Source organism: Streptomyces sp. SAS_281, from assembly GCF_052542855.1.
The window spans coordinates 1-56,872 of record NZ_JBMNDO010000015.1; the positions used below are offsets into that span (position 1 = coordinate 1).

At 72.0% G+C, this 56,872-nt stretch carries 46 protein-coding genes, 1 tRNA gene and 1 pseudogene (1 of these 48 cut by a window edge); 22 read left to right on the forward strand and 26 right to left on the reverse strand.

What is annotated here, in order from left to right; genetic code table 11:
* Positions 1–53: 53 nt before the first annotated feature.
* The 4 genes from mfd to ACN6LM_RS08225 all read right to left on the reverse strand — a co-directional run bounded on the left by mfd (position 54) and on the right by ACN6LM_RS08225 (position 8,117).
* Positions 54–3,584, reverse strand: coding sequence for a transcription-repair coupling factor (gene mfd, locus ACN6LM_RS08210; protein WP_445064611.1), 3,531 nt, complete (start codon positions 3,582–3,584; stop codon positions 54–56).
* A gap of 226 nt (positions 3,585–3,810) precedes the next feature.
* Positions 3,811–6,393, reverse strand: coding sequence for an ABC transporter permease (locus tag ACN6LM_RS08215; protein ID WP_445064612.1), 2,583 nt, complete (start codon positions 6,391–6,393; stop codon positions 3,811–3,813).
* On the reverse strand, positions 6,390–7,178 hold the full coding sequence (locus ACN6LM_RS08220; RefSeq protein ID WP_445064613.1) for an ABC transporter ATP-binding protein: 789 nt from the start codon (positions 7,176–7,178) through the stop codon (positions 6,390–6,392). Before ACN6LM_RS08220 ends, ACN6LM_RS08215 begins: the two co-directional genes overlap by 4 nt.
* Before the next feature lie 348 nt (positions 7,179–7,526).
* The gene (locus tag ACN6LM_RS08225; protein WP_445064614.1) at positions 7,527–8,117 is read right to left on the reverse strand and encodes a TetR family transcriptional regulator; all 591 of its coding nucleotides are present in this window, start codon (positions 8,115–8,117) and stop codon (positions 7,527–7,529) included.
* Between the two features lie 75 nt (positions 8,118–8,192).
* Here ACN6LM_RS08225 and ACN6LM_RS08230 point away from each other — a divergent pair, with 75 nt between their 5' ends.
* The 3 genes from ACN6LM_RS08230 to ACN6LM_RS08240 are packed head-to-tail and all read left to right on the forward strand — an operon-like array spanning position 8,193 to position 10,272.
* Complete coding sequence (locus ACN6LM_RS08230; protein WP_445064615.1) at positions 8,193–8,885, forward strand: NAD(P)-dependent oxidoreductase; 693 nt, start codon at positions 8,193–8,195, stop codon at positions 8,883–8,885.
* Positions 8,882–9,286 carry a pyridoxamine 5'-phosphate oxidase family protein gene (locus tag ACN6LM_RS08235; RefSeq protein ID WP_445064616.1) on the forward strand — a complete coding sequence of 135 codons (405 nt, stop codon included), beginning with the start codon at positions 8,882–8,884 and terminating at the stop codon, positions 9,284–9,286. Before ACN6LM_RS08230 ends, ACN6LM_RS08235 begins: the two co-directional genes overlap by 4 nt.
* 35 nt (positions 9,287–9,321) lie before the next feature.
* Positions 9,322–10,272: a haloalkane dehalogenase gene (locus ACN6LM_RS08240; RefSeq protein WP_445064617.1), complete on the forward strand. Its 951-nt coding sequence runs from the start codon at positions 9,322–9,324 to the stop codon at positions 10,270–10,272.
* On the opposite strand, the gene ACN6LM_RS08245 is transcribed toward ACN6LM_RS08240, so the two are convergent.
* Entirely contained in the window at positions 10,187–11,644 is a 1,458-nt protein-coding gene (locus ACN6LM_RS08245) for an MFS transporter (RefSeq protein WP_445064618.1), read from the reverse strand. The genes ACN6LM_RS08240 and ACN6LM_RS08245 overlap by 86 nt on opposite strands.
* A gap of 150 nt (positions 11,645–11,794) precedes the next feature.
* Between ACN6LM_RS08245 and ACN6LM_RS08250 the strand changes: the two genes are divergently transcribed.
* Complete coding sequence (locus tag ACN6LM_RS08250; protein ID WP_445064619.1) at positions 11,795–12,250, forward strand: MarR family winged helix-turn-helix transcriptional regulator; 456 nt, start codon at positions 11,795–11,797, stop codon at positions 12,248–12,250.
* A 7-nt stretch (positions 12,251–12,257) separates the two neighbouring features.
* On the opposite strand, the gene ACN6LM_RS08255 is transcribed toward ACN6LM_RS08250, so the two are convergent.
* From ACN6LM_RS08255 to ACN6LM_RS08265, 3 genes are all read right to left on the reverse strand, one after another.
* Complete coding sequence (locus tag ACN6LM_RS08255) at positions 12,258–13,193, reverse strand: cellulose-binding protein (RefSeq protein ID WP_445064620.1); 936 nt, start codon at positions 13,191–13,193, stop codon at positions 12,258–12,260.
* 197 nt (positions 13,194–13,390) lie between these two features.
* Positions 13,391–15,868 (reverse strand): SUKH-4 family immunity protein, encoded by a 2,478-nt coding sequence (locus tag ACN6LM_RS08260; RefSeq protein ID WP_445064621.1) that lies wholly within the window; start codon positions 15,866–15,868, stop codon positions 13,391–13,393.
* A gap of 5 nt (positions 15,869–15,873) precedes the next feature.
* Complete coding sequence (locus ACN6LM_RS08265; RefSeq protein ID WP_445064622.1) at positions 15,874–16,851, reverse strand: SMI1/KNR4 family protein; 978 nt, start codon at positions 16,849–16,851, stop codon at positions 15,874–15,876.
* Between the two features lie 304 nt (positions 16,852–17,155).
* Between ACN6LM_RS08265 and ACN6LM_RS08270 the strand changes: the two genes are divergently transcribed.
* Together ACN6LM_RS08270 and ACN6LM_RS08275 are read left to right on the forward strand one after the other, a co-directional pair.
* Positions 17,156–17,689, forward strand: coding sequence for a YwqJ-related putative deaminase (locus ACN6LM_RS08270; protein ID WP_164402034.1), 534 nt, complete (start codon positions 17,156–17,158; stop codon positions 17,687–17,689).
* Positions 17,690–17,697: 8 nt separating this feature from the next.
* On the forward strand, positions 17,698–18,222 hold the full coding sequence (locus ACN6LM_RS08275; protein WP_445064623.1) for an SUKH-3 domain-containing protein: 525 nt from the start codon (positions 17,698–17,700) through the stop codon (positions 18,220–18,222).
* A gap of 570 nt (positions 18,223–18,792) precedes the next feature.
* Here ACN6LM_RS08275 and ACN6LM_RS08280 read toward each other — a convergent pair.
* Positions 18,793–20,094 carry a sensor histidine kinase gene (locus ACN6LM_RS08280; RefSeq protein WP_445064624.1) on the reverse strand — a complete coding sequence of 434 codons (1,302 nt, stop codon included), beginning with the start codon at positions 20,092–20,094 and terminating at the stop codon, positions 18,793–18,795.
* Between the two features lie 155 nt (positions 20,095–20,249).
* Here ACN6LM_RS08280 and ACN6LM_RS08285 point away from each other — a divergent pair, with 155 nt between their 5' ends.
* The 6 genes from ACN6LM_RS08285 to pth all read left to right on the forward strand — a co-directional run bounded on the left by ACN6LM_RS08285 (position 20,250) and on the right by pth (position 25,366).
* The gene (locus ACN6LM_RS08285) at positions 20,250–21,116 is read left to right on the forward strand and encodes a hypothetical protein (protein ID WP_445064625.1); all 867 of its coding nucleotides are present in this window, start codon (positions 20,250–20,252) and stop codon (positions 21,114–21,116) included.
* 11 nt (positions 21,117–21,127) lie between these two features.
* Positions 21,128–21,198: transfer RNA gene (locus ACN6LM_RS08290), tRNA-Gln, on the forward strand.
* Between the two features lie 108 nt (positions 21,199–21,306).
* Positions 21,307–22,755, forward strand: coding sequence for a bifunctional UDP-N-acetylglucosamine diphosphorylase/glucosamine-1-phosphate N-acetyltransferase GlmU (gene glmU, locus ACN6LM_RS08295; RefSeq protein WP_445064626.1), 1,449 nt, complete (start codon positions 21,307–21,309; stop codon positions 22,753–22,755).
* 120 nt (positions 22,756–22,875) lie between these two features.
* Positions 22,876–23,850: a ribose-phosphate diphosphokinase gene (locus ACN6LM_RS08300; protein ID WP_018524797.1), complete on the forward strand. Its 975-nt coding sequence runs from the start codon at positions 22,876–22,878 to the stop codon at positions 23,848–23,850.
* 211 nt (positions 23,851–24,061) lie between these two features.
* A complete protein-coding gene (locus ACN6LM_RS08305) occupies positions 24,062–24,649 on the forward strand; it encodes a 50S ribosomal protein L25/general stress protein Ctc (protein ID WP_445064627.1) in 588 nt (195 codons plus the stop codon).
* A 123-nt stretch (positions 24,650–24,772) separates the two neighbouring features.
* A complete protein-coding gene (gene pth / locus ACN6LM_RS08310) occupies positions 24,773–25,366 on the forward strand; it encodes an aminoacyl-tRNA hydrolase (protein ID WP_445064628.1) in 594 nt (197 codons plus the stop codon).
* 74 nt (positions 25,367–25,440) lie between these two features.
* Here the strand turns inward: pth and ppc are convergent, their stop codons facing one another.
* Positions 25,441–28,170, reverse strand: a complete 2,730-nt coding sequence (ppc, locus tag ACN6LM_RS08315; protein ID WP_445064629.1) for a phosphoenolpyruvate carboxylase — start codon at positions 28,168–28,170, stop codon at positions 25,441–25,443.
* Positions 28,171–28,505: 335 nt separating this feature from the next.
* Here ppc and ACN6LM_RS08320 point away from each other — a divergent pair, with 335 nt between their 5' ends.
* The 4 genes from ACN6LM_RS08320 to ACN6LM_RS08335 all read left to right on the forward strand — a co-directional run bounded on the left by ACN6LM_RS08320 (position 28,506) and on the right by ACN6LM_RS08335 (position 34,045).
* Positions 28,506–29,489: an acyl-CoA desaturase gene (locus ACN6LM_RS08320; protein WP_445064630.1), complete on the forward strand. Its 984-nt coding sequence runs from the start codon at positions 28,506–28,508 to the stop codon at positions 29,487–29,489.
* Complete coding sequence (locus ACN6LM_RS08325) at positions 29,486–30,172, forward strand: TetR family transcriptional regulator (protein WP_445064631.1); 687 nt, start codon at positions 29,486–29,488, stop codon at positions 30,170–30,172. Before ACN6LM_RS08320 ends, ACN6LM_RS08325 begins: the two co-directional genes overlap by 4 nt.
* Positions 30,173–30,372: 200 nt before the next feature.
* On the forward strand, positions 30,373–32,115 hold the full coding sequence (locus ACN6LM_RS08330) for an FG-GAP repeat domain-containing protein (protein ID WP_445064632.1): 1,743 nt from the start codon (positions 30,373–30,375) through the stop codon (positions 32,113–32,115).
* A 166-nt stretch (positions 32,116–32,281) separates the two neighbouring features.
* On the forward strand, positions 32,282–34,045 hold the full coding sequence (locus ACN6LM_RS08335; protein WP_445064683.1) for an FG-GAP repeat domain-containing protein: 1,764 nt from the start codon (positions 32,282–32,284) through the stop codon (positions 34,043–34,045).
* Positions 34,046–34,111: 66 nt separating this feature from the next.
* On the opposite strand, the gene ACN6LM_RS08340 is transcribed toward ACN6LM_RS08335, so the two are convergent.
* Both ACN6LM_RS08340 and ACN6LM_RS08345 read right to left on the reverse strand, forming a co-directional pair.
* Positions 34,112–34,477, reverse strand: coding sequence for a VOC family protein (locus tag ACN6LM_RS08340; RefSeq protein WP_445064633.1), 366 nt, complete (start codon positions 34,475–34,477; stop codon positions 34,112–34,114).
* A complete protein-coding gene (locus ACN6LM_RS08345) occupies positions 34,474–35,286 on the reverse strand; it encodes a trans-aconitate 2-methyltransferase (protein WP_445064634.1) in 813 nt (270 codons plus the stop codon). The genes ACN6LM_RS08340 and ACN6LM_RS08345 overlap by 4 nt, the downstream gene beginning before the upstream one ends.
* A gap of 88 nt (positions 35,287–35,374) precedes the next feature.
* On the opposite strand from ACN6LM_RS08345, the gene ACN6LM_RS08350 reads away from it, so the two are divergent.
* Positions 35,375–35,872 carry a MarR family winged helix-turn-helix transcriptional regulator gene (locus tag ACN6LM_RS08350; protein ID WP_073864884.1) on the forward strand — a complete coding sequence of 166 codons (498 nt, stop codon included), beginning with the start codon at positions 35,375–35,377 and terminating at the stop codon, positions 35,870–35,872.
* On the opposite strand, the gene ACN6LM_RS08355 is transcribed toward ACN6LM_RS08350, so the two are convergent.
* A complete protein-coding gene (locus ACN6LM_RS08355) occupies positions 35,831–36,640 on the reverse strand; it encodes a LuxR C-terminal-related transcriptional regulator (RefSeq protein ID WP_445064635.1) in 810 nt (269 codons plus the stop codon). The two genes, ACN6LM_RS08350 and ACN6LM_RS08355, sit on opposite strands and share 42 nt — an antisense overlap.
* 118 nt (positions 36,641–36,758) lie before the next feature.
* Here ACN6LM_RS08355 and ACN6LM_RS08360 point away from each other — a divergent pair, with 118 nt between their 5' ends.
* Positions 36,759–37,202: a GNAT family N-acetyltransferase gene (locus ACN6LM_RS08360; RefSeq protein WP_445064636.1), complete on the forward strand. Its 444-nt coding sequence runs from the start codon at positions 36,759–36,761 to the stop codon at positions 37,200–37,202.
* A 7-nt stretch (positions 37,203–37,209) separates the two neighbouring features.
* Here ACN6LM_RS08360 and galK read toward each other — a convergent pair whose 3' ends face one another.
* From galK to galT, 3 genes are read right to left on the reverse strand one after another with little or no spacing between them, the layout of a single operon-like run.
* A complete protein-coding gene (gene galK, locus ACN6LM_RS08365; RefSeq protein WP_445064637.1) occupies positions 37,210–38,379 on the reverse strand; it encodes a galactokinase in 1,170 nt (389 codons plus the stop codon).
* Positions 38,376–39,356 (reverse strand): UDP-glucose 4-epimerase GalE, encoded by a 981-nt coding sequence (galE, locus tag ACN6LM_RS08370; RefSeq protein WP_445064638.1) that lies wholly within the window; start codon positions 39,354–39,356, stop codon positions 38,376–38,378. The genes galK and galE overlap by 4 nt, the downstream gene beginning before the upstream one ends.
* The gene (gene galT / locus ACN6LM_RS08375; protein ID WP_445064639.1) at positions 39,353–40,396 is read right to left on the reverse strand and encodes a galactose-1-phosphate uridylyltransferase; all 1,044 of its coding nucleotides are present in this window, start codon (positions 40,394–40,396) and stop codon (positions 39,353–39,355) included. Before galT ends, galE begins: the two co-directional genes overlap by 4 nt.
* A gap of 236 nt (positions 40,397–40,632) precedes the next feature.
* On the opposite strand from galT, the gene ACN6LM_RS08380 reads away from it, so the two are divergent.
* Both ACN6LM_RS08380 and ACN6LM_RS08385 read left to right on the forward strand, forming a co-directional pair.
* Positions 40,633–42,303, forward strand: a complete 1,671-nt coding sequence (locus tag ACN6LM_RS08380) for a sodium:solute symporter family protein (RefSeq protein ID WP_445064640.1) — start codon at positions 40,633–40,635, stop codon at positions 42,301–42,303.
* A gap of 15 nt (positions 42,304–42,318) precedes the next feature.
* The gene (locus tag ACN6LM_RS08385) at positions 42,319–42,609 is read left to right on the forward strand and encodes a hypothetical protein (protein ID WP_445064641.1); all 291 of its coding nucleotides are present in this window, start codon (positions 42,319–42,321) and stop codon (positions 42,607–42,609) included.
* A 30-nt stretch (positions 42,610–42,639) separates the two neighbouring features.
* Here the strand turns inward: ACN6LM_RS08385 and ACN6LM_RS08390 are convergent, their stop codons facing one another.
* From ACN6LM_RS08390 to ACN6LM_RS08410, 5 genes and pseudogenes are all read right to left on the reverse strand, one after another.
* Positions 42,640–43,332 carry a helix-turn-helix transcriptional regulator gene (locus tag ACN6LM_RS08390; protein ID WP_073968595.1) on the reverse strand — a complete coding sequence of 231 codons (693 nt, stop codon included), beginning with the start codon at positions 43,330–43,332 and terminating at the stop codon, positions 42,640–42,642.
* A 122-nt stretch (positions 43,333–43,454) separates the two neighbouring features.
* Complete coding sequence (locus ACN6LM_RS08395; protein ID WP_445064642.1) at positions 43,455–45,293, reverse strand: outer membrane protein assembly factor BamB family protein; 1,839 nt, start codon at positions 45,291–45,293, stop codon at positions 43,455–43,457.
* A 58-nt stretch (positions 45,294–45,351) separates the two neighbouring features.
* Positions 45,352–47,201, reverse strand: a pseudogene (locus ACN6LM_RS08400) (outer membrane protein assembly factor BamB family protein).
* 242 nt (positions 47,202–47,443) lie between these two features.
* Positions 47,444–49,114, reverse strand: coding sequence for an outer membrane protein assembly factor BamB family protein (locus ACN6LM_RS08405; RefSeq protein WP_445064643.1), 1,671 nt, complete (start codon positions 49,112–49,114; stop codon positions 47,444–47,446).
* Between the two features lie 90 nt (positions 49,115–49,204).
* Complete coding sequence (locus ACN6LM_RS08410; RefSeq protein ID WP_445064644.1) at positions 49,205–51,019, reverse strand: ABC-F family ATP-binding cassette domain-containing protein; 1,815 nt, start codon at positions 51,017–51,019, stop codon at positions 49,205–49,207.
* A 118-nt stretch (positions 51,020–51,137) separates the two neighbouring features.
* Between ACN6LM_RS08410 and ACN6LM_RS08415 the strand changes: the two genes are divergently transcribed.
* Entirely contained in the window at positions 51,138–51,776 is a 639-nt protein-coding gene (locus tag ACN6LM_RS08415) for a lipoprotein (protein ID WP_445064645.1), read from the forward strand.
* Between the two features lie 67 nt (positions 51,777–51,843).
* Here ACN6LM_RS08415 and ACN6LM_RS08420 read toward each other — a convergent pair whose 3' ends face one another.
* The 5 genes from ACN6LM_RS08420 to rsmI form a co-directional block, all read right to left on the reverse strand.
* Positions 51,844–52,737, reverse strand: a complete 894-nt coding sequence (locus ACN6LM_RS08420; RefSeq protein WP_445064646.1) for a 4-(cytidine 5'-diphospho)-2-C-methyl-D-erythritol kinase — start codon at positions 52,735–52,737, stop codon at positions 51,844–51,846.
* Positions 52,734–53,636 (reverse strand): 16S rRNA (adenine(1518)-N(6)/adenine(1519)-N(6))-dimethyltransferase RsmA, encoded by a 903-nt coding sequence (gene rsmA / locus ACN6LM_RS08425; RefSeq protein ID WP_445064647.1) that lies wholly within the window; start codon positions 53,634–53,636, stop codon positions 52,734–52,736. Before rsmA ends, ACN6LM_RS08420 begins: the two co-directional genes overlap by 4 nt.
* A 35-nt stretch (positions 53,637–53,671) precedes the next feature.
* Positions 53,672–54,538, reverse strand: coding sequence for a TatD family hydrolase (locus tag ACN6LM_RS08430; RefSeq protein ID WP_445064648.1), 867 nt, complete (start codon positions 54,536–54,538; stop codon positions 53,672–53,674).
* Between the two features lie 34 nt (positions 54,539–54,572).
* Positions 54,573–54,962: a hypothetical protein gene (locus tag ACN6LM_RS08435; RefSeq protein ID WP_445064649.1), complete on the reverse strand. Its 390-nt coding sequence runs from the start codon at positions 54,960–54,962 to the stop codon at positions 54,573–54,575.
* Between the two features lie 160 nt (positions 54,963–55,122).
* Positions 55,123–56,019 (reverse strand): 16S rRNA (cytidine(1402)-2'-O)-methyltransferase, encoded by an 897-nt coding sequence (rsmI, locus tag ACN6LM_RS08440; RefSeq protein WP_445064650.1) that lies wholly within the window; start codon positions 56,017–56,019, stop codon positions 55,123–55,125.
* A 52-nt stretch (positions 56,020–56,071) separates the two neighbouring features.
* Between rsmI and ACN6LM_RS08445 the strand changes: the two genes are divergently transcribed.
* Positions 56,072–56,872, forward strand: partial view of a dolichyl-phosphate-mannose--protein mannosyltransferase gene (locus tag ACN6LM_RS08445; protein ID WP_445064651.1) — the 5' portion only. 978 nt of this gene lie beyond the right edge of the window; 801 of the gene's 1,779 nt are visible here — the first part of the coding sequence; the start codon lies at positions 56,072–56,074; its stop codon lies off the right edge, out of view.

Consider the following 56,872-nt stretch of genomic DNA (forward strand, 5'->3'; position numbering starts at 1 on the left):
CCCCCCCCCCCCCCCCCCCCCCCCCCCCCGCTCCCGTTCCCGTGTCCGGGCCGTCATGACCCCAGGATCGTCGTCAGGAACTCACCCGTCCACGCCAGCAGCTCGCGTCCCACCACCGGCTTGCCGCCGATCCTGCCCGTCGTCGGGCGCGGCACCAGGATCTGGTGGACCGCCGGCTTGATGACCGTCTTCGGGTACAGCCGCTTGAGGCGCAGCTCCTGCGACTCGCGCAGCTCCACCGGTGCGAAGCGGATGTTCGGACCCTGGAGCACGATGTCGCCGACCCCGCAGGCGCGCGCCAGCATGCGCAGGCCCGCCACCAGGAGCAGGTTCTCGACCGGCTCCGGGAGCTTGCCGTAGCGGTCGGTCAGCTCCTCGCGGACCGCCTTGATGTCGTCCTCGGAGGACGCCGAGGCGATCGAGCGGTACGCCTGGAGGCGCAGCCGCTCGCCGGGGGCGTAGTCGTGCGGGACGTGCGCGTCGACCGGCAGCTCGATCTTGACCTCCAGCGGCGGCTCCTCCTCGACGCCGCCCTCCAGGGACGCCCGGTAGTCCGCGACCGCCTCGCCCACCATGCGTACGTACAGGTCGAAGCCGACGCCCGCGATGTGGCCGGACTGCTCGCCGCCGAGCAGATTGCCCGCGCCCCGGATCTCCAGGTCCTTCATGGCCACGTACATGCCCGCGCCCATCTCGGTGTGCTGGGCGATCGTGGCCAGGCGCTCGTGGGCGGTCTCCGTCAGGGGCTTCTCCGGCGGGTAGAGGAAGTAGGCGTAGCCCCGGTCGCGGCCACGGCCCACCCGGCCGCGCAGCTGGTGCAGCTGCGAGAGGCCGAAGTTGTCGCCGCGCTCCACGATCAGGGTGTTCGCGTTGGAGATGTCGATGCCGGATTCCACGATCGTCGTGGAGACCAGCACGTCGAACTTCTTCTCCCAGAAGTCCACCACGACCTGTTCCAGGGCCTGTTCGGACATCTGGCCGTGCGCCGTGGCGATCCGCGCCTCGGGCACGATCTCGCGCAGCCGCGCCGCCGCCCGGTCGATCGACTCGACGCGGTTGTGGATGTAGAACGCCTGGCCCTCGCGCAGCAGTTCACGCCGGATCGCGGCGCCGATCTGCTTCTCCTCGTACGGCCCGACGAAGGTCAGGACCGGGTGGCGCTCCTCGGGCGGGGTGGTGATGGTCGACATCTCGCGGATGCCGGTGACCGCCATTTCGAGCGTACGGGGGATGGGCGTCGCGGACATGGTCAGCACGTCCACGTTGGCGCGGAGCTTCTTCAGCTGCTCCTTGTGCTCGACGCCGAACCGCTGCTCCTCGTCCACGATGACGAGGCCCAGGTCCTTGAACTTCGTCTCCGACGAGAACAGGCGGTGGGTGCCGATGACCAGGTCGACGGCACCGTCCTTCAGCCCCGCGAGCGTCGCCTTGGACTCGGCCTCGGACTGGAAGCGGCTCAGCGCGCGTACGTTGACGGGGAACTGGGAATAGCGCTCGGTGAACGTGCCGTAGTGCTGCTGGACGAGCAGCGTGGTGGGGACGAGGACGGCGACCTGCTTCCCGTCCTGCACCGCCTTGAACGCGGCGCGGACCGCGATCTCCGTCTTGCCGTACCCCACGTCGCCGCAGATCAACCGGTCCATCGGGACCGACTTCTCCATGTCCTCCTTGACCTCGGCGATCGTCGTCAGCTGGTCGGGCGTCTCCGCGTACGGGAACGCGTCCTCCAGCTCGCGCTGCCAGGGCGTGTCCGGGCCGAAGGTGTGGCCGGGGGCCGCCATCCGGGCCGAGTACAGCTTGATCAGGTCGGCGGCGATCTCCTTGACGGCCTTCTTGGCGCGCGCCTTCGTCTTCGTCCAGTCCGCGCCGCCGAGCCGGTGCAGGGTCGGGGCCTCGCCGCCGACGTACTTGGTGACCTGCTCCAGCTGGTCGGTCGGGATGTACAGCCGGTCGCCGGGCTGCCCGCGCTTGGCGGGGGCGTACTCGACGAGCAGGTACTCGCGTGTCGCCCCCTGCACCGTGCGCTGCACCATCTCGATGTAGCGGCCCACACCGTGCTGCTCGTGCACGATGTAGTCGCCGGTCTCCAGCGTCAGCGGGTCGATCGTCTTGCGCCGCCGGACCGGCATCCGGCCCAGGTCCTTGGTGGCGGTGCGCTGCCCGGTGAGGTCGGTCTCCGTGAGCACCGCGAGCTTCAGGCCGGGGTGGACGAAGCCATGGTCGATGGCCCCGCACGAGACGTGCACCACGGACGGGGTGATCTCGTCCAGGTCCGGGTCGAGGCGGGCCGCGATCCCCTCGCCGCCCAGCATCTCGACCGTACGGGACGCGAGCCCCTGGCCCTCCGTGACGTACACCGTGCGCCAGCCGTCGGCCAGCCGGCCCTTGGTGTCGGCGAACGCCCGCGCGGTGTCCCCCCGGTACGTCTCCGGCGCCAGCATGCCCAGCGCCAGGGTGTCCCCGTCCAGCTCCGCGTCGGCGGCGAACGGGGAGATCGACCACCACATCATGTCCAGCTCACGGGCCCGCTCGCGGACGTCCGCGATGCCCCGCAGCGAGGCCGCGCCGACATCGATCGGGGCCTCGCCGCCGCCCGCCGACGCCGCCCAGGACGCCTGGAGGAACTCCTGGCTGGTCGCGACCAGGTCCGCGGCCCGGGTCCGGACCCGCTCGGGGTCGCAGACGACGGCCATCGCGCCCTTGGGCAACACGTCGAGCAGCAGTTCCATGTCGTCCACGAGGACCGGCGCCAGGGACTCCATGCCCTCGACCGCGATGCCCTCGGCGATCTTGTTGAGGAGTTCACCCAGCTCCGGATGGGCCTCGGCGAGCGCGGCGGCCCGCTCCCGCACCTCGTCCGTCAGCAGGAGCTCCCGGCAGGGCGGCGCCCACAGGCCGTGCTCGGCGACCTCCAGGGACCGCTGGTCGGCGATCTTGAAGTAACGGATCTCCTCGACGTCGTCGCCCCAGAACTCCACCCGGAGCGGGTGCTCCTCGGTGGGCGGGAACACGTCCAGGATGCCGCCGCGCACCGCGAACTCGCCGCGCTTCTCGACCAGTTCGACCCGCGCGTAGGCGGCTGCCGCCAGCGCCTCCACGGTCTCGCCGAGGTCGGCGCTCTGCCCGGTGCGCAGCGCGACCGGCTCCAGGTCCGCGAGCCCCTTCACCTGCGGCTGGAGCACGGACCGGATCGGCGCGACGACGACCGAGACCGGCCCGGTCTCCGGGTCGTCGGCGCGCGGGTGCGCGAGGCGCCGGAGCACGGCGAGCCGGCGGCCCACGGTGTCGGAGCGGGGCGACAGGCGCTCGTGCGGCAGGGTCTCCCAGGACGGGAACTCCGCGATCGTGTCCGGCGGCAGCATGGTGCGCAGCGCGGCCGCCAGGTCCTCCGCCTCCCGGCCGGTCGCGGTGACCGCGAGCACCGTCCGCCCGGCGTCCCGGGCCAGCGCGGCGACGGCGAAGGGCCGCGCGGCGGGCGGGCCCACCAGGTCGATGTGCGTCCGGTGGCCGTCACCGGCGGCCTTCACCGCTTCGTCGAGCGCCGGATCACGTACGACGACATCCAGCAGACCGTTCAGGCTCATGAAGGGCTTCCGTCCGGGTGAGGAGAGGGGCCTCTGACGGCCGGCTGCCGCCAGGGCGCGCTGCCCCGGGGGCAACGCGAAGGGCCCGACACGTGAGACGCACCGGGGGTTCCAGCGTACGACTCGGGGAAGGCAGCCGCTTGCGCGAGGCCGTACACCCCACCGGCCCCGGCGTGCTCCGAGGAGCGCGCCGGGGCCGGATTCCGTCAGTGCGGGGCCGTCCGTCTCACCCGTCCGCGGCAATCGCGTTCAGGACGTTCATCCGGCCCGCCCGGAAGGCCGGGACGAAGGCCGCGAAGAGTCCGACGAAGGCGGAGGCGACGAACACCGTGATGATGGTCGGCCACGGGATGTCCAGGACGCCCAGGCCCTCCAGGGCCAGCAGCTTCTGGGCCGAGGTGCCCCAGCCCATGCCCAGGCCGAGGCCGAGCAGGGCGCCGAAGAGGGCGATGACCACGGACTCCAGCCGGATCATGCGGCGCAGCTGGCGGCGGGAGAGGCCGATGGCGCGCATCAGGCCGATCTCGCGGGTCCGCTCCACCACCGACAGGGCCAGGGTGTTCACCACACCGAGCACCGCGACGATGATCGCCAGGGCGAGCAGGCCGTACACGACGTTCAGGAGCTGGCCGATCTGGTCCTTCAGGTTCTCCTTGAAGTCGGCCTGATTCCGCACCTTGTACTGCGGGTACTTCGCGACGGCGCTCTTCAGCGCCGCGTACGCCGCGTCCGCCTGGCCGTCCTTCGCCTTGGCGAACATGATCATGTTCTGGGGCATGCTGTCGGCGGGGACGTACCGCTTCGCGGTCGAGGTGCTCAGGTACATCGCGCCCTGGTCGAGTGCGGTCTCGTCCGAGGTGATCGCGGCGACCTTCAGCTTCGCCGTGTCGCCGGCCTTGAACGCGACGGTGATCGTGTCGCCGACCTCGATGCGGTGCGCGGTGGCGTACTCCTCGCCGACCGACATGGCGTCCTTGCCGTACGCCTTGTCCAGGTCGCCGGACAGGACCTCGCGGCGCACGTCCTCGGCGTACGTCGGGTCGGCCGCCGTGACGTGCTCGTCGGACGCCTTGCCGTCCGGGCCGGTCAGCTTCGCGCCGAGGACCTTGTAGTGCGTGAGGTGCTCGATGCCCGGGGCGGAGGACAGCGCCTCGGCGGCCTGGGGGACGATCAGCTGACCGGGGGCCGAGGATTCCACGATGAAGTCCGCGCCCACCGACTTGTCCAGCTCGTCGGTGGCCGAGGCGACCATGGAGGAGCCGACCACGGACAGGCAGGCGACCAGGGCGAGGCCGATCATCAGGGCGGCACCGGTGGCGCCGGTGCGGCGCGGGTTGCGCAGGGCGTTGCGCTCGGCGAGCCGGCCGACGGGGCCGAAGAACCGCAGCAGGACGGCGCTCAGCCCCCGTACGACGACTCCGGCGAGCAGCGGACCGATCACGATGAAGCCGACGAGCGTCAGCAGCACACCCAGGCCGAGGAGGCCGGAGCCGTCGCTCGCCTCGTCCACCCGCGTCGCCGCCCAGAGGGCTGCGGCACCGGCGCCGGTGACCACGAGGCCGAGACCCGCCCGGACCCAGCCCGACTTGGCGTCCGCCGGGGTGCCGGCGTCACGCAGGGCGGCCATCGGGGAGACCTTGCCGGCCCGGCGGGCCGGGATGTAGGCGGCGAGGACGGTGACGATGATGCCGAGCGCGAGCCCGACCACCGGGGTCGTCCAGGAGACGGTCAGGTCTCCGGTGGACAGCTCCATACCGATGGCGCCCATGACCTTCATCAGCCGTACGGCGAGTCCGACGCCGGCGCCGACGCCGAGGACCGAGCCGACGACGCCGAGGAGCACCGCCTCCAGCAGCACCGAGCGGTTGACCTGCTCGCGGCTGGAACCGATGGCCCGCATCAGGCCGATCTCGCGGGTGCGCTGGGCGACCAGCATCGAGAAGGTGTTGACGATGAGGAAGATGCCGACGAGGAAGGCGATCCCGGCGAAGCCGAGCATCGCGTACTTCATGACGTCGAGGAACGACCCCATGGAGTCCTTGCTCTCGGCGGCGGCCTCCGCCTGCGTCTGGAGCTTGTAGGCGCCGGTGCCGTCGAGCGCCCGGGCCACGTTCTGCTTCAACCGGGTGTCGGTGACGCCGGGTGCGGCGGTGATGGAGAGGTGCGAGAAGCGGTCGGGGGCGCCGAGCAGCGTGCGCTGGGCGGTGGCGGTGTCCAGGTAGACGATGGCCGCGCCCGGGTTGGTCACCTTGAAGGCGACGATGCCGGAGATCTTCCCCTTGAGGTCGCCGGTGGCCGCGATGGTGCGCAGCTCGTCACCGATCTTCAGGTGGTGCTTCTCGGCGGTGTCGGCGTCGACCATGATCTCGGTCGGGCCGCGCGGGGCGTGGCCGGAGGTGATCTCCATGGACCGCAGGTCGTTCCGCGTCCAGTTGGCGGCGATGGTCGGGGCGCCGGTCTCGGAGCCCATGTTCTCGTTGTGGCCGTCGACCACGGTGACGGACGCGCTGGAGACGCCGCCCTCGGCCGTCTTCACCCCGTCGGCCTTGCCGGCCTTCGCGAGGAGGGAGGCGGGCAGCGACTCGGGCTTCCCGTTCTCCGGGAGGTCGGCCACCTTGGCCTTCTTCGGGCTGACGGTGACATCGGCGGAGGTGGCGGCGAAGAGCTTGTCGAACGTGGTGTTCATGGTGTCGGTGAAGACGAGCGTGCCGCAGACGAACGCCACCGAGAGCAGGACGGCGACGGCGGAGAGCGCCATGCGTCCCTTGTGCGCGAGGAAGTTGCGCATCGAGGTCTTCCAGACGGTCATGACGTCCGCCCGCGCGCGTCGAAGTCCTTCATGCGGTCCAGCACCTGGTCGGCGGTGGGGTTGTGCATCTCGTCCACGATGCGCCCGTCGGCGAGGTAGAGCACCCGGTCCGCGTAGGAGGCGGCGACCGGGTCGTGGGTGACCATGACGATGGTCTGGCCCAGCTCGTCCACGGACCTGCGCAGGAAGCTCAGGACCTCCGCACCGGCCCGGGAGTCCAGGTTCCCGGTCGGCTCGTCACCGAAGATGATCTCCGGCTTGGCGGCGAGGGCCCGCGCCACCGCGACGCGCTGCTGCTGGCCGCCGGAGAGCTGGGTCGGCCGGTGCTTGAGGCGGCCGGCCAGGCCGACGGTCTCCACGACCTGGTCGAGCCAGGCGGCGTCGGGCTTGCGGCCGGCGATGTCCATCGGCAGCGTGATGTTCTCCAGCGCGTTCAGTGTCGGCAGCAGGTTGAACGCCTGGAAGATGAACCCGATGCGGTCGCGCCGGAGCTGGGTGAGCTTCTTGTCCTTGAGCCCGGTGATCTCGGTGTCGGCGACGTGGATCCGGCCGGACGTCACGGTGTCCAGGCCGGCCAGGCAGTGCATCAGCGTCGACTTGCCGGAGCCGGACGGGCCCATGATCGCGGTGAACTGCCCGCGGGCGATGTCCACGTCGACGTGGTCGAGCGCGACGACCCGGGTCTCCCCGGACCCGTACGCCTTGACGACCTGCCGCGCCCGCGCAGCCACGGCCGTACGCCCTCCAGTGCCCCCGTGCCTGGGAATGGTTACAGCCGTTGTCACGGTATTTCTCCTATGTCGGTCAGTGGCGTGTTGTCGCCGTCCGCTGTGAAGTCTGCTGTGCGGAGGGGGTCCGGCGCGCTGGTGCCCAGCGCAGTCTTCCGGTGGGGTTTTCCCCACCCCGTCCCCTGCGGTCCGCCCTCTCGGCGGCCCGTCTGCCGTACGTCTGCGGTACGACGACCACGCTACGGAGGGACCCCGCCCCCGCACGTCCTCCACCGGGAGGAACGGCCCCTGGCCCGCGGTAAGGAGCTCCCCCTAGGGGGCTGGGCCCCCGGGTGGACCCGGATCTCAGGGACTGCACCCAGGGGTCCACGCCGCGGGGCGGAGACGAGGGCTCCGGAACGGGCGCTACCGCCGCCGGGGGGCGAGTGCCGCGCGTACGGCCGGGGTGAGGGCTGCGCGGATCTCGGCCGGGGTGAGGGCGGCCGGGGTGGGGAGGGGGTTCAGATAGCGGGTGTAGATGATTCCGCCGAGCACGGTCACCACGGCGGTGGCGCGGGCGGTCGCGTCCGGGCCGCCGAGAAATTCAACGAGCCGACCCAGCAGCTCCTGTTCCAGGTAGTCGCGGACGGCCTCGTCGGCGGCCTCGCCCCAGCCGGCGAGCCGGCGGAACTCGGCGTCCTCCCACAGGCCCGTCACCGCGTCGACGAGCCGTCCGGGCAGGGTGACCGGGTCACCGCCCAGCACCTCGTCCACCGCCAGCGCCTCGGCACACCCGACCTGCATCACCTCGGCGAACAGGCCCTTCTTCGACCCGAAGTGATACGAGATCAGCGCCGGGTCGACCCCGGCGGCAGCGGCCACGGCGCGCAGCGTGGTGGCCCGGTAGCCGCGCTCCAGGAACAGCGCCCGCGCCGCCACGACGAGCGACGCGCGGGTCGGCGGATTGCCCCGGGGGCGGCCCCGGGGCCGGGCGGGGGCGGCCACGGCGTTATTCATCAGCGTTGAGCGTGCGCGGCGCGATCCGCACAGTCAAGGGAGTTCCCACCGCACCCCGAAGGAAGCAGCCCCGCCATGCGCATCACGCTCTTCGGCGCCACCGGCCCGACCGGACGCCACCTCACCGAACAGGCCGTCGCCGCCGGTCACGAGGTCACCGCCGTCATCCGCCGTCCCGGTTCGCTGCCGGCCCGCCCCGGGGTCACCCCTGCCGTCGCCGACGCCACCGACCCGGCGGCCGTGGACGCCGCGGTCGAGGGGGCGGACGCGGTCCTGTCCGCTCTCGGTGCCCGCTTCAGCAAGCAGCCCGTCACCCTGTACTCGCAGAGCGCCGCGGCCATCACCCGGGCCATGAGCCGGCACGGTGTGGGGCGGCTGCTGGTCGTCAGCTCCAGCATCGCCGACCCCGGCTGGCGGCCGACCGGGGCGCACTTCTTCAACCATGTGCTCGACCCGCTGGTGAACCGGCGGCTCGGCCGCACCCTGCACGCGGACATGCGCCGCATGGAGGACGTCGTCCGCCGCACGGCCCTCGACTGGACCCTGGTGCGCCCTTCGGGCCTCTTCGAGCACCCGGTGGTCACCGACTACCGCACCGCCCCCTCCAGCGCCGACGGAGTCTTCACGGCCCGCTCCGACCTCGCCGCGAGCATGCTGCGCGAACTGGAGGAACGGCGCCATGTCCGTACGGCCATGGGTGTCGTCACCACGGCCGTGAAGCCGAACGTGGCCAAGCTGATCTGGAACGAGGGCGTGAAGAAGAAGTGAGCCGCCCGGACACCGGACTCACCGCCGCAGCCCTGGAGTTCCTCGCCCTTCCGCGTACGGCCGCGTTCACCACGCTGCGCCCCGACGGCACCCCGCACGTCACCCCCGTCCGCTTCACGTTCGACGCGGCCTCCGGCCTCGCCCGGGTGGCCACCCGGGCCGGTGCCCGCAAGGCGCGCAACGTGGCGGCGGGCGGCCCGGCCGCCCGGGTGGCGCTCTGCCAGGCGGACGGCTTCCGCTGGATCACCCTCGAAGGCCGTGCGTCGGTCGACGCCGGGCCCGTACGCCTGGCAGAGGCGGTACGCCGCTACACCGCCCGGTACGGCTCCGCGCCGCCCGCCCCGCCGGACCTGGCCGTCATCGAGATCACGATCGACCGGTTCCTGAGCCTCAACGTATGAAATCCCTCGCCCCGAAAGCGATGTGAAGCCTCATCATGCCCACCGTTCCCGTCCTCGGCACCACCGTCCACTACCGCGAGTCCGGCGACCCCGACGGGCTGCCGTTCGTCTTCCTGCACGGCAACCCCACCTCCTCCCACCTCTGGCGCAACGTCCTGCCGGGGGTGGCCGCGCCCGGCCGCCGGCTGCTGGCCCCCGACCTCATCGGCATGGGCGACTCCGGCAAGCCCGAACTCGCCTACTCCTTCGAGGACCACGCCCGGCACCTGGACGCCTGGTTCGACGCGCTCGGCCTCGCCGAGGCGGTGCTGATCGGCCACGACTGGGGCGGCGCGCTCGCCTTCGACCGGGCCGCGCGCCTGCCGGGGGCCGTCCGCGCGCTCGCCTTCACGGAGACCATCGTCAAACCGCTGTACGGCGACGAGTTCCCGGCCGCCGGACGCGAGCTGTTCACCCTTCTGCGGACGCCGGGAGTGGGCGAGAGCATGGTCCTGGAACAGGGCGCGTTCGTCGAGGGGCTGCCGGGGACGCTCGCCACCCCGCTGGACCCCGCCGACCTCGACGTCTACCGCCGCCCCTTCCCGACCCCGGACAGCCGCCGCCCCGTCCTGGCGTGGACGCGCATGATGCCGCTGGACGGCGAGCCCGCCGACGTGGTGGCCCGAATCGAGCGCTACGACGCCTGGCTGGCCGCGAGCCCGGAAGTGCCCAAGCTCCTGGCCGCGTTCGAGCCCGGGCCCGGCGCCATGACCGACGCGGCGGCCGTGGCCTGGTGCGAGGCGAACATCGCGGGCCTGGAGGTCTCCCGGCACGGACCGGCCGGCCACCACTCCCCCGAGGACCGTCCGGAGGAGCTGGCCTCGGCGATCAGCGCGTGGGCGGCCCGGGGTGCGTGGCAGGTCAGCCCTTGGTCACCGCCGCCTCCGGGGCGGCGGGGGTGTCCGCCGTGCCGGAGGCCGTGGCGGAGCCGCGTACCGCCGGGATGAAGGCGGAGATCGCGACGGCGATCAGGGCGACGCCGCAGCCGAGGACCAGGCCCATGCGGAAGCCGGACTCCGAGGTGAAGGTGTAGCCGGCCGTCTCGGTGGTCATCTGGGCGAGGACCGCGCCGATCACGGCGGCGCCGACCGAGGTGCCGAGGGCGCGCATGAGGGTGTTGAAGCCGTTCGCGGCGGCGGTCTCGGAGGCCGGGACCGCGCTCATGATGAGGGCGGGCATCGCCCCGTACGCGAGGCCGACGCCGCTGCTGCTGACCATGAGGAACAGCATCAGACCCCAGGCGGAGCCCATCAGCAGGATGCCCAGGCCGTAGGCGGCGGCGATGACGAGGACGCCGGAGATCAGGGTGAACTTCGGGCCGCGGGCGTCGGTGAGCTTCCCGCCGAACGGGGAGACGACCATCATCATGATGCCGCCGGGGGCCATCCACAGGCCGGCCTGGAGCATCGTCTGGCCGAGCCCGTAGCCGGTGGCCTCGGGGAACTGGAGCAGCTGCGGCGCGATCAGCATGCCCGCGTACATGCCGAAGCCGACGAAGAGCGACGCGATGTTGGTGATGAGCACCCGGGGGCGGGCCGTGGTGCGCAGGTCCACCAGCGGGTCCGTGGTGCGCAGCTCCCAGAACCCCCAGGCGAGGAGGATCACGACGGCGGCGGCGAACAGGCCGATGGTCGTCGTGGAGGCCCAGCCCCAGTCGGCACCCTTGGAGACGGCGAGGAGCAGGGAGACCAGACCGGCCGCGAGGCCGAGCGCGCCGGGCACGTCGAAGCGCTGCCCCTTGGCACCCGCCGGGACGTCCGGGATCAGGAACCAGATCAGCGCGCAGATCACGGCGGCCAGCACGGCCGAGCCCCAGAACAGCACGCGCCAGCTGGCGTACTGGGCGACCGCCGAGGCGATCGGCAGGCCGAGCGCGCCGCCGATGCCGAGCGAGGCGCTGACCAGCGCGATGGACGAGCTCATCTTCTCCGGCGGCACCACGTCGCGCAGCAGGGCGATCCCGAGCGGGACCATGCCCATGCCCATGCCCTGGAGGCCGCGCCCGACGATCATCGGCACGACGGAGGACGAGAGCGCGCAGACCACCGAGCCGGCGATCAGCGGCACCGAGCAGGCGAGCAGCATCCGCCGCTTGCCCAGCAGGTCGCCGAGGCGGCCGGAGACCGGCACGCACACCGCGGAGACCAGCAGGGTCACGGTGATGACCCAGGCCGCGTTGGACGACGAGGTGTCGAGGATCTTGGGCAGTTCCGCGATGAGCGGCGTGACCAGCGTCTGCATGACCGCTGCCACGGTGCCGGCGAAGGCCAGGGTGGCGACGACGGCGCCTGTCCTCGCCGACGGCTGGGGGGCATCCATGAGGGGGACTCCTTGGGGCGTGGTCCCGCCTTCCGGGACAGCAGCATGCATCGTACATGCTCAATGCGTCATACACATTATGTGCTGCGTACACACTCCATGCGAGAATGAGCCGCCGCCCACAAGCAGCAGAAGCAGGAGGCCGTTCCCATGCCCAGGCCCACGGAAGAGGTGGAGTACGAGCAGATGCTGCTCGGCCGCCACAGCCTCGCCGACCACCGCGGCGGACGCCACAAGTACGCCCTCCTGGACCGGAGCGCGTACATCCTGCTGAGCCGGCTGCGCGTCCAGGGCCCCATGTCCAACGGCGAACTCAGCGACGCCTTCGGCCTCGACGCGTCCACCCTCAACCGCCAGACCGCCGCCGTGACCCGCTCCGGACTCGCCGAACGCATCCCGGACCCCGACGGCGGCATGGCCCGCAAGTTCCGCATCACGAACGAGGGCGCGCGGCTCCTGGACGCGGAGCGCGAACGCGTCGTGCGCTCCCTGGACCAGGTCATGCACGACTGGCCCGACGAGGACATCGCGGCCTTCGCCGGCTACCTCAAACGGTTCAACAGCGGCATCGAACAGCTCTCGCGCCGCCCCTGGCCCCGCCCCTGAGGAGCCGTCAGCCCCGGGCCCGCTCCTGCGCCGGCTCCGGCTCCGCTTCCGGCTCCGCCGCCGGGGACACCCGCCCCGTCAGCGCCGCGAGCGAACCGCGCACGTGGGCCATGTGGGCCCGGACCTCCTCGCGGCCCTCCTCGTGCGCCCGCAGGACGCGCTCGGTCTCCCGCACCACCCGCTCCTCACGCACCCGCGCCCGCGCGATCAGCTCGGCGGCCCGCGCCTCCGCGTCCTCCTGGCCGTGCCGCGCGGCCTCCTCCGCCTCCGCCCGGGCCCGGCGCGCGGCCGCGAGCTCCGCCTCCGCGCGCTCCATCAGCCCGGCGTGCTCCGCCGCCTGCGCCGCCTCGGCGTCCGCGAGCTCCCGCTCCGCCGCCTCGTGCCGCTCGGCGTGCTCCTGCTCCTGATGCGCCAGCACACTCGCCGTACGGCTGCGGGTCGCCGCCATCGCGGACTCCGCCTCCGCACGCAGACCGGCCGCTTCGGTGCGAGCCGCCTCCAGCGCCTCCCCGGCCGCCGCCTCCGCCGCCGCCACCAGCTCGCCGGCCGCGCTCTCCGCCGCCGCCCGGACCGCCTCCGCATCCGTGCGCGCCGCGTCCCGCAGGGCCCGGGCCGCCGCGTCCGCCTCGTCCCGGAACGCCTGCGCCTCCTCGCGCGCCGCGCCCAGGAGCGCCCCCGCCTCCTCCTCGGCCAACGCCAGGATCCGCAGCGCCCGCTCCCCCAGCGGCCCGTAGTCCGGCGGGGCCAGCCGCGCCACGGCCTCGTCCAGCCGGGCCGACTCCGCCGCCAGCCCCTCCGCCAGCTCCGTCAGCCGGGCCACCCGCGCCACGGCCTCGTCGCGCTCCGCGGACAGGGCCGCCACCGCACGGTCCACCTGCTCCGGTCGGTACCCACGGCCCCGTACACCGACGAACCCGTACGCGGACCCCGGTGCAGAACTCATCCCTGACGCCTCTTTCCGATCTTCCCGACTCCGACGCTCCGGCCAACGAGCGATAGGTCAAGGATGCGGCAATTGGTCGGGAAGTCTGAATCGATGCGGCGCTTTCCGGACGGAAGCGACCGGCATCACACACGGGAAAGGCGTGGTGGCCGGCCCCCGAAAGGGACCGGGCACCACGCCTCGCGCGCACCGAACAGTCAGATGAGGCCGTCCCACATCTGCTCCAGCAGCACCGACCACCAGCTCTCCGGCGACGCCAGCGCCGCCGCGTCCAGCGCCACCAGCTGCGCCTGGAAGTCCACCGTCCAGCGGCCCGCCTGCTCCGGATTCAGCCCGTACCGCAGCCGCCACATCCGGCCCAGCAACGCCATGCAGCGCACGAACTCCGGCAGCCCCGTGTTCACGAACTGCGGCGGCACCGGCGCACCGCCCGGACCCGCCTCCACCGGCACCGCCACGATGTGCGCGGTCCCGTACTGGACGCAGATCGCCCGGCCGAAGTCCGAGCCCATCACCAGATACGACCCCGCGTCCGACGCGGGCTGCACCTGCCGCTGGGCCGCCAGCTCCGCCAGCGTCGGCACCACCGGCTGACCCGGCTGCGCCCAGAAGAACGGCCCGAAGTCAGCGGGCAGACCCGCCCACACCAGGGTCCGCGCCACGATCTCCGGCACACCCTGACGCGACACCGCGCGCTGGTCGAAGCGGAGGATGCCCTGCGGACCGAAGGTCTGCATCATCTCCTCGGCCAGCGCCTCCGGCGGCACCGGCGGCGCGGGCTGCATCTGCGGCAGCGGCGCCCGCACCGGCGCGGGCCGCGCGGGACCGTCCGCCACCTGGTGCAGCTCGCCCTGATGCGTCAGCAGATGCTGCATGCCCTGCTGCCGGCTCGCGTGGTCCGTGCCGTACGGGGCGACGGACGTGATCCGCACCTGCGGCCAGGTCTCCCGGATCATCCGGGCGCAGTAGCCGCCGGGCAGCTCACAGGACTCCAGCTCCGTGTGCAGCTCGATCACCTGCTGCGGCGGCACGTTCATCGCCCGCAGCTCATGCAGCATCTGCCACTCCGGGTGCGGCGTCCCCGGCGCCGAACGGCGGATCAGCTGCTGCTCACTGCCGTCCGGCGCCCGGAACCGCAGCACCGCCTGATAACCCGGACCGACGGTCGGCTGACCGGGCGGCGCCTGCGGATAGCCGTACGCGGGCGGCGCGCCCATCGGCGAACCCGGCGGCTGCGGCGCCCCCGGACCGGCCTGCGCCGGCCCCGCGAGCATCGTCGCCGCGTGGTGCACCCCGCCCGGGCCGGGCGGAGGCATCGCCCCCGGCGGCGGAGGCGGCTGCTGCCCGGCCGGCACACCGGGCGCACCGGGCACACCGGGCGCACCCGGCGGACCGGGCGGCTGCGGCGCGCCCGGAACACCCGGCGGGCCGGGCGGCCGCGGAACGCCCGCGCCGGACGACGCGTTCGGGTCGGCGAACATCGTGGCCGCCTGGTGCACCCCGCCCGCAGGCGGCGGGGCCGGCGGACCGGGCGGCTGCGGGGCCCCGGGCGGACCCAGCTGGGAGACGAGCTGCGTCGGCACATAGCCGCCCGCCGGCGCGCCGGGCGCACCCGGGCCCGAGGGCGGCGGCACCGGCGCACCCGGCCGCGCGCCCGGGGTGCCGGGAGCACCGGGCGGCGGCGGAGGAGTACCCCCGCGCTGGGCACGCGGCGAGATGGCCGCCTTGCTCGTCGCGGCGTCGGCGATGTCCCCCGGGCCGCCGGGCGGACCGGGCGGCGGCATGTGCCGGGCAGGCGGCGGAGTGTGCTGCCCGGGCACCGGCGGACCCGGCACGCCCGTCCCGGGAACCGGCGGACCCGGCACCGCGGTCCCCGGCACGGGCGGACCCGGCACCGGCGGACCCGCCTGCGGGCGCTCGCCGCCCAGACTCGGCGCGATCGCGGTCTTCGGCAGCGCGCTGCCACCCGACATCAGCGCCGTCGGCGCGTCCGCCGGAACGACCGGGGGCAGCTCCTCCTCGTCGTCGGCACCCGACAGCGGCGGCGCGAACACCGTCGCCGGAAGCGCCACCTCCGCGTCGTCCGAATCCGCGTTCACATCGGTCCCCGCCCACGGCGTGGCACCGACAGGGGGCTGGAGCGAGGACGCCGGAACGCCGTCCGACGCGGTCGGCTCGTACGCCACCGAACCACCCTGCGAGGACGTCGAGGGCGACGGGATCGGGGCGGGCGGCGGGAAGGACGAGGGAGCCCTGGGCGCGGGCGGCGGGGTCTCGTCCCGGTCCGCGCGCCGGTCCGGGATGCCCAGCTTGTCCGCCGCCTCCTGGAGCCACTCGGGCGGGCTCAGCAGGAACGACGTCTGATTCAGGTCCACCCGCTCGGGCGTCGGCGCCGGTGCGGCCGGCTCCTCCTCCTGCGAGCCGTACTCCTCCTCGTACCGCCGGATCACCTCACCGACCGGCAGCCCGGGCCACAGCGTCGCCTCACCGCTGTCCCGCGCGATCACCAGCCGCTGCCGGCCGCCGTCGGAGACCGGTCCGTCCGCACGGTCCTCGGCCCACACCACGAATCCGAGTTCGAATTCCCGTACGCGCACCTCGCGATGCTGATACGCCGGAACGTCGCCGTTCACCCACTCGTCCGCGCGCTCCTGCGCCTGAGCGAAGGTCACCATCGCGCTCACCCCTCCACCGGGACGGCCTGCGCGAAGCCGCCGTCCACCATCAGGTTCGCCACCGTCTCCAGCTCCGGCGGATTGCCCGCCAGCCGCTGCAGGAACGCGTCGAAGTCCTCACCGCACGGCAGCAGCAGCCGGTCCACCCGCTCCTGCACCGTCCAGCCGTCACGGTCCCGGGCGTCGTCGTACGCGCAGAACCACACCGAACCCGGGCGCTCACCGCGCACCTTCACCGCGAGCAGACCGCCCTGCACGAACGCGACGCCGAGGTAGTCCTTCGTCAGGTGGTCGCGCAGGCACTTGTTGACGTACACCAGGTCGTTCACGGCGGCCTCCTCGCGCACCGTGAAGAACGGCTGGTCGATCAGCAGACCCAGCTCCGCGTCGAGCGCCGTACCCACCGGGGCCGAACCGCCCGCCGCCTTCAGGAACGAGCGGTACGCCCCCGGCAGCCGGTAACCGAGGTCCTCCTCGACCCCCAGGATCTGCTGCTCGCTCACCGCCACGGCCCCCTTGGGCAGCCGGAAGTGCGCGGGACGCGTCTCCTGGAGCGGGCGCGTCCCCCGCTTGTCCTGATCGACATCCGTGGACGCCAGGCCGCCGTGGTGCCGCAGCAGCGCCTTCACCTCGACCGGGACCAGCTCCATCCGGCGACCGCCCGGCACGTGGTGCCAGGTCCAGCCGTGCGGCGTCGCCACCGGCGGGATCGTGTCCCACAGCTCGTGCCCCGCCTCGGCCAGCGCGGCGTTCGCGGACACGTAGTCCGTGAGCCGCAGCTCGTCCACACCGAAACCCTGCGGGGGCTCCGCGATCTCCGCCGCGGCACGCGCGTACGGCGAGAAGTCCGGACAGCCGTTCTCGTCCATCCGCACCCCTCTGGGGTGGCGGGACGCCCGGACCGGGTCCGGGAAGTGCACGAGCTGCCCGGCGTAGGCCGCGTTCGGTGGCGCGGCTTGCTGCCCGAGCCGACCTGTCGTCATGGCGGTTGCCCCCTGCTGCGTCTGGCTGATGAGGACCGACCTGCCCAGGAGGCGGTCCAGGCACAGCCTAAGCGGTGTCACCCGTACGGGAACCGGCCCCGCCGTCCCCTGGCCACAACCGTCACCAAACGTCACAGCCAGGTGACGGACGAGCGACGGGAGCGCCACCGATCCGCGACACGCAGACACGTTTCACCGACCCAGCTTTCACAGGACCCGACACATTTGGCAGGCTGTCACCCGCAAACACGGGGGCGTGCACAGAAGGCAGCGGCCGCTGCGGGCACGGGAGGGACACAGCACCATGCACACCGCACACTCTGCACAGACCGTCACGACCGGGGACCCACGACTCAGCTGGAGCAGCACCGACAAGGGCCCCGCGCCCCGGCTCGGCCAGCGCCGCGACGGCATCCTGCCCGCCGTCGCCGCCGCCCTGTCCGTACGCGGCGAAACACTCACCTGCACCGCCGGCAAGGGCGACCAACCGCCGGTCCTCCACCACCTCGTCCAGGACTTCCTGGACACCCTCCCCAGCGGCCAGCGCGAACGCTTCACCGGCCGCTGCCCCGAGGCCATACTCCTCTCCCGGCACCTCACCGCCGCCGAGGCCGGGCGCTCCAAGCGCGCCCAGCGCAAGCCCCTCACCAACGGCGAGGCCCGCCGCGCCCTCAAGCACGCCCGGCTCACCGCCCGCCGCATCCGCGAGGACGGCGACCCGCTGCACGGCAGCTACGCGGCGCCCTGCCGCTCCTGCGCCGTCATGCTCGCCCACTTCGGCGTACGCCCGGTCGACCTCACCGCGACCGGCGCGGCCACCACCGCAGAGAAGAGCTGACCGCGCCCATGCACGACCGCACCGACCTGCCCCGGCAGACCGGCCCCGACCGCCAGTCCGCCACCCGCTTCCCCGTCGCCGTCGACGCCGCCCTGCGCTCCGCCGGCTGGGCGCCGGGCCGCTGGGACATCCGCCAGGCCGAGGAGTGGGCCGACGCCCTGCGCGCGCACGCCTCGCCCGCCGGGCACCAGCACGCCGTCTTCCCGGCCGCCGTCGAGGCGTGGGCCGAGTTCGGCGGCCTCCGGATCACCGCCACGGCGCCGGGCCGCCAGATCGCACCGCCGGCCGTCCGCATCGACCCGCTCAGCGGGCTGCACCTGGCCCGCACCCTGGGCGACCTCGGCCGCGCGCTGGCGACCGAGGTCGCGCCGCTCGGCGAGGAGGGGGACGGCCAGGCCGTCCTCGCGATCGACCTGACCGGGCGGGTGTACTCCATCGACCACACCGGGGACTGGTACCTCGGCCAGGACATCGACACGGCGCTGGCGACGCTGGTGACGGGGTTGCAGCCGGAGCGGCTGGTTTCGGGCTGAGGAGGCCCACCGGGCCGCGGCCTCACGCCGGGCGCGGGGTGCGCGGTCGCCGCGGGTCCCTCGGGTTGCCGGTGCACGCCGGGCGAGCGAGCACCACCGCGAGGGTTCCGTCCTCAATCGCCGGACGGGCTGGAAACGCACCCGCCGGGTGGGCCGCCACCGCCGCTGCGGTGCCGTCCTCGAACGCCGGACGGACTGGAAACGCACCCGCCGGGTGGGCCGCCACCGCCGCTGCGGTGCCGTCCTCAAACGCCGGACGGACTGGAAACGCACCCCGCCGAGTGCGCGGGCACCACCCGCCACGGTGCCGTCCTCAAACGCCGGACGGACTGGAAACGCACCCCGCCGAGTGCGCGGGCACCACCCGCCACGGTGCCGTCCTGAAACGCCGGACGGGCTGGAAACGCACCCCGCCGGGTAGGCGGCCACCGCCGCTGCGGTGCCGTCCTCAAACGCCGGACGGACTGGAAACGCACCCCGCCGGGGGCGGCCACCGCCGCCACGGTGCCGTCCTCGAACGCCGGACGGGCCGGGGTGGCGCCGGACGGCCCGGCGGTGCCCCGCCGGGCCTCAGGCCCCGCCCTCGTCCGGCAGGACCGCCGAGACCCGGAAGCCGCCCGCGTCCGTCGGGCCCGAGACGAAGACGCCGCCCAGGCCGAGGACGCGTTCGCGCATGCCGACCAGGCCGTTGCCGCCGCTCGGCAGGCCCGCGTCGGCCGTCGCCGCGTCCGTCGGGCCGTTCTCCACCTGCATGGCGACCTCGGCGCCCCGGTGCGCCAGCCGTACCCACGTCTTCGCGCCCGCCGCGTGCTTGTGGACGTTGGTCAGGGCCTCCTGGACCACCCGGTACGCCGTCTGCTCGACCTCCGGCGCGTACGCGCGGGCGGAGCCCTCGACCGACAGCTCCACGGTCATGCCCGCCGCCCGCGACTGGCCGACCAGCGCCTCCACCTCGTCCAGCCGCGGCCCGTCCTCGGCCGCGGCCTGCGCCGCCCGGCCCACGGAGGCCAGCGGCACCTTGTCCACCGGGGTCCGCACCGGCTCGCCGGTCCGCAGGACGCCCAGCATCTCGCGCAACTCGGTGAGCGCCTGGCGGCCCATGTCGCCGACCAGGGCCGCGTTGCGCACGGCCTTCGCGGGGTCCTTGGGCGCCACGGCCTGGAGCGCCGCCGCGTGCACGACCATCAGGCTCACCCGGTGGGCTACCACGTCGTGCATCTCGCGTGCGATCCGGGTCCGCTCCTCCGTACGGGCCCACTCGGCCCGCTCCTCGGCCCGGTCCGCGAGCAGGGACAGCTCCCGCTCCAGCGAGTCCGCGCGCTCCCGCAGGCTCTCCATCAGCCGGCGCCGGGCCCCTATGTACAGCCCGAACAGCACCGACGGGGCGGTCAGCCCGACGGCCATGAAGAGGGACAGCATGGGCACGTACCAGTCGCCGGGCCCGAAGTCGGCGTTCTCGTCGACGCCCTGGCGCAGCCGTACGTACGTCACGATGAACGTCCCCACCAGGGACATGCTCATCAGCACCGCGGTGATCCGCCGGGGCACCTCCGACGCGGCCAGCGTGTACAGGCCGACGAGCCCCATCAGGAAGCCCATCTCCGCGGGCGTCGTCGCGATCGAGACCAGTACCACGGCGATCGGCCACCGCCGCCGCACCAGCAGCACGGTCCCCGCGACCACCCCGAACACCACTCCGAAGGCCACCGGAAGCCCGGTGTCCCCCGCGAAGTCCACCCCTTCGAGCCCGCACTCCACCGCCGAGACGAACGCGAGCCCCACATCCAGCGCGACACTCCGTCGCCGTTCCCACCACCAGTAGCCACGGGTGGTCGGACCCGCCGCTTCCCGGTCTTCCCCCGTTGCGGTCATGGCATCCAGCGTACGGGCGGCCGCATCCCATTTTCGGGTGACCTGCACAGCACGTCGTACGTCCGACCGGAGGCCGATTGGGGAACAACCGCCCGAAATAACGAATCGACCGCCCATTCGACCCGGACGTCCGGATTCCGGACAACGCTTGGCGCATGACGGAGATCACGAGCAAGTACGCGGATTTCGAGGGCCTGCGCGAGCGCGCGGTGGCGTTACGGCGGGAGGGGCTGAGCCGCCGCCGGATCCGGGACCGGCTGCACGTCGACAACAACGACATCCTCAACCGCCTGTTGGAGGGGGAGCCGCCCCCGGAGTGGACGAAGCGCCCCAACGCGAAGGACGACCTGCGGGCCAGGGCTCGGGAGCTGCGGCTGGAGGGGAAGACGTATGACCAGATCCAGCTGGAGCTGGGGTGCTCGAAGAGTTCGATCTCACTGTGGGTCCGGGACATGCCGAAGCCGCCGAGACGCTCACGTGAGGATGCCTCCGCCATCGCCAGACGTGGGTGGGAGGCCACCCTGGAGCGGCGCGAGGCAGAGCGTCAGCAAACCAAGAGGGACGCGGCCACTGAGATCGGAGCAATGAGCGACCGGGAGTTGTTCATGCTCGGGGTCGGGCTTTACTGGGCCGAAGGCACCAAAGCCAAACCGCACCGGCCTCAAGAGCGGGTGACGTTCGTCAACAGCGACCCGCGCATGATCCGCGTGTTCCTGACCTGGCTCCGCCTATTGGGGGTCCCAGCCGAGCACCTGCGGTTCCACGTCCACATTCACGAATCGGCCGACGCGTCTGACGCCGAGCGCTTCTGGAGAGAGGAAGTGGGCCGGTCCGGCTCCTTCGGCAAAACGACGCTGAAGAAGCACAATCCCGTCACCAACCGCAAGAACACCGGCGAGGGTTACCACGGATGCCTGGTGGTGCGCGTGAACAAAAGTGCTGAGCTGTACCGTCGCATCGAGGGCTGGTGGTGCGGCATAGTAGGTGCTGCAGAACGAGCCGATCAAGGAAATCGGACATAACGGTAAAACCATCCCGGGTCGTCTAATGGCAGGACAAATGGTTTTGGTCCATTGAATGAGGGTTCGATTCCTTCCCCGGGAGCTCTTCGCGCGGGCCCCGACCGCCTCGGTCGGGGCCCGCGCCCATGTCCGGCCCGACGCCCCCCGGTATCCTGCGGATGTCCGCCACCCGAAGCCGAAGGGCCTATCCGTGAGCTCCGTACGCCCGGCAGCCGTCGTCGTCCTCGCAGCGGGTGAGGGCACCCGCATGAAGTCGAAGACCCCCAAGGTTCTGCACGAGATCTCCGGGCGCTCGCTCGTCGGTCATGTCGTCGCCGCCTCCCGCGAGCTGGACCCCCAGCACCTCGTCGTCGTCGTGGGCCACGCGCACGAGCAGGTCACCGCCCACCTCGGCGGCGCCGACGCGCAGGTGCGCACCGCCTACCAGGCCGAGCAGAAGGGCACCGGGAACGCGGTGCGGGTCGCGCTCGACGAGCTGGGCGGGGTCGTCGAGGGCACCGTCGTCGTCGTGTGCGGGGACACCCCGCTGCTGTCCGGCGAGACGCTGGGCGCGCTCGCCGCCACGCACACCGCCGACGGCAACGCGGTCACCGTGCTCAGCGCCGAGGTCCCCGACTCCACCGGCTACGGGCGGATCGTGCGCGACGCCGCGAGCGGTGCGGTCACCGAGATCGTGGAGCACAAGGACGCGAGCGACGAGCAGCGGGCGATCCGGGAGATCAACTCCGGGGTGTTCGCGTTCGACGGGAAGCTGCTCGCCGAGGCGCTGGGGCAGGTGCGGACGGACAACAGCCAGGGCGAGGAGTACCTCACCGACGTGCTGTCGATCCTGCGCGAGGCCGGGCACCGGGTCGGCGCCTGCGTGGCGGGCGACCACCGGGAGATCCTGGGCATCAACAACCGCGTCCAGCTGGCGGAGGCCCGCCGGCTGCTGAACCAGCGGCTGCTCGAGCGCGCCATGACGGCCGGTGTCACCGTGGTCGACCCCGGCTCGACCCTGATCGACGTCACGGTGACGTTCGAGCGGGACGCGATCGTGCACCCGGGGACCCAGCTGCTGGGTGCCACGCATCTCGCGGAGGACGCCGAGGTCGGCCCGAACTCGCGGCTGACGGACACCGTCGTGCACGCGGGCGCGCGGGTGGACAACACGGTGGCGGACGGCGCCGAGGTGGGCCCGGGCGCGCTGGTGGGCCCGTACGCCTACCTGCGGCCGGGCACCAAGCTGGGTCCGAAGGCCAAGGCCGGGACGTACGTCGAGATGAAGAACGCGACGATCGGCGAGGGGACCAAGGTCCCGCACCTGTCGTACGTGGGCGACGCGACGATCGGCGACCACACCAACATCGGCGCCGCGAGCGTGTTCGTGAACTACGACGGCGTGGCCAAGCACCACACGACGATCGGGTCGCACTGCCGGACCGGGTCGGACAATATGTTTGTGGCGCCTGTCACGGTCGGGGACGGGGTTTACACCGCCGCCGGTTCGGTCATCACGAAGGACGTGCCGTCCGGTTCGCTGGCCGTGGCCCGGGGCCAGCAAAGGAATATCGAGGGTTGGGTGGCGCGCAAGCGTCCCGGAAGCGCCGCCGCGCAGGCGGCTCAGGCGGCGGAGGAGAGGCCGGCCGGCGAAAGCTGACCGGAAACAGGTGCGTCCAGCACCGCGTACCGTGATAGATGCTCACCCCATTTCGGCTGGCTCGTTGCACATCGGGACATCTGCGTGCGGCGCCAGGAACACGTCTGAGGAGACTGTGCTGTGACCGGGATCAAGACGACCGGCGAGAAGAAACTGATGCTCTTCTCCGGCCGCGCCCACCCCGAGCTGGCCGAGGAGGTCGCGCACCAGCTCGGTGTCGGCCTCGTGCCGACGAAGGCATTCGATTTCGCCAACGGTGAGATCTACGTCCGCTTCCAGGAGTCGGCACGTGGCGCGGACTGCTTCCTGATCCAGAGCCACACGGCTCCGATCAACAAGTGGATCATGGAGCAGCTGATCATGCTGGACGCGCTGAAGCGCGCGTCGGCCCGTTCGATCACGGTGATCGTGCCGTTCTACGGCTACGCCCGCCAGGACAAGAAGCACCGCGGCCGGGAGCCGATCTCGGCCCGCCTGATCGCGGACCTGATGAAGACGGCGGGTGCGGACCGCATCCTCACCGTCGACCTGCACACGGACCAGATCCAGGGCTTCTTCGACGGCCCGGTGGACCACCTCTTCGCGCTGCCGATCCTGGCGGACTACGTGGGTGCCAAGGTGGACCGTTCCAAGCTGACGATCGTCTCGCCGGACGCCGGCCGGGTGCGCGTCGCCGACCGCTGGTGCGACCGGCTCGACGCCCCGCTGGCGATCGTGCACAAGCGCCGTGACAAGGACGTCGCCAACCAGGTGACCGTGCACGAGGTCGTCGGCAATGTGAAGGGCCGGGTCTGCGTCCTGGTCGACGACATGATCGACACGGGCGGCACGATCTGCGCCGCCGCCGACGCCCTGTTCGCGCACGGCGCCGAGGACGTCATAGTGACGGCGACGCACGGTGTGCTCTCGGGCCCCGCGGCGGACCGTCTGAAGAACTCGAAGGTCAGCGAGTTCGTGTTCACGGACACCCTGCCGACGCCGGGTGAGCTGGAGCTCGACAAGATCAAGGTGCTGTCGATCGCGCCGACGATCGCCCGCGCGGTGCGCGAGGTCTTCGAGGACGGCTCGGTCACGAGCCTCTTCGAGGAGCAGTAGGAGCAGTAGGAGCGGTGGGACCGGGGCGGCGCGTGCGCCGTCGTTGATCCACTTTGGGGTGCGGCCTCCCCGCCGGGTAGACTCAGTGAGTTGCTCGGCGAGGGAGGCCGTACTCATGTACGGCGATCCGTTATCGGCGCGCTCTTCGTAGCAGGCCAGTTGATGGCCGGGTGACCGTCCGTTCTTCCGTCACCCCACGAGGAGTGCCACCATGGCCGAGATCAAGCTCGCCGCCCAGGTCCGTACCGAGTTCGGCAAGGGTGCCGCCCGCCGCGCGCGCCGCGCGCAGCAGGTCCCCGCGGTCGTCTACGGCCACGGCGCCGAGTCCGTCCACATCACGCTGCCGGCCCACGAGCTGCAGCTCGCGCTCCGTACCGCCAACGTCCTGATCGGCATCGAGCTCGACGGCAAGGACGCCCTGGTCATCCCCAAGGCCGTGCAGCGCAACCCGCTCAAGGGCGACATCGAGCACGTCGACCTGCTGACCGTGAAGCGCGGCGAGAAGGTCAACGTCGAGATCGCGGTGCACGTCGAGGGCGACCTGGCCCCCGGTGGGAACCTGCTCGAGTACGTGCAGAACACCCTGCTCGTCGAGGCCGAGGCCACCCACATCCCCGAGTCCGTCACGGTCTCCGTGCAGGGCCTGGACTCCGGTGCGTCGATCCTCGCCAAGGACATCCCGCTGCCCAAGGGCTCCGTGCTCGCCGGTGACGAGGACGCCATCGTGCTCCAGGTCGTCGCCGCGCAGGCCGAGGAGCCGTCCGCCGAGGGCGCCGAGGGTGAGGGCGAGGAGGGCTGAGTCCCGTCCCGCCTGCTTGACTGACGGGGCGGTGGTCTCCCTTTCCGGGAGCCGCCGCCCCGTTTTCCTGTCCACTTTCCTGTCCACGCCGCTGTACGCGTACGAACGAGGAGACTTCGCGCGATGTCCGACGCCACCGACCCCTGGCTGATCGTGGGGCTGGGCAATCCCGGCCCCGAGTACGCGGCGAACCGGCACAACGTCGGTTTCATGGTCGCCGACCTGCTCGCCGAGCGGATCGGCGGGAGGTTCAAGCGTGCCCCGAAGGCGCAGGCGCAGGTGCTGGAGGGCCGGATCGGTCCGCCCGGTCCGCTGAGCCGGCGGGTGGTGGTCGCGAAGCCGATGTCGTACATGAATCTGTCCGGGGGGCCGGTGGCGGCGCTGCGGGACTTCTACAAGGTGCCGCTGGACCATGTGGTGGCGGTCCACGACGAGCTGGACATCGATTACGGGACGCTGCGGGTGAAGCTGGGCGGCGGGGACAACGGGCACAACGGGCTGAAGTCGATGACGAAGGCGATGGGTCCGGACTATCACCGGGTGCGGTTCGGGATCGGCCGGCCGCCGGGGCGGATGCAGGTCGCGGACTTCGTGCTGAAGGACTTCTCGTCCACGGAGCGCAAGGAGCTGGCGTTCGAGGTGGACCGGGCGGCGGACGCGGTGGAGTGCCTGTTGGCGGAGGGTCTGGAGCGGGCGCAGTCCGCGTACAACTCCTGACCGGTGTCGAGCCGTGGACGTACGACGGGGCGCGGGGAGGAATTCCCCGCGCCCCGTCGTCGTGCGGTGCCGGGTCAGCCGGTGTTGCGGAGGCCCGCGGCGACACCGTTGACGGTGAGCAGCAGGGCGCGGGCGAGGAGCGGGTCCTCCTCCTCGCCGGCTTCGGCGGCCTGGCGCTGGCGGGCGAGCAGGGAGACCTGGAGGTAGGAGATCGGGTCCAGGTAGGCGTCGCGGATGGCGAAGGTCTGCTGGAGCACCGGGTTGGTGTCGAGCAGCTTCTCGCCGCCGGTGACGCGCAGGACCTCCTGCACGGTGAGGGCGTGCTCGGCCTCGATGACGTCGAAGACGTGCTTGAGCTCGTCGGGGACGAGGGTGTCGACGTAGTGCCGGGCGATGCGCAGGTCGGTCTTGGCGAGGGTCATCTCGACGTTGGAGAGGAAGTTGCGGAAGAAGTGCCACTGCTCGTGCATCTCTTCCAGGACCGTCTCGAGGCCGGCCTCGCGCAGGGCCTTGAGGCCGGAGCCGACGCCGAACCAGCCGGGGATGATCTGGCGGGACTGGGTCCAGCCGAAGACCCACGGGATGGCGCGGAGTCCGTCGAGGGAGACGCCTGAGCCGGGGCGGCGGGAGGGCCGCGAGCCCAGGTGGAGGTTGCCGAGCTGGTCGACCGGGGTGGAGGCGAGGAAGTACGAGGGCAGGTCGGGGTCCTCGACGAGCTTGCGGTAGGCGGCGTGGGCGGCGTCGGAGACGGTGTCCATGGCCGCGTCCCAGCGGGCCAGGGCCTCGTCGGACTGGCGGGGTGCGGTGTGCAGGGCGGACGCCTGGAGGGTGGCCGCGACGGTCAGTTCCAGGTTCTCCCGGGCGAGCGCGGGGATGAGGTACTTGTCGGAGATGACCTCGCCCTGCTCGGTGACCTTGATCTCGCCCTCCAGGGTGCCCCAGGGCTGGGCGAGGATCGCGTCGTGCGAGGGGCCGCCGCCGCGGCCGACGGTGCCGCCGCGGCCGTGGAAGAGGCGCAGCCGTACGCCGTAGCGGTGGGCGACGTCGCGCAGGCGGCGCTGGGCGCGGTGGATCTCCCACTGGGAGGTGGTGATGCCGCCGAACTTGGAGGAGTCGGAGTAGCCGAGCATGACCTCCTGGACGTCGCCGCGCAGGGAGACGAGGCGCCGGTAGGAGGGGTCGGCGAGCATCTCGTCCAGGATGACGTCGGCGGCGCGCAGCTCGTCGGTGGTTTCCAGGAGCGGCACGATGCCGATCTTGGCCCAGCCGGCGTGCAGGTCGACGAGGCCGGCCTCGCGGGCGAGGACGGCGGCGGCGAAGACGTCGTCGGCGCCCTGGCACATCGAGATGATGTAGGACTCGATGACCTCGGGGCCGAAGCGCTCGAACGCTTCCTTGATGGTGTGGAAGACGCCGAGGGTCTTCTCGCCGGCGGCGTCGAGCGGGGCCGGGGTGGGTGCGAGGGGGCGGCGGGAGCGCAGTTCCTTGGCGAGGAGCTTCTGCCGGTAGTCGCGGGGCATGTCGGCGTAGCGCCAGGACTCCTCGCCGAGCCGGTCGAAGAGCTGGCCGAGGGCGTGGTGGTGGGCGTCGGCGTGTTCGCGGACGTCCATGGTGGCGAGCTGGAGGCCGAACGCGGAGAGGGTGCGGATGGTGCGGTCCATGCGGCCGTCGGCGACGATGCCGGCCTTGTGGCGGCGCAGGGAGTCCTGGATGAGGGCGAGGTCGCTGACCAGCTCCGCGGTGCCGAGGTAGTCGCAGCCGGGGCGGTGGGGGCGGCCGCTGGCGAGGCGTTCGCGGGTGTTGACGAGCTTCTGGCGGATGCAGGTGGCCTTGAGCCGGTAGGGCTCCTCGGCGTTCAGCCGCTTGTAGCGGGGGCTGATCTCGGGGAGGAGGTCCAGGTCGGCCTGGAGTGAGGCGAGGAGTTCGTCGGTGGCGCCGGTGTAGCGGATGGAGTTGGAGAGCAGTCCGCGGAGCTGGTCGACCAGTTCGAGGGCGTCGGTGATGCCGTGCTCGTGCTGGAGGATGAGGACGTCCCAGGTGACCGCGGGGGTCACGTTGGGGTTGCCGTCGCGGTCGCCGCCGATCCAGGTGCCGAAGGTGAGGGGGCGGGTGCCGGCGGGGAGTTCGACGCCGACGCGGTCCAGTTCGGCGGCCAGATCCTCCAGGACGTCGCCGACGGCGTTGGCGTGCAGTTCGTCCAGGTAGTAGATGGCGTTCCGGGCCTCGTCGGTGGGCTCGGGGCGTACGACGCGGAGCTCGTCGGTCTGCCAGATGAGGTCGATGTTCTCGGCGAGCCGGAGGTCCTGGCGGCGGCGGTCGGCCTCGATGACCGGGGTCTCCAGGAGGGCGGCGATGCGGCGGAGCTTGTTGAGGACGGAGCGCCGGGCGGCCTCGGTGGGGTGCGCGGTGAAGACGGGGCGCACGTTGAGGTTCTTGACGGTGGCGCGCAGGTGCTCGGGGTCGGCGTCCTTGAGCCGGTCGGCGGTGCGGGCGAGGAGGCCGCCCTCGGCGGACCGGCGGTCGCGCATCTCGTGGGCGCGGTGGACCTGCTCGGTGACGTTGGCCAGGTGGAAGTAGGTGGAGAAGGCGCGGACGAGCTTGGCGGCGGTCTCCAGGCCGGTGTCGCCGAGGAGTTCGGCCGCGGCCTCGCCGTCGGAGCGGGTCAGGGCGCGTACGCGTTCGACGAGGTCGAGGAGTTCCTGACCCTCCTGGCGTACCAGGGTCTCGCCCAGCAGGTCGCCGAGGCGGCGGATGTCGGCGCGCAGCTCGGGGCTGGCGGCGGGGGTCTGGTCGGCACTGCTCACAGTGTGCGGCTCCTTGCAGTGGTTGTGCACGGGACCCGGGACCGCGGTCGGCGGATGCCGACGCCACCCCGGAAAGCAGGGTGCGGACCGCGCTGTCCGACCTCTCCAGGATAGGTGTCCGTGCTTTCGGTGCTGTTCGCGCCCCGTGCGGGCTTCCATGTGAGCGGGGGCTCCGGGCGGGGTACGCGGTGTGTGTCTACCCGGTATTCGTGCGTCTGTGCGCGGTGTTTCGCCCTCTCGTGGGCGGGCCTTCGCGCTGCCATACTTACGAGGCCGTAGGTTACGGGTGCGTAACCACGGTTGTCCGTCCCGTTCTCACCCTCAGGGGACTCCCCATGAAGACCAGCCCCGATGTGATCGAGGCCGCCGCCCCGGCGGCCGGTGATCAGGCTTTTCCCTCCGCCACGCTCGGCGGGGACAACAAGCGGTCGATCGAGCAGCTCGCGCTCCTGCTGTTCATCATCGTGCCGTTCGTGGCCCTGGTGGCGGCGGTGCCGCTGGCCTGGGGCCGCGGTGTGAGCTGGCTCGATCTGGGTCTGCTGGTGGCGATGTACTTCATCGGCTGCCACGGCATCACGATCGGCTTCCACCGGTACTTCACGCACGGTTCGTTCAAGGCGAAGCGTCCGCTCCGTATCGCCCTGGCGGTGGCCGGTTCGCTGGCGGTGGAGGGCCCCCTGGTGCGCTGGGTGGCCGATCACCGCAAGCACCACCGGTTCTCGGACGCGGACGGTGACCCGCACTCGCCGTGGCGGTTCGGCGAGACGCTGCCGGCGCTGCTGAAGGGTCTGTGGTGGGCCCACATCGCATGGATGTTCGACGAGGAGCAGACCCCGCAGCAGAAGTACGCGCCGGACCTGATCAAGGACCCGGCGATCCGCCGGATCTCGCGTCACTTCATGACCTTCACGATCATTTCGCTGGCGATCCCCCCGCTGGTCGGCGGCCTGGTGACGATGTCGTGGTGGGGTGCGGCGACGGCGTTCTTCTGGGGCTCGCTGGTACGGGTGGCGCTGCTGCACCACGTGACGTGGTCGATCAACTCGATCTGCCACGCGGTCGGCAAGCGCCCCTTCAAGTCCCGGGACAAGTCGGGCAACGTGTGGTGGCTGGCGGTCCTGTCGTGCGGCGAGTCCTGGCACAACCTGCACCACGCGGACCCGACGAGCGCGCGGCACGGCGTGATGCGCGGTCAGATCGATTCGAGTGCGCGGCTCATCCGCTGGTTCGAGCAGGCCGGCTGGGCGTACGACGTGCGCTGGCCGGACGACGCCCGTATCGAGTCCCGGCGCAACCGCGCGGTGGCCGACGCGGCATGATGGACGACGTGGCGACCGACTCCAGCGCAAGCAGCGAGAACACCCGTGCACCTTCGTCCCGGCGGGCCCGCCGGGTGCGGATGACCGGGAAGGAACGCCGCGAGCAGCTGCTGGACATCGGTCGCACCCTGTTCGCCGACAAGGGCTTCGAGGGCACGTCGGTCGAGGAGATCGCGGCCCGGGCGGGGGTGTCGAAGCCGGTCGTCTACGAGCACTTCGGCGGCAAGGAGGGACTGTACGCGGTCGTGGTGGACCGGGAGATGCGCCAGCTCCTGGACATGGTGACGGGTGCGCTGACCGCGGGGCACCCCCGGGAGCTCCTGGAGCAGGCGGCGTTCGCGCTGCTGGACTACATCGAGACGTACACCGACGGGTTCCGCATCCTGGTCCGGGACTCTCCGGTCGCCCAGTCGACGGGCACCTTCGCGTCCCTGATCAGCGACATCGCGACCCAGGTCGAGGACATCCTGGGCCTGGAGTTCAAGGCCCGGGGTTTCGACCCGAAGCTGGCCCCGCTGTACGCACAGGCCCTGGTGGGAATGGTGGCGCTGACCGGCCAGTGGTGGGTGAACGCGCGCAAGCCGAAGAAGGCGGAGGTCGCGGCCCATCTGGTGAACCTGGCCTGGCACGGTCTGGAGAACCTGGAGTCGAAGCCGCGGCTGATAGGGCACCGGAAGAGCTGACAGTGTGCGCGCCCGCCGTGCGGCCGGGCCGGCCGATGATTCATGGGTAAACCACTTCAGTCCCAGTGGACACAGTTGTAGAGTCTGTGGGCATCCCGGGAAAGCTTCACCCTGCATGTAATGCACCTGTGAAGACGTTTCTCCCGGTTCCACCACGTACCCCTGGGGGGGCTTTGTCTTCTGTGGAACCCGGCCGCGCCATGCCCGCACGCACCAAGCGCGCGCGGCGGCTCGCTGCCTGTACCGCACTCGTCCTCTCGGCCGGCATGCTGCTGGCCGCCCCGGCCTCGGCCGATGACGCGGCGCCCGCGCCGCACCGCGCCACCCAGCCCCGCGTCCCCGCCGCCGACCCGCAGCCCACGCTGACCCTGCCCGCGCCCACCGCGAAGAAGAAGTCGCGGGCGGCGGGCGTGGACGGCGTGAAGGCGGCGGTCGTTCCCGCCCTGCCGCGTTTCGACGTGGACGGCGACGGCATCAGCGACACGCTGTACCGCGGGATCAACGACCACTACTACCTCGTTCCGGCGAACGGGGCGGACTCGTACGAGTTCACCGTGAGCACCGGCGACTTCGAGGAGCGGCTCAAGGACGTCATCACGCCGGGCGACCTGAACGGCGACGGTTCGCCCGAGCTGCTCACCCTGTCGGCGACCGGCACGCTCGCGATCCACCAGATCCTGGGCACCAGCAACACCGGCTACGCCGACTGGTCCGGCACCGGCTGGCAGAAGTACAACAAGGTCGTCGCCGCCGGCGACCTGACCGGCGACGGCCGCGGCGACCTGCTCGCCCGTACGCCGTCCGGCGACGTCTACCTGTACGCCGCCACCGGCAACGTCTCCGGCGCCCCCTTCAAGGCCGGCGTCAAGGTGGGCTACGGCTGGGGTTCGTACGACCAGATCGTCGGCGCGAACGACGTCAACGGCGACGGGATCGGCGACATCTACGCCCGCACGCCCGCCGGGGACCTGTACTACTACGCGGGCACCGGCAAGGCCGCGTCGCCGTACGCGGCCCGCGTCAAGGCCGGCTACGGGTACGACGCGTACAACCAGATCATCCCCGCGGACGACGCCACCGGCGACGGCCTCGGCGACCTGATGGCCCGTACGCCCGGCGGGACGCTGTACTTCTACGAGTCCACCGGCTACGGCACCTTCCTGAAGCGGACGGCCGGCGGCACGGGCTGGAACGTCTCCTCCCTCTTCGCGGGCCAGGGCGGCAATCCCGACTTCGGCAAGAACGAGGTGATGGCCCGCACCAAGGGCGGCACCCTCTACTGGTACTACGCGATGAACAACGGCAAGCTGAGCGCCCGCATCAAGGCGAGCGACAGCGGCGGGTGGGCCGGGGCGAACATCACCTTCCCGTCGTCGCTCGACAGCGACGGCATGGCCGACCTGATGGAGACGTACAAGGGCACGCTGTACAACGGGGACTCGACCCTCGGCGGCGGCTGGAGCGGCTACAACGCCGTCGTGGGTCCCGGCGACCTGAGCGGTGACGGCAAGGGCGACCTGCTCGGCCGCACCACGTCCGGCAACCTGTACCTGTTCAAGGGCAACGGGCAGGGCACCAAGCTCGCGTCCCGGATCAAGGTCGGCTACGGCTACAACGCGTACAACAAGATCGTCGGCGCCGGTGACCTCAGCGGCGACGGCATCGCGGACGTCGTGGCCCGCGCCAAGGACGGCACGCTCTACCTGTACAAGGGCACGGGTGTCGCCTCGAAGCCGCTCAAGGGCCGCGTCAGGATCGGCACCGGCTACAACACGTACAAGCAGTTCGCCGCCCCGGGCGACATCAACGGTGACGGCAAGGCCGACCTGATCGGCGTGGACGGCAAGGGCGACGTGTACCGCTACACGTCCACCGGCACCGGCAAGATCAGCAAGCGCGTCAAGATCGGCTACGGCTGGGACATCTACAGCAACCTGTACTAGGCGTCCGAGCCGCTTCCGCGGAACGCCCCGTCCCCATGGTTCATGGGGACGGGGCGTTGTAAAGTCTGGGCACATCCCGGGAAAGCTTCACCTTGCACGCGATGTGCCCGTGAAGGTCTTCTCCGGTTCCGTTCCACCACTTACCCCTGGGGGGGCTTTGTCTTCTGTGGAACCCGGCCGCTTCGCCGTGCGCTCCAAGCGCGCGCGCAGGATCGCGGCCTGCACCGCACTCGTTCTCTCCGCCGGCATGCTGCTGGCGGCTCCGGCCTCGGCCGATGACCCGGCGCCCGCTCCGGCCGGTGCCACCTCGCAGTCCACCGCCGAGCTCGGCGGGCAGCCGACGCTCAACCTGCCGAAGCCCGCGGCGAAGAAGAAGTCGGGCGCGGCGGGCGCGGCGGGCGCTCAGACCCCCTCCGCGGTCGTCCCGGCCAAGCCGCGCGCGGACCTGGACGGCGACGGCCGCAGCGACCAGCTGTACCGGGGCCTGGACGGCGATGTGTACGCCAGCACGGACGCAGAGGGCGGCTCGCACCCGTACAAGATCGACAGTGCCGACGCGTTCGAGATGTCCAAGGACATCATCACGCCGGGCGACCTCGACGGCGACGGCAAGGCCGAGGTCCTGACGCTTTCGGCGACCGGCACGCTCTCGCTGCACCGGAGCCTGGGCGCGGACGGAGCCGGCCCCGCCACCTGGTCGGGCAACGGCTGGCAGAAGTTCAACAAGGTCGTCGCCCCCGGCGACCTGGACGGCGACGGCCGCGGCGACCTGCTCGCGCGGACGCCCTCCGGCGACATCTACGTCTACGTCTCCACCGGCACCGTGGACAGCGCGCCCTTCGCGGCCGGTGTCAAGGTGTACTCCGGCTGGGACATCTACGACCAGATCGTCGGCATGAACGACGTGGACGGCGACGGCATCGGGGACGTCCTGACCCGTACGCCCAGCGGCGACATCTACACCTACCTCGGCACCGGTGACGCGACGGCCCCGTTCAGTCGCCTCCCCATGTCCGGCTACGGCTGGGACATCTACAACCAGATCATCGGCTTCGACGACGTCGACGGCGACGGTTACGGCGACGTCATGGCCCGCAAGCCGGGCGGCGACCTCTACTTCTACCGCGCCATGGGCGACGGGCTCTCCTTCCCGCGCCAGGAGGCCGGCAAGGGCTGGAACGCCGCGGCGCTGTTCGCCGGCGCGGGCGGCAACCCGGCGTTCGGGAAGCAGGAGCTGGAGGCGCGTACCACGGGCGGCAGCCTGTACTGGTACCAGAGCCGGAACAACGAGCAGTTCTTCCCGCGTCAGCTGGACAGCTCGGACACCGGCTGGAACCAGGTGAGCCTGTCGCTGGCCTCCTCGCTGGACAACGACGGCTGGGCCGAGCTCCTCCAGGTCTACAAGGGCACGCTCTACGTCGGCGCCGAGGAGATCGGCACCGGCTGGCAGGTCTACAACAGCCTCACCGGCCCGGGCGACCTGAGCGGCGACGGCAAGGGCGACGTGCTGGCCCGCGACACCGCGGGCGACCTGTACCTGTACCAGGGCAACGGGCTCGGCACGAAGTTCGCGGCCAAGGTCAAGGTCGGCTACGGCTACGACACGTACAACAAGATCGTCGGCGCCGGTGACCTCAGCGGCGACGGCCTCGCGGACGTCGTGGCCCGGGACACCAAGGGCGACCTGTACCTGTACAAGGGCACGGGCAGCGTGACCAAGCCGCTCTCGGCCCGTGTCAAGATCGGCTACGGCTACGACACGTACAAGCAGTTCGCCGCTCCGGGCGACCTCGACGGTGACGGCAAGGCCGACCTGGTCGGCGTCGACGGCGCGGGTGACGTGTACCGCTACTCGTCCACCGGCACCGGCGAGATCAAGAAGCGCGCCAAGATCGGCTACGGCTGGGACATCTACAACGGCCTGTACTAGGCCCGCGTGACCCACGGCGCCCCGTCCCCGCACACGCGGGGGCGGGGCGCCGCCGTGTGTGCGGGGTCAGCCGGCCACCGGCTCCAGGAACTCCAGCCGGTTGCCCACCGGGTCGTGGCTGTAGAAGCGCCGGTGGCCCGGCAGGCCGTCGTCCCAGGCCACCTCGGCGCCGCGCCCGGCCAGCCGGGCCGCGTACGCCTCGATGTCCGTGACGCGCAGGCCGGGGTGGGCCTTGCGGGCGGGGCGGAAGTCCGCCTCGATGCCCAGGTGCAGCTGGACCGGTCCGGCGGCGAACCAGCAGCCGCCCCGGGCCGCGAGCACCGGCGGCTTCGGGATCTCCGTCATGCCGAGCACGTCCCCGTAGTACGCGCGCAGCGCGCCCTCGCTGCCGGCGGGGGCGGCGAGCTGGACGTGGTCGAGCGAGGCGATCATCGGGGCTCCCGGTGGGCGAGGGCGAAGATGCGGCGGAAGGGGAGGACCGTGCCGTGCGGGCCGCGCGGGTAGGCGGTGCGCAGGCGGTCGCGGTAGTCGGCGAGGAACGCGTCCCGGGCCTCCTCGTCATCGGCGAGTGCGGTGAGGACGGGGCGCAGCCCGGTGCCCTTGACCCAGTCGAGGACGGGGTCGTCGCCCGGGAGCAGGTGGAGGTAGGTGGTCTCCCAGACATCGGCGGTGGTGCCGGGTCCGGTCAGCGCGTCCAGGTATCCGGCGGGGCTCAGCACGGCGTCCGCGTGGCGCAGCAGGCCGCCGAGGCGGGGGCGCCAGCGCGGGGACTCCGCGAGTTCGCGCATCAGGACGTGCGAGGGCTGGTCGAAGTTGCCGGGGACCTGGAGGGCGAGGGTGCCGCCGGGGAGCAGGGCGTCCAGCCAGAGCGGCAGGCGGGCGGCGTGGCCGGGGACCCACTGGAGCAGGGCGTTGGAGACGATCAGGCCGTACGGCTCCGAGGGCGTCCAGACGGCCGCGTCGGCCTCGGCGAAGTCCAGCAGCTCCGTGGCGTGGGCGCGGGCCCTCTCCAGCATCTGGGGGGAGTTGTCGTAGCCGGTGATCCGGGCGTGCGGCCAGCGCCCGGCGAGCAGGGCGGTGACGTTGCCGGCGCCGCAGCCGAGGTCGGCGATGCGGGGCGCGGGGGCGTCTCCGGGGCTGTCCGGCGGGTCGGGGACGCGGGCCAGGAGATCGTGGAAGGGGCGGGTGCGGTGGTCCGCGTGGCGCAGGTACTGCTGCGGGTCCCAGAAGGGTGCGGTCATGGGTTCCAGGATCGGTCGCAAGTATCTTGATGTCAAGACACTCGAATTCAAGAGACTTCATGTCGACAGACCATCTACACTGATCCACATGGAGGACGAGGTCGACCGACTGGTCGCTGCATGGCGCCGCGAGCGCCCCGACCTCGACGTGGAACCGCTCGAGGTCCTCAGCCGCGTCTCCCGCCTGGCCCGGCACCTCGACCGGGCCCGCCGCATCGCCTTCGCCGAGCACCAGCTCGAACCGTGGGAGTTCGACGTCCTCACGTCGCTGCGCCGGGCCGGCGCGCCGTATCAGCTCTCCCCCGGCCAGCTGCTCACCCAGACCCTGGTCACCTCGGGCACGATGACCAACCGCATCGACCGGCTCACCAAGAAGAACCTGGTCGAACGGCTGCCCGACCCCAGCGACCGGCGCGGCGTCCTGGTCCGGCTCACCGCCGAGGGCCGCGACAAGGCCGACCAGTCCCTGGCGGGCCTCCTCGCCCAGGAGCGCGCCATCCTCGGCGAGCTCTCCCGCCAGCAGCGCGCCGAACTCGCCGGGCTGCTACGCCAGTTGACTGCCCCGTTCGACAACATCCCCGGATAGCGCCGGCTCCTCCAGGTCGACGGGGCCGACGCCCGCGCGTCTGGCGAGCGCCACGGCGGCCAGCGTCGAGTGCACGCCCAGCTTCCCCAGCACGTTCTGCATGTGCGTCCGCACGGTGTGCGGGGAGAGGAACAGCCGCTCCGCGACCGCCTTGCGGCCCAGGCCCGCCACCATGCACCGCAGCACCTCGCGCTCGCGCGGAGTCAGCGACTCGACCAGCTTCTCGCTCTCGGTGCGGTGCTTGCGGTCGGTCAGCAGCTCGCGCAGCACCCCCGTCAGCAGGGCGGCGGGCAGATGCGTCTCGTCGCGCAGCACCCCCCGGATCACCGCCAGCAGCCGTTGCAGCGAGCTGTCCTTGGCGACCCAGCCGCAGGCCCCGGCCTGGAGGGCGAGCGCGGCCCGGGCCGGGTCGTCCTTCTCGGCGAGCACCACCGTACGCACCGAGGGACGCGCCAGGCGGACCGCGCCGACCAGGGCGATCCCGTCGACCGGACCGGAGCGGCCCGGTCCGGAGCGCGGGGCGGGCACCGGGAACGGGCCGGTACGGGCGGGCGCGGCGAGGGCGCCGAGCTCCGCGTCGGCCAGCAGCACGTCGTACCCGCGGCCCTCGGCCGCCGCGCGCTCCAGACAGCGCAGCGCCGCCGGGCCGCTGCCGGCCGCGGCCACCTCGACGTCGGGCTCGGCCGCGAGCGCGGCGGCGAGCGATTCGGCGAAGATCCGGTGGTCGTCCACCACGAGAACCCGGATACGGGCCACAGGCACCCCCATGCTGTGAATGACGGGGTGCCCGACGCAGGGTCCCCGCCGCGCTCAGCGTACGGGCGTGCGCCTCGGGGAGACGGTAATTGGCGGAAGTTGTCCAGGGGTGCGCCCTAGGCTGGGGCGCATGTTCCATCTTGAGACAGAAGTGGACAAGGAACGGCATGCGCAGCTGCACCGGCTGCTGCGCGACGACAACACCGCGCGCTCACCGCACATGAGCGCCCTGCGCCGGCGCCCGGACGCGGAGGCGGAGCCGCTGCACGTCTGGGCGCTGGACGCGGAGGGGCGCCTCGCGGGCGGTCTCGCTGCCCGGACCTGGGCGAGCTGGCTCCACCTGGAACTGCTGTGGGTCGATACCGCGCACCGGGGCTCCGGCCTCGGCGCGCGGCTGCTCGCCGAGGCGGAACGAGTGGCCCGGGAGGACCGGGCCTGCGCCCGCTCCCGGGTGGAGACCTGGGACTTCCAGGCCCCCGGCTTCTACCGGAAGCAGGGCTACGAGGTGCGCGGACAGGTCGAGGACTTCCCGCCGGGCGTCACGGAGTACACCCTCACCAAGGAATTCGGCTGACCCCGGGTCAGGCCAGCCGGCGCGCCCCGGCCGACGGCACCGCGGGAAAGACGCCCGGGGTGCCGTAGCCGGCCGCGGTGAACGCCTCCAGGACGGACTTGGTCACCGCGTCCGCCCGCTCCTCCTCGACCAGCACGATCGCCGAGCCGCCGAAGCCGCCCCCGGTCATCCGGGCCCCGAGGGCCCCGGCCGCGTTGGCCGCCTCGACCACGAGGTCGAGCTCCACGCAGGAGACCCGCAGGTCGTCGCGGAGCGAGACGTGCCCCGCCGTGAGGACCGGGCCCGCCGCGCGCACGTCGCCCGCGTCGAGCAGGGCGATGACCTGCTCGACGCGCTGGTTGTCGCCGACCACATGGCGCACGTACCGCACGACGGACTCGTCCGCGCCGGACGCCGCGAGCCGGTCCAGGGCGGCGCCCAGCTCCTCGTACGGCAGGTCGCGCAGGGTGCCTGTCCCGAGCAGGCGGGCGCCCTCCTCGCAGCCGGCCCGGCGCTCCGCGTACGCGCCGTCGCCGAGCGCGTGCTTGACCCGGGTGTCGACGACCAGGAGTTGCAGCCCGTGCGCGGCCAGGTCGAAGGGGACCTGGCGGCGGCCGAGGTCCCGGGTGTCCAGGTGCAGGGCGTGGCCCTCGGTGCAGCAGGCGGACGCCATCTGGTCCATGACCCCGCAGGGGACGCCGACGAACGCGTTCTCGGCGCGCTGGGCGACGACCGCGAGTTCGGCAGCGTCGAGCCCGAGGCCGAAGAGGTCGTTCAGGGCGAGGGCGGTGACCACTTCGAGGGCGGCGGACGAGGAGAGCCCGGCGCCCGTGGGGACGGTCGAGGTCAGCTGGATGTCGGCACCGGTGACCTCGTGGCCCGCCTCGCGCAGCGCCCAGACGACGCCGGCCGGGTAGGCGGCCCAGCCGTGGCCCTCGTTCGGGGTCAGCCCGTCCACGCGGAGCCGGACGACGCCGCCGGGCACATCGGTGGAGTGCAGCCGCAGCTCGCCGTCGGTGCGGCGGGCGACCGCGGCGCGCGCGGTGTGCGGGAGGGCGAGCGGCATGACGAAGCCGTCGTTGAAGTCGGTGTACTCGCCGATCAGGTTGACCCGGCCGGGTGCGGCCCAGATCCCCTCGGGCTCGCTTCCGTACAGCGCGGTGAAGGAAGCGGTGAGCTCTGCGTGGTCCTCGGTCATGGTGCGGTGGGCTCCTCTCGGCGGGCGAACGTCCAGGCGTCGGAGACGATTCCGGCCAGGTCGGCGCGGGACGGCTGCCACCCGAGCCGCTCCCTGGCGGTGGCGGCGGAGGCGACGAGGACGGCCGGGTCGCCGGCGCGGCGCGGGGCCGCGGTCTCGGGGACGGGGTGGCCGGTGACCTCGCGGACCGTCTCGATGACCTCGCGGACCGAGAAGCCGTTGCCGTTGCCGAGGTTGCAGATCAGGTGCTCGCCCGGGGTGGCGGCGTCGAGGGCGAGGAGGTGCGCCTCGGCCAGGTCCGCGACGTGGATGTAGTCGCGGACGCAGGTGCCGTCCGGGGTGGGGTAGTCGTCGCCGTAGACGGAGATCGACTCGCGCTGTCCGAGGGCGACCTGGAGCACCAGCGGGATGAGGTGGGACTCGGGGCTGTGCCGCTCGCCGCAGTCGCCGTACGCCCCGGCCACGTTGAAGTAGCGCAGCGAGACGGCGGCCAGGCCGTGGGCGGCCGCCTCCCCGGTGATCATGTGGTCGACGGCGAGCTTGGTCGCGCCGTACGGGCTGGTCGGGGCGGTGGGGTCGGTCTCCGTGATGGGGCTGGAGACCGGCTCGCCGTAGGTCGCCGCGGTGGAGGAGAAGACCAGGGTGCGCACCCCGGCGTCGCGCATCGCGGCGAGCAGGGCGGTGGAGCCGCCGACGTTGTTGAGCCAGTACTTCTCGGGGTCGGTGACGGACTCGCCGACCTGGGAGTACGCGGCGAAGTGGAGGACCCCGTCGTAGGAGGGGTCGAGCCACTTCGCGGCGTCCTGGATGCGGCCCTCGATGAAGTCGGCCCCGGCCGGGACGCCCTCGCGGAAGCCGGTGGAGAGGTCGTCCAGGACGGTGACGGTGTGGCCGGCCTCAAGCAGGTGCTGGGCGACGACACTGCCCACGTAACCGGCACCACCGGTGACCAGGTACTTCTTCGGGGTCTTGCTCACTGGCTCGCTACCTCTCGCAGTCGCTGGGCCGCGGTCTCCGGCGGCACGTCGTTGATGAACACGCTCATGCCGGATTCGGAACCCGCGAGGAACTTCAGCTTGCCGGAGGTCCGTCGGATGGTGAAAAGCTCGAGGTGGAGCCCGAAGTCCTCACGCCCGGGGACCTCGAACGGCGCCTGGTGCCAGGCGGAGATGTACGGGGTCGGCGGCTCTCCGGGTCCGAAGATCCGGTCGAATCGCCTCAACAGTTCCAGATAGACCTGTGGGAACTCCGTGCGCGCCTCCTCGTCCAGCTCCCGCAGGTCGGCGACGCGGCGGCGCGGGTGGAGGTGGACCTCGTACGGCCAGTGGGCCGCGTACGGGACGAAGGCGATCCAGTGCGCGGTGGCGAGCACGATCCGGGAGCCGTCCTCCTCCTCGCGGGCGATCACGTCGTCGAAGAGGTTGCGGCCGGTCTTCGCGTGGTGGGCGGCCATCGAGCGGAGCATCAGCTCGGTGCGCGGGGTGACGAAGGGGTAGCCGTAGATCTGGCCGTGCGGGTGGCCGAGCGTGACGCCGATCTCGGCGCCCCGGTTCTCGAAGCAGAACACCTGCTTGACCTGGGGAAGCCGGGCCAGGGCCGCGGTGCGGTCGGTCCAGGCGTCCAGGACGAGGCCCGCCTGCTCCTCGGTGAGGTCGGCGAACGAGGCGTCGTGGTCGGAGGTGAAGCAGACGACCTCGCAGCGGCCGGAGTCGCCGGCGAGCGAGGGGAAGCGGTTCTCGAAGACGGCGACGTCGTAGTCGGACTCCGGGATCTCGCTCTGCCGCCCCTCGCGCGAGGGGCACAGCGGGCACTCGTCGGCGGGCGGGTGGTAGGTCCGGCCCTGGCGGTGCGAGGCGATGGCCACGCTGTCGCCGAGGAGGGGGTCGCGCCGGATCTCGGACGAGGTGGAGACGGCGTCGAGGGGGCGCGGGTCGACGGCCTCGCGCACGAGGTCGTCGCGGCTGTCGTAGTAGATCAGCTCCCGGCCGTCGGCGAGCGTCGTAACCGTCTTCTTCACCAGTCTCCTCCCACCCAACATAAGTCAACACAATGAACCACAAGTCAACAGATGCGTCAATGAGTCGACGTCGGGGGCATACGGGCGGTGCGAAGGGGATCACGGCCGCTTGAACGCTGCGATTCCGCCAATACGATCACAAACAAACAAAGAACCTCTTGGGAACTGTTCACTTTCTGAACACAAGAGCGTAGTTTCCTTCGAGTTCAGTTCGCGCAACGAAGCGAGACCCCCACATGCAATATCTGGCAGCAGAGCTCCGGCTCCCCACGAACGGGCTCGACTACACGATCCTGGCGATCTACTTCGTCGTGGTGCTCGGCATCGGCTTCGCCGCCCGGGCGAGTGTCAAGACCAGCCTCGACTTCTTCCTCTCCGGACGGTCACTGCCTGCATGGGTGACCGGTCTGGCCTTCGTGGCGGCGAACCTCGGCGCCACCGAGATCCTCGGCATGGCGGCGACGGGCGCGCAGTACGGCGTCGCGGTGGTGCACTGGTACTGGATCGGCGCCATCCCCGCGATGGTCTTCCTCGGCCTCGTGATGATGCCGTTCTACTACCGCTCGAAGGTGCGCTCGGTGCCGGAGTTCCTGCTCCAGCGCTTCGACAAGTCCGCGCACCTGCTGAGCTCCATACTCTTCGCCTTCTCGGCGATCCTGATCGCGGGCGTCAACCTGTACGCCCTGTCGATCGTCGTGGAGGCGCTGCTCGGCTGGCCGCAGTGGGTCGCGATCGTCGTCGCGGGCCTCTTCGTCCTCGTCTACATCACGATCGGCGGGCTCTCCTCCGCGATCTACAACGAGGTGCTCCAGTTCTTCGTCATCCTCGCCGCGCTGATCCCGCTGACCCTGCTGGGCCTCAAGCGCGTCGGCGGCTGGGACGGGCTGAGCGATTCGCTGACGTCCAAGCACGGCTCCAACTTCATGTCGGCCTGGGGCGGCACCGGCATCGGTGACGCCAACCCGCTCGGCGCCAACTGGCTGACGATCATCCTCGGCCTCGGCTTCGTGCTCTCCTTCGGCTACTGGACGACGAACTTCGCCGAGGTGCAGCGCGCCCTGTCCGCGAAGAACCTCTCGGCCGCCCAGCGCACCCCGCTGATCGCGGCCTTCCCGAAGATGTTCATCGTCTTCGCCGTGATGATCCCCGGCCTGGTCGCCGCCGTGGTCGTGCCCAACATCGGCACCGACGGCTCCGGCACCACGTACAACGACGCGATCCCGCTGCTGATGCGCGAGCTGCTGCCGAACGGGGTGCTCGGCATCGCGGTGACCGGTCTGCTCGCCGCGTTCATGGCGGGCATGGCCGCCAACGTCTCGTCGTTCAACACCGTGTTCACCACGGACATCTGGGCGCGGTACGTGAAGAAGGACCAGCCGGACGCGTACTACCTGCGCTTCGGCCGGCTGATCACGGCGCTCGGCGTGCTGGCATCCATCGGCACCGCGTTCATCGCCGCCAGCTTCTCGAACATCATGAGCTACCTCCAGACGCTCTTCTCGTTCTTCAACGTCCCGCTCTTCGTCGTCTTCATCATCGGCATGTTCTGGAAGCGCGCCTCGATGAAGTCCGGTGTCTGGGGCCTGCTCGCGGGCACCACGGCCGCGATGGTCAACTACTTCGTCATCTACAAGCAGGGTGTCATCGACATCCCGAGCGACCAGGGCGCCAACTTCGTCTCCGCGATCGTCGGCTTCGTCGCCGGCGCGGTCGTCATGATCGCGGTCACGCTCTTCACCGCTCCCAAGCCCGAGGCCGAACTCGCCGGCCTCGTCTACGGAACCGAGTCCCCGGGCGCCCCCGAGGTGCCCGAGGAGGGCGACAGCGCCTGGTACCGCAGGCCCGCACTCCTGGGCTGGGGAGCCATCGTGCTCGCCGCCCTGTGCTACGTCCCCTACTCGTTCTGATCGGAGCAACCCACCATGTCCGACCTGCACAAGGAAGTCTCCGACCTGGAGCAGAAGTCCGCCACGGCGGCCCGCCTCTTCGACATCCGGCGGATCATCGGCGGCCTCTTCGTGGTCTACGGGATCATCGTGACGATCGCCGGGATCAGCCCGTCCGACGAGGACCTGAAGAAGGCCCAGGGCGTCCACATCAACCTCTGGACCGGCCTCGCCATGCTGGTGCTCGGCCTGTTCTTCCTGGTCTGGATGAAGCTGCGCCCGGCCCAGGCCCCGGAGCCCGCGCCGGAGGACACCCCGGCGAGCTAGGGCGTGTTGCGCCACAGGGGCCGGACACCGTCAGCCGACGGGGTCCGGCCCCTGGCGTGTAACCGCCGCCCGGTCCAGCAGGCCGGTCCGGGCGGCCAGGGCGGCGGCCTCCAGCCGGGAGCCGACGCCGAGCTTCATCAGGACGCGCTGGACGTGCGTACGGGCGGTGCTCGGCGCGATCCGCATCCCGGCCGCGATCAGCCGGGTGTCCTCACCCTCCGCGACCCGGACCAGCACCTCGACCTCGCGCGGGGTGAGCAGCCGCAGCAGCCGGCGGCCCTCGTCGTCGGGCTGGGCCACCGGGTCGAGCAGTTCGGCGAAGGCCCCCTGGAGGAGCTGGGGCGCGATGGCCGCCTCCCCGGCCCTGGCCTTGACCATGGCGCGCTCCACGCCCTCGATCCGCTCGTCGTGCCGGACGTACCCGGCGGCCCCGGCCGCGAACGCGGCGGCGATCCCGCGCGGGCTGGGGACCGGGCCGAGCACGACCACCGCGGTCTGCGGGCGCTCGCGCCGGATCCGGACGACGGGGTCGAACGTGCCGGGCACGGCGGGTGACGCGGTGCCGAACAGGCAGACCTCCGGGGCCCGTCCGACGACGAGGTCCGCCGCCCCGGTGGTGGGCGCGGCGGCGGCCAGCACGCGGTGGCCGCGCAGCTTCAGCGCCGAGGCCAGCGCCTCGGCGAGCAGTCGGTGGTCGTCCACCACCATCAGCCGGACACCCATCGCCCCATTCCCCCCGTCACCACGGCACGGGCCCCCCGGCCCTCCAGGGCCTGCAAGTTACACGTCCGGGTACGCGTGTGGGGGTGGGACCGGCCGGTTCCACCCCCACATGTGATGCGCGCTCAGCTGGTGTGGAAGGACACCACCAGGTACTCCTTGTCGTCCAGCGAGCTCTTGCGCGGTGCGCTGATCATCGTCTCGGAGATGAAGAAGCGTCCCTGCTCGTAGCGGAACTCCGCGTAGTCCGGGGTGAAGCTGGTCTCCGCGTCCCGGACGGCCTTGTCGGACGGGTTGCGCATCAGGACCGTCTGCTCGAAGGTGCTGCCGTCGATGGAGACGATCTCACCGCCCTTGTCGTACGGGGGTTCCCGGTACGCGATGATGTTCTTGCCGTCCATGCGCAGCGGGAACATCGTGAACTTCTCGCCCGCGTCGGCCCGGTCGCCGGTCTGCTTGCCGGTGGTGAGGTCGAAGGAGACGATCTCGTTCGTCCGGCTGAAGCTCTCGCCGGTGCCCTCGTGCTCCTCGGTCGGCAGGTAGATGCGGTTGTTGCCGACGGCGAGGTGCTGGCACTGCTCGACCTCGGTGGAGCCGCACCGGGCCGCGTACTTCTCGGCGTCGGCGGAGATGCGGATCTTCAGCTTGCCGGTGGCCTCGTCGATCGAGAAGAAGTCCGAGATGCTGCTGCCGTCGCCGGCGGTCTCACCGACGTCGGCGGCGACGACGAGCGGCTTGGTGGAGACGATGCTCGCGTAGTCGACACCGGCCGGCATCTTGTACGAGGAGAGCGGGGCGCCCGTCGTCGGGTTCAGCGCCTGGATGATGAGCTGCGGGTCGTCGTACGTACCGCACTTGCGGACGACGGCCAGGGCCTCGCCGCCGCCGTAGCCCTGGTCGTAGCAGCCGTCGGTGCTGACCTTCGGCTTCCAGAGCTCGGCACCGGTGTCCAGCTTGAAGGCGGCGCCGCCGCCGGAGCCGCCGGCGGCGACGGTGGTGCCGCTGAGGGTGACCTCTTCGAAGCGGACCGGCCGGTCACCACTGGTGGTGGCGGTGACCGACTTGCTCCACAGCAGCTTGCCGGTGGCCAGGTCGAGGCCGCCGACCTTGTTGCACTGCTGGTAGTTCTTGGCCTTCGTCCGCTTGGCCTCCTCGAAGAGGATGGCGGTCCTGTAGTCCTTGCTCATGTGCCGGGAGGCGGCGCAGACCTGGCCGTCCAGCGGGATCGACCAGAGCTTGGTGCCCTTGTCCAGGTCGTAGCCGACGATCTCGTTGACGCCCGTCTTCACGTACGCCTTGTCGGTGATCCAGGAGCCGTCGACGGTGGTGACGTCGGTGACCTTGGGCTGCGGGAGCTGGAGGCCGACGGCCGAGTCGACGTTCGCCGGGGCCTTCTCCTTGCCGCCGGTGGAGCCGCCCTTCCCGCCGTCGTCGCCCTTGCCTCCCTTGTTCTCGCCGGAGGTGCCGGCGGAGGAGCCCGCTTCGTCCTTCTTGCCGTCACCGCCGCTGGAGGCGTACCAGATGCCGCCGCCGACGATCAGGGCGACCGCGACCACGGCGGCGACGATGATCTGCGCCTGGGTGGAGAACTTCTTCCCGCTGCCGCCCTGCTGCGGCGGCTGGTGGGCCGGCTGCATCGGTGCGGTCGGGTAGCCGTACGGCTGCTGCCGGCCCTGCTGCGGGAAGCCGTAGCCGGGCTGGGTGGGCGGCTGGCCCTGCGGGAAGCCGTAGCCCGGCTGCGTGGGCGGCTGCCCCTGCGGGAAGCCGTAGCCGGGCTGGGTGGGCGGCTGCGGGTAGCCGTAGTCCGGCTGCTGCTGGGGCGGGCCGGGGGGCGGGGGCGGGGCACCGAATCCGCCGGCGGGCGGGTCCTGCGGGGCGCCGAATCCGCCGGGCGGCGGGTCCTGCGGCGCGCCGAAGCCGCCCTGGGGCGGGTCGTTGGGCGGCTGCTGGGGCGGCTGGGTCATGGCGTTGCGTACCTCGGGGAAGGGGGGTCGGTCGGGTTCGTCCGGGCGGGGTGAGCCGTCAGTTGCCGAAGGCCATCATGGTCTTCGTCTCCAGCTCTTCCTTGTCGTTGCTCGCGCTGACCCGCCCGCTCGTGATGAACGAACGCCCGTCCGCGTAGAGGATCTTCGGGTTGTAGAAGGAGCGCTCGATCTCCGAGGTGGAGTCCGGGTGCTTGAGCACCGTCTTCGGGCTGCCGCCGGCCGGGGAGAGGGTCGCGATGCCGCCGCCCTTGCTGTAGCCGCCTTCGACGTAGAGCACGATGTTGCCGCCCTCCATGCCGAGCGGCTTCATGGTCTCCTCGGCGGGGGCGTCCGCCTTCCACTTCGTCCTGCCGGTGTTCAGGTTGAACGCGACGACCTTGTTGGTGCGGGCGGAGCCGCTCGAGTCGTCCGTCGTGGACATGTAGAAGGTGTTGGCGTCGGCCGCGACGCCGGTGCAGCCTGGAGCTGCTGGCCGAAGATGGAGAAGCCGCCGCCGCACTGCGGGGAGAACTTGTCGCCCTTGTCACTCTTCAGCTGGGAGCGCAGCGTGCCGTTCTCGCGGAGCGCGACAACGGTCCACTTCTTGTCGTCGCTGTCGCCCTTGGTGAAGGAGACGATGAGCGGGCTCACCGAGTAGACCTTGTCGACCTCCCAGCCGCGCGCGGCCTTGTAGGTCCACTTCGCCTTGCCGGTGTTCGGGTCGAGCTCCTCGATCTCGTGCTGCGGGTTGTCGAAGTCGTCCGTGCGGCAGTTGACCGCGGCGATGAGCTTGGGGCCGCCGGCGAAGGCGAACGGCTCGCAGTTGCCGCCCCGCTTGCCGAAGACCTCCTTGCCGTCGCTGACCCGGTAGGCGTTGGACGTGCCGGTGCGGCCGGCCGTGACGGTGTCGCCGCTGATGGCCATGGAGAGGTCGGACATCATGTCGAAGAGGCTGCTCTTCTTGACCTCCTTCTTCCATCCGGCCTTGCCCGTGTTGAGGTCGATCTGCTGGAGGGCGGAGCAGTCGGCCTTGTCGGTGGTGCCGTTCTTGATCGCGATGACGATCTTGCCGTCGGCGGTGGTCTGCTCGGGCGCGGAGCAGATGTCGGCGGGCAGCTTGAGCGTCCACGCCTGCTTGCCGTCGGCGACCGAGTAGCCGGAGACCGTGCGGTACATGCCCTTGACGATGGTGTCGCCGGCGATCCAGGGACCGTAGACGGTCGCGCCGTTGCGCGGGAGGTCGACGTCGTTCTTCTGGAGCCAGAGGACCTTGGCCTCGCCGTCCTTGCGGCCGCTGTTGAGGTCGTCGTCCTCCTCCCGGCCGGTGCCGTTGCCGTCGCCCTGGTCGACGGAGGCCGACCCGGACGGCTTCGCGACCTGCTCGCTCTTCTTGGCGACCGGCTTGTCGTCGTCGCCGTCGCCCCCGCTCGTCGCGAAGTACACGCCGCCGCCGATGACCAGGAGCGCGGCGACCGCGGCGCCGATGATCATGGCCGGCTTGCGCTTGGACGGGCCGCCGCCGCCGGGGCCGGGCGGCACGGGCACGCCGGGCTGCTGCTGCGGCGGGAAGCCGTAACCGGCCTGCGGCTGCTGGCCGTACGGACCCGGCTGCTGCCCGTACGGACCCGGCTGCTGGTTGTACGGGCCCGGCTGCTGCTGCCCGTAGGGGCCGGGCTGCTGCGGCTGGCCGTAGGGGCCCGGCTGCTGCTGCTGGCCGTACGGGCCGGGCTGCTGCGGGTAGCCGTAGCCCGGCTGCGGGGTCGGCGGCGCGGCGGGGGCCTGGGGCGGCGCGGCGGGCGGCGGCGGAGTCTGCGGCGGGCCCTGGGGCGGCTGCGGTACCCCGTGCGGCGGCTCCTGCGGAGCGCCGAAGCCTCCCTGCGGCGGTTGCTGTCCGGGCGGCTGGGTCATCAGCGCGTCCCCCTTCGTGCGGTCCGGTGCCCGTTCCGGACTCCCCCGCGATCCCGCCGGCACCCCGGGGCAAGACCCCCTGGACCACGGCGGAATGGAGCGAATCGGGCATGGATCCCGCAGTGTCACGTCAGTCGAGCGGGACTTCTTTGTACCACCCGTCCGAGGGCGCCCTCCGGTTCGGTCCGCCCCTGTTCCCAAGGGAGGACCGGGCCGTGATGCCGTCGTGATGCTTCGGGCCGTCAGCCGCCGAAGACCACCATGGAGCGCATGTCCACCTCGTCGTCGCCGCTGATGCCGCTGATCCGTGTCTGCGTCAGCAGGGTGCGTCCGCCGGTGTACACGATGCGCGGTGCGATGAAGTCGCGTTCCAGGCCGACGCCCGACACCGGGTGGCGCAGCACGAATTCCGGGGTGCCGCCGGTCGCGGGCAGGGTGGCGATCCCGCCGCCCCTGCCCTTCATCGCCTCCACGTACATCAGCAGCTTCCCGCCCTCGGTGCGCAGGGGGACGGCGGTCTGTCCGCCCGGGCCGCCGGCGGACCAGCGGAACGTGCCGGTGGCGAGGTCGAACGCGACGATCTTGTTGCCGTGACCGGCGACCGCGTCGGTCCTGGTGCTCATGTAGAAGGTGTTCGCGTCGGCGGCCACGCCCACGCAGCCGTCCAGGTTCCGGCTGAGCGACGTCAGGTCCTCGTCGCACTTGACCTGGTAGTCGCCCGGTCCGCCGGAGAGCTGGGAGCGGTAGGTGCCGTCGGCGTTGAGCACGAGGATGGCCCACTTGTCCGGCCGCTTGAGCGAGACGACCAGCGGGCTGACCGAATAGATCTGCCCGACCTCCCAGTCCTTCTTGAGCTTGTACGCCCACAGGGTCCTGCCGGTGGCAGGGTCGATCCGCTGGAGCTGCTGGTCCTTGTACTCGTCGTCGGCGGTGTGGCAGCTGACCGCGGCGATGGCCACCGGTCCGCTGGCGAGGCCGAACGGCTGGCACCTGCCGGGCCGTTCGCCGAAGAGCGGCTTGCCGTCGCTGACCCGGAAGCCCTCGGTCCGGCTGGTGCGGCCGACGGTGACGGTGTCGCCGTTGGTGGACATCGCAAGGTCGGAGAGTCCGTCCCAGACCCCCTTGCGGACGTACGACTTGCGCCAGCCGGCCGTGCCGGTCCTCAGGTCGACCATCTGGAGGGTGTCGCAGTCGGCGCCCTCGGTGGCGTCGTGCCTGAGCCCGAGGACGATCTTGCCGTCGGCGGTGGGCTGCGAGGGGGCCGCGCACATCTGGGTGGGAAGCCGCAGGCTCCACCGGACGGTGCCGTCGGAGACCGAGTAGCCCGAGACCGTGTGGAACATGGCCTTGGCGACGGTGTCCCCGGCGAACCAGGGACCGAACACGTCCGAGCCGTTGCGCGGCAGGTCGATGCCACCCCTCTGGATCCAGGCGACCTTCGCCTCGCCGGGCCTGACCCCGGCGTTGATGGCCCGGGCCTGCTCCTCCGGGCCGGCCACCGGCTTCCCGGTGGCGCCGCCCTTGGTCGGGGACGGCGCCACGGTGGGCTTCGCGGAGCGGGTCGGCCCGGCGAGGGGCTTGTCGTTGCCCCCGTCGCCGCCGGTGGCGAACCAGATCCCGCCGCCCGCGAGGAGCGCCACGGCGACCACGGCCCCGACGATCTTCGCGACCCGGCCCCGCGGCCCGCCGGGCGCGGGGCCGGCGTACTGCTGCTGGGTGGGCATGTGGTGCAGCCCCGGCTGCGTGTACGGGCCGGGCTGCTGGTCGTACGGGCCCGGCCGGGGCTGTCCGTGACCCTGTGGCGGGCAGCCGTAGCCGGCCGGGGCCGGCGGCTGGGGGTACGGGCCGGTCGCCGGATCGTACGGTGCTCCGAACTCGCCCTGCGGCGGCTGCTGTCCGGGCGGCTGGCTCATCGGACCCGTCCCCCTGCGGTGTAAGTGGCGCGGTCCTGGCCCGCGCCGGGCAAGCGTTCTTTGTACCACCCGCCCCACACGTGACGACGGTCAGGCGTCCTCGGCCAGTTCCAGCCAGCGCATCTCCAGCACGTCGCGTTCCGCGACCAGTTCGCGCAGCTCCGCGTCCAGCTTCGCCACCTTCTCGAAGTCCGTGGCGTTCTCGGCGATCTGGGCGTGCAGGGTCGTCTCGCGGGTCGACATCTTCTCCAGCTGCCGCTCGACCTTCTGGAGCTCCTTCTTGGCCGCGCGGGCCGCCTGCGCGGAGACGGCGGGCACCGGGGCCGCGGTCCGCGCGGCGGCCGGAGCGGTCGCGGGGGCGGACGTCTCGGCCTGGCGCTGCCTGCGCTCCAGGTACTCGTCGATGCCGCGCGGCAGCATCCGCAGCGAGGCGTCGCCGAGGAGGGCCATGACCCGGTCCGTGGTGCGCTCGATGAAGAACCGGTCGTGGGAGATCACGATCATGGAGCCGGGCCAGCCGTCGAGCAGGTCCTCCAGCTGGGTCAGGGTCTCGATGTCGAGGTCGTTGGTCGGCTCGTCCAGGAAGAGCACGTTGGGCTCGTCCATCAGCAGGCGCAGGATCTGGAGCCGGCGCCGCTCACCGCCGGAGAGGTCGCCGACGGGCGTCCACTGCTTCTCCTTGGCGAAGCCGAACTGCTCGCAGAGCTGTCCGGCGGTCATCTCGCGCCCTTTGCCGAGGTCCACCCGGTCCCGCACCTGCTGGACGGCCTCCAGCACGCGCAGGTTCGGGTCCAGCTCGTGGACCTCCTGGGAGAGGTAGGCGAGCCGGACGGTCTTGCCGACGACGATCTTCCCGGCGGCGGGCTGCACCTCGCCCTCGGTGCGGGCGGCCTCGGCGAGCGCCCGCAGCAGCGAGGTCTTGCCGGCGCCGTTGACCCCGACCAGGCCGATGCGGTCGCCGGGGCCGAGCTGCCAGGTCAGGTGCTGGAGCAGGGTCTTGGGGCCGGCCTGGACGGTGACGTCCTCCAGGTCGAACACGGTCTTGCCGAGCCGGGCGTTGGCGAACTTCATCAGCTCGCTGGTGTCGCGCGGCGGCGGCACGTCCGCGATCAGCTCGTTGGCGGCCTCGATGCGGTAGCGGGGCTTGGCGGTGCGGGCGGGGGCGCCCCGCCGCAGCCAGGCCAGCTCCTTGCGCATCAGGTTCTGCCGCTTGACCTCCTCGGTCGCGGCGATCCGCTCCCGTTCGGCGCGGGCGAACACGTAGTCGCTGTAGCCGCCCTCGTACTCGTGCACCGTGCCGCGCTGCACGTCCCACATGCGGGTGCAGACCTGGTCCAGGAACCAGCGGTCGTGGGTGACGCAGACCAGCGCGGAGCGGCGGGCGCGCAGATGGCCGGCGAGCCAGGCGATGCCCTCGACGTCGAGGTGGTTGGTCGGCTCGTCCAGGACGATCAGGTCCTGCTCGGCGATGAGCAGTTTGGCCAGCGCGATCCGGCGCCGCTCGCCGCCGGAGAGCGGGGCGATGACGGTGTCCAGGCCGTTCTCGAAGCCCGGCAGGCCGAGCCCGCCGAAGAGGCCGGTCAGCACGTCGCGGATCTTGGCGCTGCCCGCCCACTCGTGGTCGGCGAGGTCGCCGATCACCTCGTGGCGGATGGTGGCCTCGGGGTCGAGCGAGTCGTGCTGGGTGAGGACGCCCAGCCGCAGGCCGCCGCTGTGCGTGACGCGGCCGGTGTCGGCATCCTCCAGCCGGGCGAGCATGCGGATGAGGGTCGTCTTGCCGTCGCCGTTGCGGCCGACGACACCGATCCGGTCGCCCTCCGAGACGCCGAGGGAGACACCGTCGAGCAGGGCACGGGTGCCGTAGACCTTGCTGACCTGCTCGACATTGATGAGGTTGACGGCCACGAACGCTCCAGCTAAGAGGAAGACTCCGGTCTTCCAGCGTAGTCGCCGCCGCACGGACCTCCGTACGAGCGCCCGTACGCCCCGGTGTACCTTGCGCGCAAACGATCAAGAGGCGGGGATGGCCATGACACGTCGTACGGTTCGCGGGCTGGTGCCCGTCCTGCTGGCCGCGTCCGCGCTGACCGGCTGTTCGTCGGACGCGGATTCCGACGAGGCCGCGAAGCCGGAGAAGACCGCGGCGCCCGCGGTGAAGACCGCGGCCAAGGGCGGCACGGTCGGCGGCGCCGGCTCCGGCTGCGAGCTGCCGGTGACGTTCGACCTGGCGGAGGACTGGAAGCCGGAGGCCGTTCTGCCGGTCGACCCGGACTCGGAACTGGGCGGCTTCCTCACGCAGGGCCCGGTCGACCTGGTCTGCGAGATCGACGCCAAGCCGGCCGGGCACATCGGGTTCCTGCGGGTGTGGCAGGGGAAGGGCGGGAACGCCTCGCCGCGCGCGGCGCTGGAGGGCTTCGTCAAGGCGGAGGAGAACACGTCCGAGGTCACGTACACCCGGCTCACGGCGGGGAAGCAGGCCCTGACCGAGGTGACCTACACCTTCCGCAGCCCGCTCATGGACGGCCCGCGCCTCACCCACGCCTTCGCCCTCGCCACCCCCGACGGGCCGGTCGTGGTCCACCTGGGCGGCCTGGACACGGACGAGCACGAGGACATGCTGCCGGCGTACGAGCTGGCGAGGAAGTCGGTACGGGTGGGCTGACCTCCCGACAACGCGGCGAGCGTGCGTGCCAGGCGCCGCCGGACAGGCGGGACTTGCGAAACACGTCCTAGAGGACCGTCGCCCCCCGGGCCGGGGACACCGCCGTCCGCGCCGTGCGGCAGGTCCCCGAGGCGGTGAGGGCGGCGGCCACCGCGTGGGCCGCCGCCTCGTCCTCCGCGAGGAACGCGGTCGTCGGGCCCGAGCCGGAGACCAGGGCCGCGAGCGCGCCCGCCTCCGTGCCCGCCGCCAGGGTCGCGGCGAGGGAGGGGCGCAGGGCCAGCGCGGGGGCCTGGAGGTCGTTGCCCAGGGTGGCGGCCAGGGCCTTCGGGTCGCCGGACCGCAGCGCGTCGAGGAGGGCGTCCGATGCCACCGGTTCCGGGACCCGGGTGCCCGCCGTGAGGCGGTCGAACTCGCGGTACACCGCCGGGGTGGAGAGCCCGCCGTCGGCGACCGCGAACACCCAGTGGAAGGTGCCGCCCACCTCGACCGGGGTCAGCCGCTCGCCCCGGCCGGTACCGAGCGCGGCGCCGCCGACCAGGCTGAACGGCACATCGCTGCCCAGCTCGGCGCAGAGGGCGAGCAGCTCCTCGCGGGGCGTGCCGGTCCCCCACAGCGCGTCGCAGGCCAGCAGGGCGCCGGCCCCGTCCGCGCTGCCGCCCGCCATGCCGCCTGCGACCGGGATGTCCTTGTCGATGTGGATGTGCACGTCCGGCGCGATGCCGTGGCGCGCGGCCAGCGCGGACGCCGCCCGCGCGGCGAGGTTCGACGCGTCCAGCGGGACCTGCGCCGCGTCGGGCCCGGAGCAGGTGACGCGCAGGCTGTCGGCGGGGGCGACGGTGACCTCGTCGTACAGGCCGACGGCGAGGAAGACGTTGGCCAGGTCGTGGAAGCCGTCCGGGCGCGCGGCGCCGACCGCGAGCTGGACGTTGACCTTGGCGGGGATCCGTACGGTGACACTCACTGCGCGCTCCCGGTCTCGGCGGCCGGCTCGTTCGGGCCGGCGGGCTTGTTCTCGGCGACCGCCGCGAACTCCTCGATCGTCAGGGACTCGCCGCGCGCCTGCGGCGAGACGCCCGCCGCGACCAGCGCGGCCTCGGCGGCCGGCGCGGAACCGGCCCAGCCCGCGAGTGCCGCGCGCAGCGTCTTGCGGCGCTGGGCGAACGCCGCGTCCACCACCGCGAAGACCTCTGCCTTGGTCGCGGTCGTCGCCACGGGTTCGCTGCGGCGCACCAGCGAGACGAGCCCGGAGTCCACGTTCGGCGCGGGCCAGAAGACCTTGCGGCCGATGGACCCGGCGCGCTTGACGTCCGAGTACCAGTTGGCCTTCACCGAGGGCACGCCGTAGACCTTGTTGCCCGGCCGGGCGGCCAGCCGGTCCGCGACCTCCGCCTGCACCATGACGAGCGTGCGCTCGATGCTGGGGAACCGGTCGAGCACGGTGAGCAGCACCGGCACGGCGACGTTGTACGGGAGGTTGGCGACCAGTGCCGTGGGCGGCGGGCCCGGCAGCTCGCGTACGAGCATGGCGTCCGAGTGCACCAGCGCGAAGCGGTCGGCGCGGGCGGGCATCCGGGCGGCGACGGTGGCGGGCAGGGCCGCCGCGAGTACGTCGTCGATCTCGACGGCGACGACCCGGTCGGCGACCTCCAGCAGCGCGAGGGTCAGCGAGCCGAGGCCCGGGCCGATCTCGACCACCACGTCGTCCGGCCGGACCTCCGCCGTCCGCACGATCCGGCGGACCGTGTTGGCGTCGATGACGAAGTTCTGCCCGCGCTGCTTGGTGGGGCGTACGCCGAGGGTGTCGGCGAGTTCGCGGATGTCTGCGGGGCCCAGGAGGGCGTCGGGCTCAGTGGTGCTCACCTGTCAAGCGTACGGGGCCCCGCAGGGGCCCCCGCTCAGTAGTCGAACGCCCTGGCCGTGTTGTCCGCGATCGCCTCCGCGAGCACGTCCTCGTCCAGCCCCTTCACCGCCGCCATCGCCCGCAGCGTCACCGGGATCAGGTACGGCGCGTTGGGCCGCCCCCGGTACGGCGCCGGCGTCAGGAACGGGGCGTCCGTCTCGACCAGGACCAGTTCCAGCGGGGCCACCGCCAGCGCGTCGCGCAGCGGCTGGGCGTTCTTGAAGGTCATGTTCCCGGCGAACGACATGAAGTAGCCGGCCTCCGCGCAGACCCGGGCCATGTCCGCGTCGCCGGAGTAGCAGTGGAAGACGGTCCGCTCCGGCGCCCCCGCGTCCGCGAGGATGCGCAGGACGTCCGCGTGGGCCTCGCGGTCGTGGATGACGAGGGCCTTGCCGTGGCGCTTGGCGATCTCGATGTGGGCCCGGAAGGACTCCTCCTGGGCGGCCATGCCCTCGGGGCCGGTCCGGAAGTGGTCGAGGCCGGTCTCGCCCACCCCGCGCACCTGCGGCAGCGCGGCCAGGGCGTCGATCTCGGCGAGCGCTTCGTGCAGCGCGCCGGTACCGCCCCCCTCGCGCGCCCCCTGCCGCGACCACCCGTCGGGATCACCGTGCACGATGCGCGGCGCCTCGTTGGGGTGGAGGGCCACCGCCGCGTGCACGTTCGCGTGCGCGGCGGCGGTCTCGGCGGCCCAGCGGGACCCCTTCACGTCGCAGCCCACCTGCACCACGGTCGTCACGTTCACCGCGGCGGCCCTGGCCAGGCCCTCCTCGACGGTGCCGTCCTGCATGTCCAGATGGGTGTGCGAATCGGCGACCGGCACCCGGAGGGGTTCCGGCAGGGGCGGGGCTTCGGTGCGGCTCATGGCCACGATCGTACGAGGACCGGGGCGGTCCGCCCTACTTCCGGAACGGGTGCAGGAGGTCGGAGAGGTGCCAGTGGTGGCCGGCGGACGGGGCGACGGTGGCGGCCACGGGCTCCTCGGCCGGCTCCTCCGAAATCAGTGGCCCGGCGGCGGGCTGGGACCGGTTCTGGTTGTACAGGAAGCGCTGGATGTTGGAGACCCGGCCGGCCCGCATGATCCGCACGACGTGCCCGCCGCAGTTGGCGCAGGTGGGGGTGGAGAGGGGCGAGGGCACCCGTTCGCCGTCCGCCAGGTAGGTCACGTAGGCGTGGCCGGACGCGTCGACGTGGTGCTCTATCTCGTACGCCTGCTCCCAGCCGTGTCCGCACCTCATGCAGGCGAAGGCGTATGCCTCGTGTGCGGTGGCTGCTGTGATGTCGCTCACGCCTGCTCCTCTTGTCCGTCGGACAAGCACTCCGGGGAATGCGCCCTGCCTTCCAGTGGACGCCTTCTCCGGCGGGAGCGCACCGGGCCCTGTCGAGTGTTGGAGCGGTTTTGGGCTTCTCGTGGACAAAGAGGCCGGTACGCGGCTCCCGCTTTGCTTTTCAGGTTAGTCCTTTGCCGTCCGCATGGCCGGTCCGAGCAGCATTCTTTGCCGCGACGACGGCGTCGAACACCTCGCGCTTGGGCAGGCCCGCATCGGCGGCTACGGCGGCGATCGCCTCCTTGCGCCTCTCCCCCGCCTCCTCGCGCACCCGCACCCTGCGCACCAGCTCGTCGGCGTCCAGGTCCTCCCCGCCGGACGGCGCGCCCTCGACCACGACGGTGATCTCACCGCGTACCTGCTCGGCGGCCGACCAGGCGGCGAGATCGCCCAGCGGACCGCGCTTGACCTCCTCGTACGTCTTGGTCAGCTCGCGGCACACCGCGCCCCGCCGCTCCGCGCCGAAGACCTCGGCCATCGCGGCGAGGGTGTCGTCCAGGCGGTGCGGGGCCTCGAAGAAGACCATCGTGCGGGGCTCGCGGGCGACCTCGCGCAGCTTGGAGAGGCGTTCGCCGCCCTTGCGCGGCAGGAACCCCTCGAAGCAGAACCGGTCCACCGGCAGCGCGGACAGGGCGAGCGCGGTGAGCACGGCGGACGGGCCGGGCACGGCGGTGACCTTGATGTCCCGCTCCACGGCGGCGGCGACCAGCCGGTAGCCCGGGTCGGAGACGGACGGCATCCCGGCGTCCGTGACCAGCAGCACCCGGGCTCCGCCGGCCAGCGCCTCCACGAGTTCGGGCGTGCGGGCGGACTCGTTGCCCTCGAAGTACGAGACGACGCGTCCCGTGGTGTGGACGCCGAGCCCCTGGGTCAGCCGGCGCAGCCGTCGGGTGTCCTCCGCGGCGATGACGTCGGCCGCCTCCAGTTCGGCGGCGAGGCGGGGCGGGGCGTCCGCCAGGTCGCCGATGGGGGTCCCTGCGAGCACGAGCGTTCCAGTCGTTCCAGTCACAAGCCCCATCCTCCCGCACGGGGAGCACCGCTCCCACAGACGTGTTCCCTACGATGGCGCGGTGACGAGTACTGCGCCCGAAGCCCGGCAGGGCGAAGACGCCGGGGAACAGCACGGCCCGGAGACGACCTCCTGGCAGCGGCGGCTGCGCCGCTTCGGCCATTCCCCGCGCCCGGGAATCGGGTTGCGGGAGCGGCTGATCCCGCCGTACACACGGCCCGGGAACCAGCTGTGGGCGGTGCTCGGCGTGCCGCCGCTGCTCGCGGAGCGGCTGGTGCGCTGGTCGGCGTGGGGCGGTCCGCTGCTGGTCGCGGCGGTCGCGGGGGTGCTGCGCTTCTGGAAGCTGGGCAGCCCGCACGCGGTGATATTCGACGAGACGTACTACGCGAAGGACTCCTGGGCGCTGATCAACCAGGGATACGAGGGCGCGTGGCCCAAGGACGTCGACAAGCTGATCCTGAACGACCCCTCGCAGGTGGCGGTGCCGACCGACCCCGGGTACGTGGTGCACCCGCCCGTGGGCAAGTGGATCATCGGCCTCGGTGAGCAGATGTTCGGGTTCACGCCCTTCGGCTGGCGGTTCATGGTGGCCGTGCTCGGCACGCTGTCGGTGCTGATGCTGTGCCGGATCGGCCGCCGGCTGTTCCGCTCGACGTTCCTCGGCTGCCTGGCGGGCGCGCTGCTCGCGGTGGACGGGCTGCACTTCGTGATGAGCCGCACCGCGCTGCTCGACCTGGTGCTGATGTTCTTCGTGCTGGCCGCGTTCGGCTGTTTGCTGCTGGACCGCGACTGGGCCAGGGCACGGCTCGCGGCGGCGCTGCCGGTGGACGAGGAGGGCGTGCTGCGCCCGGACGCGAGGGTC

Excerpts from the sequence above, each read along its gene's own strand:
- mfd (WP_445064611.1), bottom strand. The coding sequence starts at position 3,584 with ATGAGCCTGAACGGTCTGCTGGATGTCGTCGTACGTGATCCGGCGCTC.
- ACN6LM_RS08215 (WP_445064612.1), bottom strand. The coding sequence starts at position 6,393 with ATGACCGTCTGGAAGACCTCGATGCGCAACTTCCTCGCGCACAAGGGA.
- ACN6LM_RS08225 (WP_445064614.1), bottom strand. The coding sequence starts at position 8,117 with ATGAATAACGCCGTGGCCGCCCCCGCCCGGCCCCGGGGCCGCCCCCGG.
- ACN6LM_RS08230 (WP_445064615.1), top strand. The coding sequence starts at position 8,193 with ATGCGCATCACGCTCTTCGGCGCCACCGGCCCGACCGGACGCCACCTC.
- ACN6LM_RS08240 (WP_445064617.1), top strand. The coding sequence starts at position 9,322 with ATGCCCACCGTTCCCGTCCTCGGCACCACCGTCCACTACCGCGAGTCC.
- ACN6LM_RS08245 (WP_445064618.1), bottom strand. The coding sequence starts at position 11,644 with ATGGATGCCCCCCAGCCGTCGGCGAGGACAGGCGCCGTCGTCGCCACC.
- ACN6LM_RS08250 (WP_445064619.1), top strand. The coding sequence starts at position 11,795 with ATGCCCAGGCCCACGGAAGAGGTGGAGTACGAGCAGATGCTGCTCGGC.
- ACN6LM_RS08255 (WP_445064620.1), bottom strand. The coding sequence starts at position 13,193 with ATGAGTTCTGCACCGGGGTCCGCGTACGGGTTCGTCGGTGTACGGGGC.
- ACN6LM_RS08260 (WP_445064621.1), bottom strand. The coding sequence starts at position 15,868 with ATGGTGACCTTCGCTCAGGCGCAGGAGCGCGCGGACGAGTGGGTGAAC.
- ACN6LM_RS08265 (WP_445064622.1), bottom strand. The coding sequence starts at position 16,851 with ATGACGACAGGTCGGCTCGGGCAGCAAGCCGCGCCACCGAACGCGGCC.
- ACN6LM_RS08270 (WP_164402034.1), top strand. The coding sequence starts at position 17,156 with ATGCACACCGCACACTCTGCACAGACCGTCACGACCGGGGACCCACGA.
- ACN6LM_RS08275 (WP_445064623.1), top strand. The coding sequence starts at position 17,698 with ATGCACGACCGCACCGACCTGCCCCGGCAGACCGGCCCCGACCGCCAG.
- ACN6LM_RS08280 (WP_445064624.1), bottom strand. The coding sequence starts at position 20,094 with ATGACCGCAACGGGGGAAGACCGGGAAGCGGCGGGTCCGACCACCCGT.
- ACN6LM_RS08285 (WP_445064625.1), top strand. The coding sequence starts at position 20,250 with ATGACGGAGATCACGAGCAAGTACGCGGATTTCGAGGGCCTGCGCGAG.
- ACN6LM_RS08305 (WP_445064627.1), top strand. The coding sequence starts at position 24,062 with ATGGCCGAGATCAAGCTCGCCGCCCAGGTCCGTACCGAGTTCGGCAAG.
- pth (WP_445064628.1), top strand. The coding sequence starts at position 24,773 with ATGTCCGACGCCACCGACCCCTGGCTGATCGTGGGGCTGGGCAATCCC.
- ACN6LM_RS08320 (WP_445064630.1), top strand. The coding sequence starts at position 28,506 with ATGAAGACCAGCCCCGATGTGATCGAGGCCGCCGCCCCGGCGGCCGGT.
- ACN6LM_RS08325 (WP_445064631.1), top strand. The coding sequence starts at position 29,486 with ATGATGGACGACGTGGCGACCGACTCCAGCGCAAGCAGCGAGAACACC.
- ACN6LM_RS08330 (WP_445064632.1), top strand. The coding sequence starts at position 30,373 with ATGCCCGCACGCACCAAGCGCGCGCGGCGGCTCGCTGCCTGTACCGCA.
- ACN6LM_RS08340 (WP_445064633.1), bottom strand. The coding sequence starts at position 34,477 with ATGATCGCCTCGCTCGACCACGTCCAGCTCGCCGCCCCCGCCGGCAGC.
- ACN6LM_RS08345 (WP_445064634.1), bottom strand. The coding sequence starts at position 35,286 with ATGACCGCACCCTTCTGGGACCCGCAGCAGTACCTGCGCCACGCGGAC.
- ACN6LM_RS08350 (WP_073864884.1), top strand. The coding sequence starts at position 35,375 with ATGGAGGACGAGGTCGACCGACTGGTCGCTGCATGGCGCCGCGAGCGC.
- ACN6LM_RS08355 (WP_445064635.1), bottom strand. The coding sequence starts at position 36,640 with ATGGGGGTGCCTGTGGCCCGTATCCGGGTTCTCGTGGTGGACGACCAC.
- ACN6LM_RS08360 (WP_445064636.1), top strand. The coding sequence starts at position 36,759 with ATGTTCCATCTTGAGACAGAAGTGGACAAGGAACGGCATGCGCAGCTG.
- galK (WP_445064637.1), bottom strand. The coding sequence starts at position 38,379 with ATGACCGAGGACCACGCAGAGCTCACCGCTTCCTTCACCGCGCTGTAC.
- ACN6LM_RS08380 (WP_445064640.1), top strand. The coding sequence starts at position 40,633 with ATGCAATATCTGGCAGCAGAGCTCCGGCTCCCCACGAACGGGCTCGAC.
- ACN6LM_RS08385 (WP_445064641.1), top strand. The coding sequence starts at position 42,319 with ATGTCCGACCTGCACAAGGAAGTCTCCGACCTGGAGCAGAAGTCCGCC.
- ACN6LM_RS08390 (WP_073968595.1), bottom strand. The coding sequence starts at position 43,332 with ATGGGTGTCCGGCTGATGGTGGTGGACGACCACCGACTGCTCGCCGAG.
- ACN6LM_RS08395 (WP_445064642.1), bottom strand. The coding sequence starts at position 45,293 with ATGACCCAGCCGCCCCAGCAGCCGCCCAACGACCCGCCCCAGGGCGGC.
- ACN6LM_RS08405 (WP_445064643.1), bottom strand. The coding sequence starts at position 49,114 with ATGAGCCAGCCGCCCGGACAGCAGCCGCCGCAGGGCGAGTTCGGAGCA.
- ACN6LM_RS08415 (WP_445064645.1), top strand. The coding sequence starts at position 51,138 with ATGGCCATGACACGTCGTACGGTTCGCGGGCTGGTGCCCGTCCTGCTG.
- ACN6LM_RS08430 (WP_445064648.1), bottom strand. The coding sequence starts at position 54,538 with ATGAGCCGCACCGAAGCCCCGCCCCTGCCGGAACCCCTCCGGGTGCCG.
- rsmI (WP_445064650.1), bottom strand. The coding sequence starts at position 56,019 with ATGGGGCTTGTGACTGGAACGACTGGAACGCTCGTGCTCGCAGGGACC.